At 42.8% G+C, this 57,671-nt stretch carries 42 protein-coding genes (1 of these 42 running past the window's edge); 16 read left to right on the plus strand and 26 right to left on the minus strand.

What is annotated here, in order from left to right; translation table 11 throughout:
* From B3O12_RS13375 to B3O12_RS13395, 5 genes are all read right to left on the minus strand, one after another.
* Positions 1-2,321, minus strand: a 2,321-nt coding sequence (locus tag B3O12_RS13375; RefSeq protein ID WP_286756643.1) for an ABC transporter permease, incomplete at its 3' end; no start/stop codon positions are given.
* Positions 2,322-2,433: 112 nt separating this feature from the next.
* A complete protein-coding gene (locus tag B3O12_RS13380) occupies positions 2,434-5,061 on the minus strand; it encodes an ABC transporter permease (protein WP_286756644.1) in 2,628 nt (875 codons plus the stop codon).
* Between the two features lie 32 nt (positions 5,062-5,093).
* Positions 5,094-7,706, minus strand: coding sequence for an FtsX-like permease family protein (locus tag B3O12_RS13385; RefSeq protein ID WP_286756645.1), 2,613 nt, complete (start codon positions 7,704-7,706; stop codon positions 5,094-5,096).
* A gap of 102 nt (positions 7,707-7,808) precedes the next feature.
* Positions 7,809-8,150, minus strand: a complete 342-nt coding sequence (locus B3O12_RS13390) for a PadR family transcriptional regulator (protein WP_286756646.1) — start codon at positions 8,148-8,150, stop codon at positions 7,809-7,811.
* 104 nt (positions 8,151-8,254) lie between these two features.
* Entirely contained in the window at positions 8,255-10,627 is a 2,373-nt protein-coding gene (locus B3O12_RS13395; protein ID WP_286756647.1) for an ABC transporter permease, read from the minus strand.
* Between the two features lie 403 nt (positions 10,628-11,030).
* Here B3O12_RS13395 and B3O12_RS13400 point away from each other — a divergent pair, with 403 nt between their 5' ends.
* Positions 11,031-14,126 carry a VPS10 domain-containing protein gene (locus tag B3O12_RS13400; protein WP_286756648.1) on the plus strand — a complete coding sequence of 1,032 codons (3,096 nt, stop codon included), beginning with the start codon at positions 11,031-11,033 and terminating at the stop codon, positions 14,124-14,126.
* Positions 14,127-14,296: 170 nt separating this feature from the next.
* Here the strand turns inward: B3O12_RS13400 and B3O12_RS13405 are convergent, their stop codons facing one another.
* From B3O12_RS13405 to B3O12_RS13415, 3 genes are all read right to left on the minus strand, one after another.
* Complete coding sequence (locus B3O12_RS13405; protein WP_286756649.1) at positions 14,297-16,894, minus strand: ABC transporter permease; 2,598 nt, start codon at positions 16,892-16,894, stop codon at positions 14,297-14,299.
* A 4-nt stretch (positions 16,895-16,898) separates the two neighbouring features.
* Complete coding sequence (locus B3O12_RS13410; RefSeq protein ID WP_189629466.1) at positions 16,899-17,219, minus strand: PadR family transcriptional regulator; 321 nt, start codon at positions 17,217-17,219, stop codon at positions 16,899-16,901.
* 89 nt (positions 17,220-17,308) lie between these two features.
* On the minus strand, positions 17,309-18,484 hold the full coding sequence (locus B3O12_RS13415; RefSeq protein ID WP_286756650.1) for a hypothetical protein: 1,176 nt from the start codon (positions 18,482-18,484) through the stop codon (positions 17,309-17,311).
* A gap of 528 nt (positions 18,485-19,012) precedes the next feature.
* Between B3O12_RS13415 and hisG the strand changes: the two genes are divergently transcribed.
* The 7 genes from hisG (at position 19,013) to B3O12_RS13450 (ending at position 27,742) form a co-directional block, all read left to right on the plus strand.
* A complete protein-coding gene (hisG, locus tag B3O12_RS13420) occupies positions 19,013-19,873 on the plus strand; it encodes an ATP phosphoribosyltransferase (protein ID WP_189629469.1) in 861 nt (286 codons plus the stop codon).
* Entirely contained in the window at positions 19,870-21,156 is a 1,287-nt protein-coding gene (gene hisD / locus B3O12_RS13425) for a histidinol dehydrogenase (protein WP_286756651.1), read from the plus strand. Before hisG ends, hisD begins: the two co-directional genes overlap by 4 nt.
* Positions 21,149-22,198 carry a histidinol-phosphate transaminase gene (hisC, locus tag B3O12_RS13430; protein ID WP_286756652.1) on the plus strand — a complete coding sequence of 350 codons (1,050 nt, stop codon included), beginning with the start codon at positions 21,149-21,151 and terminating at the stop codon, positions 22,196-22,198. The genes hisD and hisC overlap by 8 nt, the downstream gene beginning before the upstream one ends.
* Before the next feature lie 55 nt (positions 22,199-22,253).
* Entirely contained in the window at positions 22,254-23,351 is a 1,098-nt protein-coding gene (hisB, locus tag B3O12_RS13435; protein ID WP_286756653.1) for a bifunctional histidinol-phosphatase/imidazoleglycerol-phosphate dehydratase HisB, read from the plus strand.
* Between the two features lie 23 nt (positions 23,352-23,374).
* Complete coding sequence (locus B3O12_RS13440; RefSeq protein ID WP_286756654.1) at positions 23,375-24,304, plus strand: hypothetical protein; 930 nt, start codon at positions 23,375-23,377, stop codon at positions 24,302-24,304.
* 464 nt (positions 24,305-24,768) lie between these two features.
* Complete coding sequence (locus B3O12_RS13445) at positions 24,769-25,110, plus strand: PadR family transcriptional regulator (protein ID WP_373298968.1); 342 nt, start codon at positions 24,769-24,771, stop codon at positions 25,108-25,110.
* Between the two features lies 1 nt (position 25,111).
* Positions 25,112-27,742 (plus strand): ABC transporter permease, encoded by a 2,631-nt coding sequence (locus B3O12_RS13450; protein ID WP_286756655.1) that lies wholly within the window; start codon positions 25,112-25,114, stop codon positions 27,740-27,742.
* Positions 27,743-27,781: 39 nt separating this feature from the next.
* Here B3O12_RS13450 and B3O12_RS13455 read toward each other — a convergent pair whose 3' ends face one another.
* Together B3O12_RS13455 and B3O12_RS13460 are read right to left on the minus strand one after the other, a co-directional pair.
* Positions 27,782-29,146, minus strand: coding sequence for a cell envelope integrity protein TolA (locus tag B3O12_RS13455; protein ID WP_286756656.1), 1,365 nt, complete (start codon positions 29,144-29,146; stop codon positions 27,782-27,784).
* Between the two features lie 86 nt (positions 29,147-29,232).
* Entirely contained in the window at positions 29,233-29,640 is a 408-nt protein-coding gene (locus tag B3O12_RS13460; RefSeq protein ID WP_189629476.1) for a DUF3052 domain-containing protein, read from the minus strand.
* 222 nt (positions 29,641-29,862) lie between these two features.
* Between B3O12_RS13460 and guaA the strand changes: the two genes are divergently transcribed.
* From guaA to hemL, 3 genes are read left to right on the plus strand one after another with little or no spacing between them, the layout of a single operon-like run.
* On the plus strand, positions 29,863-31,392 hold the full coding sequence (gene guaA, locus B3O12_RS13465) for a glutamine-hydrolyzing GMP synthase (RefSeq protein ID WP_286756657.1): 1,530 nt from the start codon (positions 29,863-29,865) through the stop codon (positions 31,390-31,392).
* Positions 31,392-33,209: a tetratricopeptide repeat protein gene (locus tag B3O12_RS13470; RefSeq protein WP_286756658.1), complete on the plus strand. Its 1,818-nt coding sequence runs from the start codon at positions 31,392-31,394 to the stop codon at positions 33,207-33,209. Before guaA ends, B3O12_RS13470 begins: the two co-directional genes overlap by 1 nt.
* A 2-nt stretch (positions 33,210-33,211) precedes the next feature.
* On the plus strand, positions 33,212-34,507 hold the full coding sequence (gene hemL, locus B3O12_RS13475) for a glutamate-1-semialdehyde 2,1-aminomutase (protein WP_286745463.1): 1,296 nt from the start codon (positions 33,212-33,214) through the stop codon (positions 34,505-34,507).
* Here the strand turns inward: hemL and B3O12_RS13480 are convergent.
* From B3O12_RS13480 to B3O12_RS13520, 9 genes are all read right to left on the minus strand, one after another.
* Positions 34,501-35,667, minus strand: a complete 1,167-nt coding sequence (locus B3O12_RS13480; RefSeq protein WP_189629480.1) for a DUF3667 domain-containing protein — start codon at positions 35,665-35,667, stop codon at positions 34,501-34,503. The genes hemL and B3O12_RS13480 overlap by 7 nt on opposite strands.
* A gap of 110 nt (positions 35,668-35,777) precedes the next feature.
* Positions 35,778-36,764 (minus strand): bifunctional methionine sulfoxide reductase B/A protein, encoded by a 987-nt coding sequence (locus B3O12_RS13485; RefSeq protein WP_286756659.1) that lies wholly within the window; start codon positions 36,762-36,764, stop codon positions 35,778-35,780.
* Positions 36,765-36,811: 47 nt separating this feature from the next.
* On the minus strand, positions 36,812-38,404 hold the full coding sequence (locus B3O12_RS13490; protein WP_286756660.1) for a TlpA family protein disulfide reductase: 1,593 nt from the start codon (positions 38,402-38,404) through the stop codon (positions 36,812-36,814).
* A gap of 32 nt (positions 38,405-38,436) precedes the next feature.
* Complete coding sequence (trxA, locus tag B3O12_RS13495) at positions 38,437-38,808, minus strand: thioredoxin (RefSeq protein WP_286756662.1); 372 nt, start codon at positions 38,806-38,808, stop codon at positions 38,437-38,439.
* Positions 38,809-38,902: 94 nt separating this feature from the next.
* Positions 38,903-40,045: a glycosyltransferase family protein gene (locus B3O12_RS13500; RefSeq protein ID WP_286756663.1), complete on the minus strand. Its 1,143-nt coding sequence runs from the start codon at positions 40,043-40,045 to the stop codon at positions 38,903-38,905.
* 4 nt (positions 40,046-40,049) lie between these two features.
* Positions 40,050-40,886 carry a UDP-2,3-diacylglucosamine diphosphatase gene (locus B3O12_RS13505; protein WP_286756665.1) on the minus strand — a complete coding sequence of 279 codons (837 nt, stop codon included), beginning with the start codon at positions 40,884-40,886 and terminating at the stop codon, positions 40,050-40,052.
* A gap of 131 nt (positions 40,887-41,017) precedes the next feature.
* The gene (locus B3O12_RS13510; RefSeq protein ID WP_189629486.1) at positions 41,018-41,257 is read right to left on the minus strand and encodes an acyl carrier protein; all 240 of its coding nucleotides are present in this window, start codon (positions 41,255-41,257) and stop codon (positions 41,018-41,020) included.
* Positions 41,258-41,308: 51 nt separating this feature from the next.
* On the minus strand, positions 41,309-42,637 hold the full coding sequence (locus B3O12_RS13515; RefSeq protein WP_229838565.1) for a sensor histidine kinase: 1,329 nt from the start codon (positions 42,635-42,637) through the stop codon (positions 41,309-41,311).
* 10 nt (positions 42,638-42,647) lie between these two features.
* Positions 42,648-44,024 carry a sigma-54-dependent transcriptional regulator gene (locus B3O12_RS13520; RefSeq protein WP_189629488.1) on the minus strand — a complete coding sequence of 459 codons (1,377 nt, stop codon included), beginning with the start codon at positions 44,022-44,024 and terminating at the stop codon, positions 42,648-42,650.
* Positions 44,025-44,607: 583 nt separating this feature from the next.
* Here B3O12_RS13520 and B3O12_RS13525 point away from each other — a divergent pair.
* From B3O12_RS13525 to B3O12_RS13535, 3 genes are all read left to right on the plus strand, one after another.
* Complete coding sequence (locus B3O12_RS13525; protein WP_189629489.1) at positions 44,608-45,855, plus strand: efflux RND transporter periplasmic adaptor subunit; 1,248 nt, start codon at positions 44,608-44,610, stop codon at positions 45,853-45,855.
* A 33-nt stretch (positions 45,856-45,888) separates the two neighbouring features.
* Positions 45,889-46,602 carry an ABC transporter ATP-binding protein gene (locus B3O12_RS13530; RefSeq protein WP_286756666.1) on the plus strand — a complete coding sequence of 238 codons (714 nt, stop codon included), beginning with the start codon at positions 45,889-45,891 and terminating at the stop codon, positions 46,600-46,602.
* 258 nt (positions 46,603-46,860) lie between these two features.
* Positions 46,861-48,207: a TolC family protein gene (locus tag B3O12_RS13535; RefSeq protein WP_189629491.1), complete on the plus strand. Its 1,347-nt coding sequence runs from the start codon at positions 46,861-46,863 to the stop codon at positions 48,205-48,207.
* Here the strand turns inward: B3O12_RS13535 and B3O12_RS13540 are convergent.
* The 4 genes from B3O12_RS13540 to rsfS form a co-directional block, all read right to left on the minus strand.
* Positions 48,197-49,000: a hypothetical protein gene (locus B3O12_RS13540; RefSeq protein ID WP_286756668.1), complete on the minus strand. Its 804-nt coding sequence runs from the start codon at positions 48,998-49,000 to the stop codon at positions 48,197-48,199. The genes B3O12_RS13535 and B3O12_RS13540 overlap by 11 nt on opposite strands.
* The gene (locus B3O12_RS13545) at positions 48,990-49,751 is read right to left on the minus strand and encodes a UDP-2,3-diacylglucosamine diphosphatase (protein WP_286756669.1); all 762 of its coding nucleotides are present in this window, start codon (positions 49,749-49,751) and stop codon (positions 48,990-48,992) included. Before B3O12_RS13545 ends, B3O12_RS13540 begins: the two co-directional genes overlap by 11 nt.
* An 81-nt stretch (positions 49,752-49,832) precedes the next feature.
* Positions 49,833-51,923, minus strand: a complete 2,091-nt coding sequence (gene ftsH / locus B3O12_RS13550) for an ATP-dependent zinc metalloprotease FtsH (protein ID WP_286756670.1) — start codon at positions 51,921-51,923, stop codon at positions 49,833-49,835.
* Between the two features lie 58 nt (positions 51,924-51,981).
* The gene (gene rsfS, locus B3O12_RS13555; protein ID WP_286756671.1) at positions 51,982-52,335 is read right to left on the minus strand and encodes a ribosome silencing factor; all 354 of its coding nucleotides are present in this window, start codon (positions 52,333-52,335) and stop codon (positions 51,982-51,984) included.
* A 105-nt stretch (positions 52,336-52,440) separates the two neighbouring features.
* Here rsfS and B3O12_RS13560 point away from each other — a divergent pair, with 105 nt between their 5' ends.
* Entirely contained in the window at positions 52,441-53,151 is a 711-nt protein-coding gene (locus B3O12_RS13560) for a biotin--[acetyl-CoA-carboxylase] ligase (protein WP_286756672.1), read from the plus strand.
* Between the two features lie 62 nt (positions 53,152-53,213).
* Positions 53,214-54,521: an adenosylhomocysteinase gene (gene ahcY, locus B3O12_RS13565; protein WP_189629497.1), complete on the plus strand. Its 1,308-nt coding sequence runs from the start codon at positions 53,214-53,216 to the stop codon at positions 54,519-54,521.
* A gap of 48 nt (positions 54,522-54,569) precedes the next feature.
* On the opposite strand, the gene B3O12_RS13570 is transcribed toward ahcY, so the two are convergent.
* The 3 genes in view from B3O12_RS13570 to B3O12_RS13580 are tightly spaced (at most 5 nt apart) and all read right to left on the minus strand, a layout consistent with a single transcriptional unit that may run on beyond the window.
* The gene (locus B3O12_RS13570; RefSeq protein WP_286756673.1) at positions 54,570-55,382 is read right to left on the minus strand and encodes an FkbM family methyltransferase; all 813 of its coding nucleotides are present in this window, start codon (positions 55,380-55,382) and stop codon (positions 54,570-54,572) included.
* On the minus strand, positions 55,379-56,134 hold the full coding sequence (locus B3O12_RS13575; RefSeq protein WP_286756674.1) for an FkbM family methyltransferase: 756 nt from the start codon (positions 56,132-56,134) through the stop codon (positions 55,379-55,381). Before B3O12_RS13575 ends, B3O12_RS13570 begins: the two co-directional genes overlap by 4 nt.
* A 5-nt stretch (positions 56,135-56,139) precedes the next feature.
* Positions 56,140-57,671: the 3' portion of an ArnT family glycosyltransferase gene (locus B3O12_RS13580; RefSeq protein ID WP_286756675.1), read on the minus strand. It continues 58 nt past the right edge of the window; only the last 1,532 of its 1,590 coding nucleotides appear in the window; the start codon falls outside the window, past its right edge; it ends in the stop codon at positions 56,140-56,142.

Raw genomic sequence — 57,671 nt, forward strand, 5'->3', positions numbered from 1 at the left:
GATGAAAGGCCAAATAAACCTAAACAACTAATGAGTATAGCCAACAGGGTAAAGAACCTTGCAAGACTTGCTATGCGAAGTTCCGCCTCAAATTTTTGGTTGTATTGATCATCGGCAAAATGGAAGTCGAATGGAGCTTCCGGTAAAATTTGGTGGTAAACTTCGCCAATGGCGGCAATAGATTCGCTCGTACTTACATTCGGATTCAGGCGGATATACATATAGCTGGTGTATTCCTGATCTAAGAACATGATGGACTGATCGGTTTGCTGAAAGGGATCACCTTTGATCATGTCCTTTACCACACCAATAATGGTGTAGTTTACCGCTTCTCGCCAGCCCGGATCGTATCGCACTACTGTACCTACCGGATTTTCCAGTTGCATGGCTTTCATAGCCGATTCATTGATAATGATGGCGTTCTTGTCGGTTTCTCTGGTAGGGTCGAAGTCTCTGCCGGTAATGAACTCCATACCTACGGCATCGGCATATCCATTGGAAATAGTGATGGTGTTGAACGATTGATCGAATCCCGGGTCCATGCCTTCCCATGAGAATCCGTAGTTCCAGCCTAAGGTGCTGGTTACCGGATAGTTGGAAAAGCCAATTGCTTCGGCCATTCCTGTTTTCAGAATTTCTTGCTTCAATAATTCCTTTTGCTGACCAAACCGGGGTGAGCCCGGAGCTATTGCGATCATTCCTTTTGGAGAGTAACCGATGGGGCGGTCTTTGGCCGCCTGAATCTGGTTGTTTACGGTAATGGTTCCGATAATCAGGGCAATGGAAATGGTAAATTGAAATACCACCAAAACCTTACGCGGAATAGAGGCGCTTTTGCCAAACTTGAGCCCACCTTTTAAAGCCTTTAGCGGTTTAAAACTAGAAAGGTAAGCGGCAGGGTAAGAGCCTGAAATAAAGGATGTAAATAAAATGAACCCGGTGCCGGCCAGCCAGAACTCAGGCATACCCCATGGTGCCAAAATGCCTTTACCTGAAGTTTCATTGAACCAAGGTAGTAAGGCCCAAAGTAGTATTAGTGACAGCCCAAAGGCAGAAAGGGTATAAAGGAATGACTCCATGTAGAACTGCGTGATGAGCTGTTTTCTGAGCGAACCAAGTGTTTTACGGATGCCAACTTCTTTGGCCCGTTTTTCAGATCTGGCGGTACTCAGATTCATAAAGTTTATGCAGGCCAGTAGCAGCACAAATACGCCAATTACGCCATAGAGCCTAACGAATTTCTTTTCCTGACTTGTCACTGACATCCCATCTTTCCATTCAGAATTCAAGTGCCAGTCTTTCATAGGATGAAGGATGAACGTTTGGTTTGCCTCTCTTGCCCAATCATCATAATGCCCTTTGATTTTCTCAGTAATGAGCTCGGCAAGCTGTTCGTGATTTACATTGTTGGCCAGTTTTACATAGATATCGATGTTGTAATTGTTCCAAACGTTCATGGACTCTTCATTCTCTCTAAAAAGGAGGAGGAGTCGGGAGAAAAACGCTGCCTCTGAAAACTTAGAATTCTTGGGTAAATCTTTATATACCCCACCAACTAACAAGTCTATGTCTGCATTGAGCTTTACTGTTTTTCCAACGGGGTTTTCCTCTCCAAAAAGCTTTTTGGACAGTGTTTGGGAAAGTAGAACCGATCGTGTTTCTTTCAGCCCTTCAGTGCTGCCGTAAATCATATCTAATGTGAGCACACCAGGGCCATTTTCTTCCAGAAAAACACCTGCTTCGCGAAATTTCTTGTTGCCATTGGTAATTACCGGGGCTTGCTTTCTGGACCTTACCATAAATAGCTCCTCTATTTGGTCGGGGAAAGATTCACGCACAAGGTTGCCCATACCGGTGGCTAATGCGTTGTTCACGGCTACTCCGCCCTGACCATTGGATTCTACCCGCAGTATCTGCGCAATGCGGTCATAGTTTTTGTGATACTTATTGAAATTTAGCTCGTCCACAACCCAGAGTCCGATGAGCATAGCCACCACCATGCCCATGGCCAAACCGCCCACATTGATAAAGGAATAGCCTTTGTTCTTGAGCATCTGTCGGTAGCTCACTTTAAAGTTATGATTGATCATAGTATTTGAGTTTTTGATTTTGAAAAAACGAAAGGCAAAGGGGCGCAGGTAATGAATGACCTGATACCAGTAGTTGCGCCTGGCCTTTCGTAGGGAATGGGTTTCTGCAGTTGAATAGAACTTCTCGTCCAGATCGCCCAACACCTCTTCGGCCAGCTCATCTTTCAAAAACCAGAGAAGTAGCTTTTCTGCCAGACGAGGAGGGGTAATATGGTTCCTGGGGTTCTTCATAGTGCCCCACAAGTCTGAGTATGCCAGTCAGTAAACAGGTGAGGTAGGATTGTGGCAATCTCCCAGATTGATGAGAGAATTACTTGGCTAATCGTGTATGGGTGTTTCAACTTCATTCGGATCTTAACCTTTCTGCAGGGTTGACGAGAGCCGCTTTAATGGCTTCAAAACTTATGGTGAACAGGGCAACGGCAAAGGCGATGATCGCAGCCAGACCGAATAGGGGCCACGAAAGTCGGATGGTGTTGGCCATATCTTGCAAAATGCCCTGAGCCAGGTACCAACCAATAGGAATGGCTATAACAATTGAGATAAGAACCAGCCGTATAAAATCGGTGGCTAGAAGCCTGAAAATGCAGCTTACACTAGCCCCAAGCACTTTCCTAACGCTTATTTCTTTGCCTCGCTGTTCTATGGTAAAGGCAGAAAGGGCAAACAAACCAAGGCAGGCTACAGTAACCGACAAAACACTGAAGATAATGAAGATAGTTTTGGCTCTTAGTAAGTCGTCATACATACGTTCGAACCTATCGTCTAGAAAAGTATATCGAATGGGCTGATGGGGTTTAAGACTTGCCCAAACCGAGCTGACTCCTGCAACGGCTTCGCTAAGTTGATCAGTGTTTACTTTTACCGAGAGTGTAGAACTACCTTTGCCCTGTAGCATTGCTAGTGGGCTTATGTTGCCTGTAAGCGACTCAAAATAAAAGTCTTCGACCACACCAATAACGGCATATTTGTTATCGAACATGTCTATGAGTCTTGCCCCAATGGGTTGTTCCAATTGCAGGTATTTTTGCATGCTTTGATTAATAATAATGCTGGCACTGTCGAGCGATTGGCCAGTGAGGTTTCTTCCTTCTACCAACCGCATGCTCATGGTTTGGAGGTAGTCTTCGTCTACAAGCCATGTGGCCGCCTCAAATCCGGGGTCAATACTTTTACGGCCATCCAGCCAGTAGCCAGCATTCGAGGTTCGGCCTCCGGATACAGGTAGATAGTCGCCAAGTGTGGCGCTCTCTACGGTTGGAAGACGGAGCAATTCTTCTTTTAGTACATCGCGTTTTTGAGGCTCGAGTGATTCCAACCCAAGAATATTGATGACCTGTTCTTTGTCATAGCCCAACGATTGGTTCATGTAGTGGTTGAATTGCTGGTGCAAGACCAGTGTGCAGATAATCAGAATTACGGTTGCAGTAAACTGAAACACCACCATGCCGCCTCTCACAAAAGAGGCCTTTCTGCTCAACCGTGTTTTACCCTTTAGTGCCTCGGCTGGTGAAAATTTTGATAGATATAGGGCAGGGTAGATTCCTGAAATAAGCCCAACTACCAATACAGAAAGCAGCAATAGAGGTATGAACCAGGGGCTTGTCCAGGGAATAGTCAGCGACTTTTCGGCAATAAAGTTAAAGGTAGGTAGTGCCAGAGTGACAAATACTAGCCCGAGTAATACAGCCAAAAAGCAATAGAACACAGATTCTACAAGGAATTGCCAAATAAGCCCAGATCTGAATGAGCCTACCACCTTTCTGAGTCCTACCTCTTTGGAGCGGTTAATTAATTTGGCAGTTGACAGATTGATGAAGTTGAGGCAGGCCAGAAGTAGGATAACCAGGGCAATAGCACCAAAAATCCAGACCAGTTCAATGGAGCCGTGCTGTTGATAGTCTTCAATATCTTCAGGGTTCAAATATACATTGGCTATGGGTTGTAGATAATACGACCTGTATTTTTGCATATCTTCCAGATCGGTTACCCCGGCTTCGCTCAGTTTATCCATTACGTAGGTGTCTCTCACCCTCACAAGTTTCTGTTCAATGGCTCTTTTTTGGGTTTCCGGTTTGGTTCTTATATAGAAGGTATAATTGGAGCAACACCAGCCGGTGGAACCGGGGCCAGATTCCCGGCCCTTTAGAGTGAGTATAAAATCACCTTGCAAATGCATAGTGTTGGGTAAGTCTTCCATTACTCCCCCTATTGTATAGGGTTGAGTTGCTCTATCATTTAAAATAAGCTGCTGACCCACCGGATTTATTCCGGGAAAGAACTTGTCGGCCTTACTTTTGGAAATCACAATGCTGTTGGGTTCGGTGAGAGCTGTCTTTGCATTGCCATATACCATGGGTATTTCCAGAATTTCTAATAGTTCGGGGTCGGCATAGAAGAAACCACTTTCAAAAATGTTAGCGTTTGTGTCTGACCTTCTGATATGATTTTCGCCAACATCTCCCCACTTCCAAAATACAGTGCGGGCTACCAACTCTATTTCCGGAATGTAGTCTTCCAAAATGGGCTTAAAAGGCCCTTGCATGTTTGTCCACCTACCAAAGTCTCCGGTACCGGCATATTGGTTTGCTATTCGGAAAATCTGATCCTGATTTTGGTAGTGCCTATCGTAGGTAAGTTCGTGCCCAATGAATAGTGAAATGAGTATGCAGGCAGCAATGCCAATGGCAAAACCGGTAATTTTTATAGATGAAAAAATTTTGTTGCGCTGAAGTGTTCTCCAGGAGAGTTTAAAGAAATGTCCAATCATAAGATTTGTTGTTATACGCTGAGTTTTTGTGGCTTTGAAGGCAAAAGGGCGCATATAGTTAATGACCTGAAACCAATAGTTGCGCTTTGCCTTTCGAGTTGAGTGTTTTTCTGCTGTTGAATAGAATTTCTCGTCCAGATCGCCCAACACCTCTTCTGCCAGTTCATCTTTCAAGAACCAGAGCAGTAGCTTTTCTGCCAAGCGAGGAGGGGTAGTATGTTTTTTGTTGAAACTCACTCGCTCCTTAGGCTTTCCGTTATATTCACTTTTGCTGACTTTGCCGTCTGAGATGCAATGGTTAGCCAGGCTACCACCATCATTAATACTCCACCTAGAATAAAGTATAGGGGCTTCAGCTCTATTCGGTATGCAAAACTGTCGAGCCAGTTTCTCATGAAGTAATAACTAATAGGTAGGGCAATTAGAATAGCCAATAGGACAAGAATTACGAACTCTTGGGAGAGTAATCTAGCTATAGCCGTACTGGTTGAGCCCAATACTTTTCTGATGGCAATTTCTTTGAACCTACGCTGCGTGCTAAAGGCTGTTAAGGCCAACAAGCCCAGACAAGAGATGGTGATGACAATTCCTGCAAAGTATTTAGTTAATGCCGTAACTCGCTCTTCAGCGGCATAGGCGGCCTGGTAGTCATCATCTAAAAACCTAAATTCAAAAGGATAGCCCTCGTTGAAGCTAGTGTATGCAGACTCAATTTTGTCAATTGTCTCTCTTTCCATGCCCGCTTTGAGCTTCACAATGAATTTTCTACCATTGTCGCTAATGGAAAAGAAGAAGGGGCGCACTTTTTCTTGAAGCGATTGAAAATGGAAGTTTTTCACCACTCCTATAACCTCTTTGGTTTTTGCTCTCGGGTTGTAGTTGCCGAACTTCTGACCCACCGGGTTCTCAAGCTGGGTCATTTCAACAGCTGCTTCGTTTAGTATAATGGCGTCTACATCTGTAGGGAATTCTCTAGAGAATGTTCTTCCATCCTTGAGCTCAATTCCCAACAGGTCGATTAGCTCATACCCTCCTCGAATCTGGTAAAACCTTAGGCTTTTGTCATCATCGGTCATGCCTTCCCATTTGTAGCCTTGAGAGTAAGCGATATCGCCAGGAATATTTCCGCTCATTTGCGAGGCGTTCACCACACCCGGTATGTTTCTGAGTGCTGTAAGAAAGGGCTCAAAATCAGTTTTGAGTTTTCCTTCTTTTGGGAAGGTAATAATATGTTCTCTGTCGTATCCTAGGTTTGTAGTTTGTATATACTCTACCTGCTTGTAAACGACCAGAACAGAGACTATCAGAATAACAGAAACTGCAAATTGAAAGATCACCAATCCTTTGCGCAACCAGATACTGCCTCCAGTGCCTTTTAGCTTACCCTTGAGTGCAACTACTGGATTGAAGCCCGAGAGCATGAGTGCCGGATAAATACCTGAGAGTATTCCGGTGAGCAGGGTAATGGAGAGAATTGCCATCATAAAGCGGCCAGAGAAAGCGAATGTCAACTCCTTGCCAGTAATGCTGTTAAACTGTGGCAGCAAGAACATAGCTATACCAATGGCCAGCAGTAATGAAAGCAAAGCCATGGAAACTGATTCTCCGAAATACTGATAAACGAGGGCTTTCCGGCTGGCACCAATGGCTTTTTTTACTCCTATTTCCTTAATTCTTCTGGAGGCATTGGCAGTGGAGAAATTCATGTAATTGATACATGCAATAACCAAGACAAAAATGGCGATTGCCGAGAAGAGCTTGACGTATTGGATTCTTCCCGGAAGTGGTTTTCCATTTTCGTACTTACCATAGAGGTATCGCTCTGAATAAGGTTGTGCGTAGAGAATATCTTTCCAGTTATCATAAATAGTGGAAAGGTAGGTTTCTAGTTTAGCGTTTAACTGGTTGAGATCAACTCCCTCTTTTAAGATAAAATGTGCTTGGACTCCGCTATTGTACCATTGCATCATGTCTTCTGTTCTGTAGAGTTCGAAACTAAAGAGCATATCATAGTTTGCAGAGTTGTTTTCAGTTGCCTTGAAAACCCCTGTGACCATGTAAGTGCCGCCATAGCCTTCGTCTTTGAAATCTACCAACTTACCCATGGCATCTTCTGCCGAGTTGAACAGGGTGGTGGCTAATTTTTCCGAAATGGCTACCTCACCCTTCTCAGTCAAGATTTCATGTTTGTTGCCGAAGAGAAAATTGCCCGGAAATGCATTGAAATATCCTTTTCCAATAAACTGATATTTAGCCCTGATATTTCTGTCTCCAGCTGAGAGAACTCCCCTGAATTCGCTATGGGCAGCCACGGGAAAGGCATAGTCTATTTCGGGCATTTCTTTAGCCAGCTCTTCAAAAAGCGGGTTAGGAGTAGAACCATTTATGCCGGTATGGTAAGTTCCGGAAGTTGGATAGGTATGTATTACCTGAACATGACGGTTGCTGTCTTTTTCATTGAACTTATCAGTGTTTAGTTCATCATATACCCAAAGGTAGATGAGGAGTGCACTGGCCAAACCGGTAGCTAAGCCGAAGAGGTTGATCAAAAATGTGCTTTTATAGCGCTGAAAGCTTCGGAATGAAATAAGCAGATTGTGTTTAAACATGGCTGTTGATTTTGAGTGATTTGACTTGCATTTCCTGAAAGCAAAAGGGCGCATATAGTTAATGACCTGAAACCAATAGTTGCGCTTTGCCTTTCGTGTTGAGTGTTTTTCTGCTGTTGAATAGAACTTCTCGTCCAAATCGCCCAACACCTCTTCCGCCAGTTCATCTTTCAAGAACCAGAGCAGTAGCTTTTCTGCCAAGCGAGGAGGGGCAATATGTCTTTTAGAGTTCTTCATTTTTTTGAGGCGTCATTGCGGAGTAGTTATGACAGTGGTAGCTTCCTCTTTGTAGAGGGAAACCACCTTGTTGCCAGTCTACAGGATGGCTCTCAGTCACGTTTAAAAATTGAATTTCAAATTGCCGGCAAAAGCAGGGAACTGATTCCAAAGTGACATTTTAAAGTCTTTAGATTCTTCTAATGCCCGTTGTCCTGCGGCAGTGATTTGGTAAATCCGCTTTCTCCGACCGCCTCTCTCGGCAGTTGCGCCACCCATTGCTGAGGTTAAAAAACCTTTTTCGCCCAATCGGTTAAGGGTAGAGTGCACAGCGCCAATGGATACGGCCCTTTTCGTTTGCGATTCAAATTCTTCGGCAATTCTAAAGGCATAAGCCTCCTTGTCAAGAATGCCAACCAACAAGAGAATTACCTCCTCAAAATCGCCCAGTTTAGTTTCTTTCATAACATACTAGATTGTAGAACAAATGTACGGTATTAAAATTTATATGTTCTACTTTTTAGTAAGAAATATAGCCAAACCTCTATTTGGGTTCTTCTTTAAGTGGCTTAATCTTCCTTAAGGTAGCTTAAAGGAGTTTTGAGAATTATTTTGAAGGTTTGAATACTTACAGAAGCTAGGGTGATAAGAACAGCAGAGAGGCCTGCAACTACAAATAACCACCATGAAAGTTCAGTTCTAACCTCATAGCCTTGAAGCCAATTGTCCAAAACTTTGTAGGCCAATGGAGAAGAAATAAGACAGGCTATAAGTATTAGAATACCGAAGTCTTTTGATAACAATACCCATAGCCCTTCAGTGCTGGTACCTAATATTTTTCTAATGCCAATTTCTTTGCTGCGTTTTTCTGCCATATAAGAGGCCATGCCGAAAAGCCCTAAACAGCTAATAAAAATGGCTAATGCACTAAAGAAACCGACTAGTTTGCCAAGTCGCTCCTCTGCTTGGAACTTCAATGAGTACACATCTTCTGTAAGTTCGTAGCTTACCGGGGTGTTTGGAAGAACGCTCACAAACACTTTGTCAATTTTGTTAATAGCAGAGGCAGTTTTCTCGGCCGTGTTCAATCGAATAAATAACCACTCCATGTCATTTTCTGAAGGAAAAATAATCGCTGGCATAGGTGGGTCGAAGGGAGATTCCTTAACCATATCCTCAATCACACCAATTACTGTGAACTCTGTCTTTCCATCATAAGCATATCTGGATCTTATTCTTTCTCCAACGGGGTTTTCAAGCCCCATTACTTTCACTGCAGATTCACTAAGTATAATTGAGTTTCTATTGGATGAGAATTCTCTTGAGAAGTCTCTTCCCTCGATAATATTCCATCCTACAGTTTTACCATATTCAGGGGAAACCATTACGGTGTTGAACATTGGGTTCGATTCTTCAGGTCTACCGTTCCAATCAAAGCCATTATTGTTTCCTCGTATGGTAGTTAAAGGGTGGTCGGCCTCAGCTACTTCAGAAACAACCCCCGTAGATATGAGGTTACTTCTTAGCAATTCAAATTTACCCGCAAAGTCTGGCGATTTAGAATTAACTGTCAGAAGGCCTTGTTGATTATAACCAAGCGACCTGTTCTTGGCAAACTCTATCTGTTTGCGAACTACTAAAGTTCCAATGATCAATGAAATGGAAATGGTATACTGAACTACTACCAAAACTTTTCTTTGGTTAAATACCCTTTTCTTAGAAGGCTTTCTTTTTAGTGTTTTAGTTGGGGCAAGTGAAGAAAGATAAATAGCAGGGTAACTTCCCGCTATAAAAGAAGTGGCACCGATGAAGATGAGTGCATACAGCCAAAAGCTCAAGTTGGCCCAAGGGAATTTGATGCTTTTATAGGCCAGATCATTAAACCATGGTAGCAGGAGTGTCGTTACTATAATAGATAAAAGAAAGGCCAGAAAGGTGTTGATAATGGATTCGCTTAGGAAATAGTAAACAAGCTGGGAGCGCTTTGAGCCCAATACTTTACGAATCCCAATTTCTTTAGCTCTATTTGTTGATTTGGCTGTGCTAAGGTTCATAAAGTTTATGCAGGCTAGCAGCAACACAAATGTGCCTATTAGTCCATAGAACCAAATGAATTTTAAAGACTCGCTCATTACCCGGCTACCGTTTTCAAAAGAAGAGTACAAATGCCAATCACTCATTGGCTGAAGAAAAAGAGCACTTTCTGCTTTTTCAGAATGTTGATTCATCAGTTGTTCTATGGTCTCCGAAGCAACATCTATATCTACATTTGGTAACAATTCAGCATAAATATTCATGGAATAAACACGCCAGTTGTAAAGTCTTGGGCTGTCCTTGTAATATCGTTCTATAGGAGAGAAGAAGGATGCCTCTGCGAACGAAGAGTTTTTAGGTAAATCTTCATAAACCCCAGTAACCAGTAAGGTCCATTCGGCATTCACCTTAATGAATTGGTTAATCGGATCCTTGTCCCCAAATAGTTTAGTAGCCAATGACTCTGAAAGCATAATTGAATTCAAATCTTTCAGTCCATCCCAGCTTCCCTTTTTCATTTTTAGAGAGAGGAGCTCAGGTGCGCCATCCTGAATAAAAATTCCGGTTTGAGTAAAGGTTTTCTCATTGGTTGATAAAACATGTTGCTTTGGGCTTGAAGCTAAAACAACATGTTTGAATAGGGATGGGTAATCCTCGTTCAATAATTCGCCAAGTTTGCCCACATGGGTGTCGCTAACTGAAATTTCTCCTTGGGTATTTTTTCTCAGTACTTTAACCACTCTATCGTAATTCTCATGGTACTTATTGAAAGAAAGCTCATCATTGATCCAAAGGGCAACCAGAAGGGCAATGGAAATCCCCGCTGCCAGGCCTCCAATGTTTAGTAGGGAGTAAACTTTGTTTTTCTTAAGGTATCTGAAACTACTTAGAAAATGATGTCTTAGCATTGATGTGAAATTTGGTCAGCTCTTACTGAATTGGATAAAATACCTTTGAGCTCATCTAAATCAGTTCCTGTCTTTTGTTTGCGAGTTCAAACACTTCATAGATTTTATTAAACCTTGAAGGTTGCATAGCAGAAACCCCCTTTTTGGTTTGTTGAGTTTGAACACCCCTTATTTATCGGGATGTGGACTAAAAATGCATAACTAGGCCGATTTGGTCTAACTTGCTTAAAAAGTCTGGCAAAAATGCAAAGAGTGCTATATGGATGTTTAGAAAGGCCTTGATTGAAATATGCAAGGCTGTTTTAGATCAGTTACGTTTTCTTATTCTACCAATAACCACTCAGATAAACATATTTATAGGACTGTTTAGGATAAGCTATTTTTGAGCAAAACCATTTGCTCCATGATTAAATCATCCAAAGCCCTACTCTTTCTATTAGTTGCTTTTACATATAGCAGCTTACAGGCTCAAACGGACCTCTCTTTATTCGAAACCATGAAGCCGAGGTCTATTGGCCCGGCAGGAATGTCCGGAAGAATTACGTCTATCGATGTAGTTCGGCACAACACTAACATTATCTATGCCGGAACAGCCTCCGGAGGTTTGTGGAAGTCTACCAGTGGAGGAACTACCTGGCAGCCTGTTTTTGACAATCAGGAAGTAGCTTCGGTAGGAGCGGTAAAGATAGATCCTTCCAACCCTAGCACTATATGGGTAGGTACCGGTGAGGGTAATCCAAGAAACTCGCTCAATTCGGGTTATGGAATTTATAAAAGCCTGGATGCCGGAAGAACCTGGCAACATATGGGCTTAGAAAAGACAAAAAACATCCATCGCATAATTGTGCATCCGAGCGATCCCAATACCGTTTGGGTGGGGGCTATTGGCTCTCCATGGGCCGAGCATCCGGAGAGAGGTGTTTTTAAAACAACTGATGGTGGAAAGACCTGGAAAAAGGTGCTTTATGATGTGCCCGGTGCAGGAATTGCTGACCTTGTGATAGATCCTACTAACCCCAATAAGCTCGTTGCGGCTATGTGGGAGCATAGAAGATGGCCCTGGTTTTTTAATTCGGGAGGGCCAGCCTCGGGTATCTATATTTCGCATGATGGTGGAGAAACCTGGAAGAGAAAGACGGCTGAACATGGGTTACCTAAAGGGGATTTGGGACGAATAGGATTGGCCATAGCTCCCTCTATGCCCGATCGGATTTACGCCTATGTAGAGTCGAAAGAGAATGCCCTGTATCGCTCCGACAATGGAGGTGAAACTTGGTATAGGATTTCCAACAAAGGCGAAAGTGGTATTGGTAACCGACCGTTTTATTATGCCGAGATTTATGTAGACCCTAAAAACGAAAACAGAGTGTATTCGCTGCACACCACAGTTACATTTAGCGAAGACGGTGGCCGAAGCTTTAGCACTTTTGTAAACCCCGGCTATGTACATGTCGATAATCATGCTTTTTATGTGCATCCCGATAATCCCGACTTTATGGTGTTGGGTAATGATGGAGGGCTAGTGCTGAGCACCGACCGCGGTGGTAGCTGGCAATATTCGGAAAACCTGCCGATTGGCCAGTTTTACCATGTGAATTACGATATGGAAACCCCATACAATGTAATGGGCGGTATGCAAGATAATGGTGCCTGGTTAGGGCCAAGTCAGCTGCTGAAGCAGGGAGGAATAAGGAATAGCTACTGGGAAAGAATTGTAGGAGGAGACGGTTTCGATGTAGTACCCGACCCGCTAGATTCACGCTATGGATACTCATTGAGCCAAGGAGCTAACATTCAACGCTACGACAGAGAAACCGGCAAAATGCTGGGTATTCAACCCGAGCATCCTAATGGAGAAGAACTACGCTGGAATTGGAATGCCGGAGTGAATATAGACCCCTTCGATAAGAAGACTGTATACCTTGGAGCCCAGTACTTGTTTAAGTCGGGCGACCATGGATTGACCTGGGAAATTATTTCACCAGACCTTACCACAAATAACCCCGAAAAACAGAAGCAGTTCGATACCGGAGGGCTCAACTATGATAACTCAGGTGCTGAGATGCACACTACCATTACGGTAATAGAGCCAAGCACCAGAGAGCAGGGATTAATATGGGTGGGTACGGATGATGGTAACGTACAACTGACGCGCGATGGAGGTAAAAACTGGACGAATAGTGCCGGAAAGTTTCCCGGATTGCCGGAGGCCACTTGGGTACAACAAATAAAGGCCAGTACTCACAGCGAGGGTACTGCTGTGGTCGTGTTCGATGACCACCGCAGAGATAACTGGTCTCCCTATGTGTATCAGACTACCAACTACGGACGCACCTGGAAACGAATTGTAGACGATACTGATGTGTTTGGTTTTGCGCTTGCTTTTGTGCAAGATCCGGTTGAGCCAAACCTAATGTTTTTGGGTACAGAATCAGGCCTATATGTAAGTATGGATGGCAGCCAGACCTGGGAAAAGTGGACACACGGATTCCCCACAGTACCCACTATGGATCTGGCTATTCACCCCAGAGAACACGATCTGATAATAGGTACTTTTGGTCGTGCCATCTGGATTTTGGACGACATAAGGCCTTTGCGTGAAGCAACCAGCCTGGGTGCCGACAAGCTCATGGAGAAAGAACTGCATCTATTTTCAATTCCTGATGCCACTAATGCTATTATTGGCCCATACTGGGGCTACAGAAGTACAGGCCATGGTATGTTCTTCGGAGAGAATAAACCGTTTAGCGCAGCCATTAACTTCTATGTGAAAGAGAAGAAAGGACGCGTTAAAATGGAAATATCCGATGCCAATGGCGAAGTGATCAGAACCCGGTACTTTGCACCGGATCAAGGGCTAAACAGGGTGTATTGGGGATTCGAAACAGATGGTGTGAGACGTCCCGGTCAAAGAAAGCCCACAGGGGAAGAGGTAACTCCTCCCGGTGGCTACGATGCGCTGCCCGGTACATATACCGTAAAACTTACTTATAACGGAACTTCTGCCTCCGGAACACTCAATTTGTTAAAAGATGAGCGGGTTGAGTGGGATATGCCGGCTTTAGAAGAGAAACAAAGGTTTATTACCCAATACAATGCACTAGTGACCGAAATGACTGAGGCGGTAGATCGGCTTACCGAAGCACAACAAATTGTGAGCAGGGTAGAGGTTCTTGATGAAGACAATGAAGAGCTAAGAAAGAAGTCAGGTCAGGTAAAAAAGGAGCTGGCGGCTTTGAGGGAGTTGATTTTTGAAAAGCCGGTTCAGGGTTTTAGGAGTGATCCTAATGCTATTTCTAACCAGTTGGGCAATCTAAGGAGCAAAATAGGAGGTAGCTACGATCCCTTGTCGCAGGCGGCTCAATATGCTTATAGTAATGTGAGTAAGAATTGGCAACCGGTACTTCAAAGAATCAATGACTTTTTTAATAATGAGTGGGTTGCCTATAAAAGCTTTGTAGAGGGACTAAATCTGGAGCTGGTGAAAGGCTTTAATTAACCAAGAAAGCCCCTCAATTAGTAAGGTGCTGTCTTAAAAGTTAGCGTTCTCAAACTCGATCGAGAATCTCCAAAGAGCTTAGAAGCAAGGTCAGTGGAGATTCTGAATCAAACATACCCTAGGCGTTAGGCAGGGAATGACGCAAGCAATAACTTTTAAGACAGCATTGTTTATTCATTACGCAGGTTGGTGGCAGGGTTTACCCTGGCAGCCTTAAACGTTTGCCCAAATACGGTGAGCCATGCCAGTAACAGAGTGCCAAGGCCAGCCAAAGCAAAGAACCACCATTTCAGTTCAATTTGATACGCAAAGTCACTCAACCATTGTTGGGCAGCCCAGTAGCTGAGCGGCAGAGCTATGATGATGCCCAGCCCGACTAAAATTGAAAACTGGCCGGTGAGTAGTACAATTATTCGCCAGACCCCAGACCCCAGAACCTTTCTTATGCTGATTTGCTTTACCCTTTTTTCGGTGGTATAAGCAGTAAGCCCAAACAGTCCCAAACAAGAAATAAGAATAGCCAATATGGCCGAGTAGCGCGATAGCACTGCCATTCGTTGTTCGGAAGCATATAGGGCCTGATAGTCTTGATCTACAAATATGGGTTTGAATGGGAATTCAGGATTGAACTGGCTGTAGAGCTTCTCAATTTGCTGTAAAGTAGTTGAAGTTTGCTCACCATTGATTCTGGCCATAATGAAATGAGTAGATTCCGGACGGTATAGAAAAAGGGCCGGTTCTGCCGGTTTATGGATGGATGCGATCGAAAAATCTTTTACAACGCCTACAATCTGTTTTTGACCCGTATAATGATAAACGGTTTTGCCAATTGGATCTTCCATGCCCATGCCCATGGCTTTGATAGCCGTTTCATTAAAGATAACTCCGTTCTCGTTTGTCTTAAACTCTTCTGAAAATCCTCGGCCTTTCAGAAATTCCACTCCCAGCAGTTCCACAGAGTTTAAGCCCGCATTATATTCCCAAAACTGAATCTGATCCTCGTCCGTTTTGCCCTTCCAACCAACACCTCCGGTAGAGTTCATGCCCCCAACCATAAAGCCCGAAACTGCAGCATTTTCTACCCCCGGTAAGTTTTTGAGTTCAGCGAGAAAGGCCTCGTACTGATCGGTAAGCTGCCCTTCTCGCTCAAAGTAAATCAGGTTATTGCGGTCGTAGCCCAAGTTTTTAGTTTGTACCAATTCCATTTGCCTGAAAATGACCACCACACTTACAATGAGTACCGTTGAAAGAGCGAATTGAAATACCACCAGGGCTTTTCGGCCTATTCCACTTGAGTTATTGGTGGCTTTAAAACCTTTTAAAATAAGCAGGGCCTTGAGTCGGGAAAGGTGCAGGGCAGGATAACTTCCGGCCAACAGTCCTACCACCAACAACAAGACAGTGGCGGCAACAAGCAGTTGCGGACTAAACACAAGACGGATATTTTTTTGGGTGATATGATTAAATTCAGGAAGTAGTAAAAATACCAGCAAGAAGGCTAGTAAAGTGGCCAATGCGCAGAGTAGTACCGATTCGGTTAAAAACTGATAGGCTAGCGATTGTCGGGTAGCCCCCAACGATTTTTTAACCCCCACTTCTTTCATACGTTGCGAGGCTCTTGCGGTGGTTAAATTGATAAAATTAATGCAGGCGATAAGCAAAATAAGTAAGGCAATAAAGGAGAGAAGCCGTACCGATTCTATGCGTCCACCGGCCTGCTCGCCATTAATGAATTTACCATGCAGATATAGGTCGGTGTATGGACTTAGAAACAACTCTACCCTGGTATCGGGCAAGTTCGCCTTAAAAATATCATCTATTTTTTGACCCACTACCTCGGCAGAACTACCCGGGCCAATAACCACAGATTGGCGGGCATAGTAGTTACCCCATTGTTTGTAGGTAATGAGTTCATCGTGGAAGTAATTCCATGGAAGAATAAGCTCAAATTGCTCAGAACTATTTTGGGGAATGTTTTCCAACAAACCACTCACTTTGAATTCGGTTTTAGAGCCTCTAAAGTGCCATTCTATAGTTTGTCCCAGAGCATCCTGATTGGGGAAAAGGCGCTCCGCCAGCGATTCGGTAATTAGTGCATCGTAGTTAGATGACAGCAGGCTTTGCGATTGACCCGCCTTCAACGGAAATGAAAAGGCACTCAGGTACTCCTGGTTGGCAAATCTACCTTGCACTTTGAGCGATAATGGCGTGCTTCCGCTCACCGATACAGTGTATTCATGAGGGTCGGTATAGACGGCAGCCCATTGGACTTCGGGCACCTGGTTTTTTATTTCTTCGTGCAACAGACCGGGAGTGCCTTTTATAGTAAATGTGCCACTAGCATCGGTATGGTTAGACATAATATGGTAGAGGCTTTCTTTATTTTCATGAAAACCATCAACCAACAGTTCGTCATTCACCCAAAGATAAATAAGCAGTACACAGGTCAAGCCTGTGGTGAGGCCTAGTAGGTTGATGATAAAGGAGCTTTTGTGTCGAACAAACGACCGGAGCGTAATGATTAAGTTGTGTTTGAACATGTCGTAATAATTGAGTTTTTGATATCCTTTAAAGGAGCGAACAATGCCGGGTCTTAGCAGCAGAAGAACATCTTTCGCGAAAAGAAATTTTGCTTTGGCTGAGCCGCGTTCCAACTGTCTTTTTTCGAACCGCTCGAGCAAGTCTCCTTCCAGGTGTTCTGCCATATATGGATCGCAAAACCACCGAAAGAAGCGCAAAAGCAACTGAGGAGGGTTGGTGTTTTTCATAACCTTAGGCAAAATCTGGAATGGCGTTCCAAAGCCCGAGGCGCTGTTCCTTGGTTTCCTTAAGCACCGATTTCCCCAGTGAGGTTAGAGTAAAGTACCTTTTGCGCTTGCCGCCACGTATTTTAGTGGCTCCTTTTAGTTCAGACTCCAGGTAGCCTTTGCCTTCGAGGCGTTTCAAAACAGTTTGCAATGCTCCCATGCTGACTGACCGATTCAGACGGGTTTCCATTTCTTCGATAATAGATACACCGTAGGCTTCTTCTTTGAGAATGGCCACGGTGAGCATTACTATCTCCTCAAACTCTCCCAGATGATGTTTGCCCATTTTTAATTTTTGCCTTAAATGTAGTTTTTAATAATTCAGGGACAAAGCGATTTAATTAGTTTTTACCTTAAATGTAGTTTTTAATGATTTTATCTATCCACAATAAATGAGATGGGAGGGTGTTTGGGAATAATCAGTCGGTAATAGCCTGCTCCAAGGTGAGATACATTGTAGGTATTACTGTCAATAGGTCTTAGGTCGAAAAACTGTCCGCTGTTGTTGGTTGCTTGCAAATATTCTAGTGGCCGATTACCGGTTAGGGTAAGAATTTCGCTCACCGGGTTCGATACTATTTTCACCTTGAACTCGCGTTTAAAATAGACGCTTTGCACTTCAAAGATTTCGCTCTGCCCGGAAAAATCTACTTGCTTTAGCCTGTAATATGATCTATAGTCAAGCGGTTCTGCATCAACGAAACTGTAGGCTATGGTATGTGTTGCATGAGCACTCCCTTCTACCTCACCCACTACGTTCCAGTCCCATCCGTTCGGTGAGCGCTGCACCTCAAAATGACTGTTGTTTACTTCCCATGCTGTAGACCAGGTGATCATCACATCTGTTGTTCTCGCGATTACTTTAAAACTAATAAGGTCAACAGGCAATGATTGCCCATCGGTTGGGTTACAATTAGGATAATTGGCATAAACAAAAGGCGCACCTCCACCATTGTGCCATACAAGGTAATTGCCGTTTCTTGTAGAGGCCCATAGGTTTTGGTAGTTAAAATTGGTGGTAGTACCGTTTACAATAGACTGAAAGTACCTGAAGCCGGAGGGGCTGTTGGCAAATAGACCGTTGTCTGGCCAGGAACTATCGTTAGAAAGCACAACATATACATTGCCAAGGCCTAAGCCACACCACCCGGAAAAATTAATAGATGTAAGGTTTATATTATTAAATACCACCAGGTGGCTTCCGGAAGGAATGGTCGAGCCGGAAGAAGCACCAATGAAATTTAGATCGGAACAACCGCTTAGTGGTAGCAGTGCGTTGAGGGTAGAGGCCCATGTAGCAGCAACAGATAGACTTTCGAAGCTATCGGTAAAGGTGGTTGAGGCCGGAGACGATGTGCCATACCTTAAATCGAGCGTAGAGGGAGAGAGGGTGAATGATGAGCCGCCACCGTACACCACTACATACTCTCCATAGCCATCACTTAGGCCGCAGCCGTCAATAACAGCACTTACCACTTGAGGTCTCTGCGCATAGAGTCCATCAATGGGTATAGTACTCCCTAATACAATAGTAAGAACAATTGATTTCATTTATTGGTGTGATTATTTAAATGTTGTGTGTGTTAGGGAGAAAGGAATATTAAAATATAACTTATAAGTTTAATAGTAAAGTTAAATAAGACAATATTTTACTTTAGGTTTTAGGGTTACTCATTTAGATCGCATTTGTTAGATCCGGTATACTGGCCACAAGCTGTGTCCTCATAGCGTCTTTTAACAGCCATTTGTGAAGACACAAATGGAGGCAAGGTTCAGAAATATACTTCTTGCGACTTAAGTAAGTAACCCTATTAGTTGCTCTAATTCTTATATGAGCTGAGTGTGTTGCCGGGTTGTGCAGAATAATTAAAGGGGTAGATATTTCACTTTTTCATTGTACGGTTCAGTAGCTACACTATCTTTGCAGCGCAATGCAAATGATTCTCGCACATTTCCACGCTTATCATTTCCACCATCTCTCTTGAGAGAGATATTGCAACCCCCTATGTGGCCTACGCGGTCGCTTCCCTTTCCAGTTTTCTTTAATCATTTTCTAAACTTACCAGTTGAATAATTCAGATGGAGAATATATTACGAATAGCTATTCAAAAGAAAGGCCGCCTGAGCGATGACTCCTTAAAACTAATCAAAGAGTGTGGCATAAAAGTGAATAACGGTACCGGCAAACTAAAAGCCGATGCAACCAACTTCCCGATGGAATTTCTCTTTTTAAGAGACGATGATATTCCCGGATATGTGCAGGACGGTATTGCCGATATCGGCATTGTAGGAGCTAATGAAGCCGAAGAAAAAAACAAAGAGGTAACCTGGGTAAAGCACTTGGGGTTCTCAAAGTGTAGGCTCTCTTTGGCCATCGATAAAAATGAGGAGTATAACGGTGTGCAGGATTTTGCAGGCAAAAGCTTGGCTACATCGTACCCCAAAATTCTGGGCGACTTTCTAAAAGCTCAAGGTGTTGAGGCCGATATACATGAAATCAGCGGTTCGGTAGAAATAGCACCAAGCATAGGTTTGGCCTATGGTATTTGCGATATAGTGAGCTCCGGATCTACCCTGCTTAGCAATGGGCTAAAAGAGGTAGAAGTGATTTACAAGTCGGAGGCTGTATTACTGGCTACACCGAACCTGGCTCCCGAAAAGCAGGCCATCCTCGATCGGCTGATATTTCGGATCAACTCTGTTCAGGCAGCCAAAAACAACAAGTACATTCTGCTCAATGCACCCAATAATAAGGTGCAGGAAATCATTAAGATTTTGCCGGGTATGAAGAGCCCAACAGTATTGCCCCTGGCTATGGAAGGGTGGAGTTCAGTGCACACTGTAATTCAGGAAGACGATTTTTGGCAGATTATAGAAGACCTTAAATCAGCAGGAGCAGAAGGTATTTTGGTGGTGCCAATTGAAAAGATGATCCAATGAAAGTCTTTATAAATCCGGATAAGTCTTCATGGTCTCAGTTACTCAAGCGTCCTACAATGGACTTGGAGGAAATAGAGCAAAAAGTAAGACCGGTAATGGAGATGGTAAAGCAGAAGGGAGACTCTGCCCTTCGGCAACTTACCCGACAATTCGATGGAGTAGATGTAGAAGATTTTCAAGTGTCTGAGTCGGAGTTTGAAGAAGCCGAAAAACTGGTTGACTCTCAACTGAAAACAGCCATACTCACAGCCAGATCTAACATTGAAGCGTTTCACAAGGCTCAGGAACAACCCGAGCTGGTGGTAGAAACAATGCCGGGAGTGAAATGCTACCGCAGGTCGGTAGGTATTGAGAAGGTGGGGCTTTATATACCCGGTGGAACAGCACCATTGTTTTCAACGGTTTTAATGCTCGCAGTTCCGGCCAGACTAGCCGGTTGTCGGGAGATAGTGCTGTGCACTCCACCCAACAAAGAAGGAAAGGTTCACCCGGCCATTTTATACACCGCCAGGGTAGTGGGTGTATCCAGAGTTTTTAAGGTGGGAGGTGCACAAGCCATTGCCGCACTTACTTTTGGTACAGAAACCATACCTCAGGTATACAAAATTTTTGGCCCCGGCAATCAATACGTTACCGCTGCCAAGCAATTATCTACGCGCTTCGGTTTGGCAATAGATATGCCTGCCGGGCCATCCGAAGTAGCGATTTATGCCGATGGTACGGCAAGTCCTGAGTTTGTTGCGGCCGACTTGCTTTCACAGGCCGAACATGGGTCAGACTCCCAGGTGGTTTTGGTGGCCAATTCTCAAGCTATGATACAACAGGTTCAAAAGGCCATAGAAACACAGCTGGCCGCATTACCCAGGGCGGATGTGGCTAGTCAGGCCTTGAAAAATAGTGTGGCCATAGTTTTAAACGAAAACGAAGCCATTGAACTGCTCAATGAATACGGAGCAGAACACTTGATACTGAGTGTGAGCGAACCATGGAGAATTGCTAACCAGATTATCAATGCAGGTTCCGTGTTTCTGGGCCATTTGACCCCCGAATCGGCCGGAGATTATGCCTCAGGAACGAATCACACCTTGCCCACGAATGGCTATGCTAAAATGTACAGTGGTGTTTCACTCGATAGTTTCGTGAAGAAAATAACCTATCAGGAGATTAGCCCTGAAGGATTGAAAGTGCTTGGTCCGGTGGTTGAAAAAATGGCCGAAGCTGAAGAACTTCAGGCACACAAGAATGCTGTAACCGTAAGACTTAACGCGCTGAGAGATGTTTGACCCAAACGATTTATTAAGGCCTCACTTGAAGCAACTGGTGCCTTATTCATCGGCAAGAGATGACTATAAAGGGAGTGAGGGGATATTTTTAGACGCCAATGAAAACCCTTTAGGTTCCATAACGGAAGATAACTGGAACCGCTACCCCGATCCGTATCAGTACGCTCTCAAAACACGGTTGGCAGAAATCAAGGCCGTTAGTCCTGATCAAATTTTTCTGGGAAATGGGAGCGATGAACCTATCGATTTGCTATTTAGGGCGTTTTGCGAACCACAGAAAGATAAGGTGATTATCAATCCGCCCACCTACGGCATGTACAAGGTAAGTGCAGATATTAACAATGTGCAGGTTAAAGAGGTGCTACTTACCAATCAGTATGACCTGGACATTCAGGAATTACTTTCTGTCATTGAGCCCGACACAAAACTAATTTGGATTTGCTCGCCTAATAACCCAACAGGAAACGATGTGAGCCTTGAGAAAATAGAGATTGTCCTAAAGGCTTTCAAAGGCATAGTGGTGGTAGATGAGGCCTATATAGACTTTGCGAAGAGGCCTTCATTCATTCATCGACTTAGGGAGTTTCCCAACCTTGTAGTGCTGCAAACCATGAGTAAAGCCTGGGGTTTGGCTTCGTTGAGGTTGGGAATGGCTTTTGCTTCTCCCGAAATTGTGGGTATACTGAATAAGATAAAACCTCCTTACAACCTCAGTGGGCTGACTCAACAAACCGTTATAGGAGCACTCAATAATCTGGAAAAGAAGGATCAAATGGTTGCGCAGATTCTTGCAAACAGGGAGATACTGAAAACCGAGTTGGAAAAGCTGCCTATAGTGAAGAGGGTGTATCGTTCAGATGCAAACTTCTTTCTGGTGAAAATTAATGAAGCACGAGAGGTATACTTGAAATTGATTGACCAACAGGTGATTTTGAGAGACCGGTCTAAAGTGGTTTTATGCGAAGACGGGATTCGGATAACCATTGGCACCCAAGAAGAGAATAAAAAGCTGATTGAAGAATTAAAGAAGTTGTCAAACTAATCCTCATGGCAAGCCTGTCTGTAGGCAGGCCCGCAATGATGTTGAAAAACCAACCATGAAAAAAGTATTATTTATCGATAGAGACGGAACCATTATTGTGGAGCCGCCCACCGACTTTCAGATAGATTCTTTGGAGAAACTGGAGTTTTTACCGGGAGCTATTTCTAACCTTAGAAAAATAGCCGAACAGCTCGATTATGAACTGGTAATGGTTACTAATCAAGATGGTTTAGGAACCGATTCTTTTCCAGAAGAAACATTTTGGCCCGCTCACAATAAAATGCTGAAGACCTTGGCGAATGAAGGAGTTGTGTTCGATGAAATCTGTATCGACCGCACTTTTGAACATGAAAACGCACCTACCAGGAAACCTGGCACGGGATTGCTAACCAGGTATTTAGAGGGAGATTATGATTTGTCCAATTCCTATGTGTTAGGAGATAGAAAAACCGACATTCAACTGGCCGAAAACCTTGGCGCAAAGGCCATTTTCATCTCTCAAGAGAAAGACGAAAGAGCTGTGTTGTCTACAACAAGTTGGGATGAAATTTACAAGTTCCTTCGTTTACCCGACCGGAAAGCCGTGGTGCAGCGCACCACAAAAGAAACAGATGTGCTGGTAGAATTGAACCTTGACGGTCAGGGGACTTGCGATAATCAAACCGGACTTGGCTTTTTCGATCATATGCTCGACCAGTTAGGTAAACACTCCGGTGCCGATCTTAAAGTGCATGTAAGGGGAGACTTGCACATAGACGAACACCATACCATTGAAGATACGGCTCTCGCATTGGGAGAAGCTTACTTGAAAGCCCTTGGTGATAAGAAAGGAATAAACCGCTATGGTTTTCTACTTCCGATGGATGAAGCCTTAGCTCAGGTGGCGATAGATTTTAGTGGAAGGCCTTGGCTGGTATGGGACGCTAGGTTTAGCCGAGAAAAGGTAGGAGATATGCCCACCGAAATGTTTATGCACTTCTTTAAATCATTTTCAGATACATCTAAGAGCAACCTCAATATAAAGGTGGAAGGAGAAAATGAGCATCATAAAATTGAAGCGATTTTCAAGGCATTCGCCAAAGCCATTAAGATGGCCGTGCAGCGCAATGAAAATGAGCTCGATAAACTTCCTTCAACAAAAGGGACTTTGTAATTTGGCCGGTCAATTCTAAATCCATGCGGAATATTTTTTTATTTCTTTCCTTGTTATTGAGTATTCAGGTCTGTGCTCAGGAAAATCTCGACTGGTGGGATGCATTGCACAACTATCCCAATGCTGCAGGGCCATTCAGAAACCGGTACCAAAATATTTCACCTGGTTTTTTAGGCCCCAATGCCTTGAGAGTGCCTGTCTTGTACAATGGTAAAATAGATAATGAGTTTTGGTTCGATGCCGGAGGCGATTTTCACCGTGGTGGTGGCGATAAGACCAATAATTTTTTCCTGGCTACCAATCTGCCATTGGCAAAAAACAGGGTTATGCTCTTTGCCAGTAGTATTCCACGCGAATCTTGGGTGGTGTCTGAAGCTACACGAGATCTAAGAAGAATGACAGCCTTTGATGGGAAGGGAAGAAATACAGGCGATATTATAGGAGGGTTCATATTCAGGGTTTTCGATGAAGATCAATCAGGCTTTCTCAACGTAACTTTCCGTACTCAATTTAAAAGTACCACAGGAGGTAATTTAGTCAATGCCCGATTCTCCGATCATGGTATGCTCAACTGGGATGCCCAGTTTAGCAAAACCCTTTGGAACAACGAGCAATCGTCTTTTTTGCTCAAATGGATGCTCGGATTTCTCACCTGGCAAACGAATCAGAACGGACTGCCCAATGGTTCCAGCAATTTACAGAACGATGCTCCACTGTATGGAATAGGAGGTGAATTTAGCTACGGAAACTGGTTGATTGGCTCAGACATATCGGGCTACCATGGTTACATTGGCAATAGAGATTACCCACTTTTTTGGCGAAACCAGGTCCTTTACAGGCACAGAGACTTTGGTCTCAGAATGGAGTATAACCATGGTCTTAAGGCGTGGGATTGGAACACCTTTTCTTTTGGTGTTCGGTATTATGTGGGCAAGGCCTTTGATGATCATTAGCCACAGATTATGATCGCAGGTTTTGTAAAATAGCAGGCACCTTTAATGGCCTGAAACAGAAGCCAGGTTATCTCAAAAGCTTTAAAGCTTGTCATTCTGAGTTTGTCTACCAACAGATAGGTCCATTTTAGAATCTATAAGTTCGATAATCAGCACTATGAAGACCCTGAAACCTGCCTTTGCCACAGGCAGGCAAGTTCAGGGTGAGGCTGACCTGGTTTTTGAGTAGCCTCGTTTTTTAATTCTACTTATGCCTGGTTGCCACCGGTTGTAAGTTGCTTCGTCATGGCGGCACCAATTAAGGCTTCTAGGGGTGTTCCCCTCCATTTTCACCATTTATACAATAGACTTTCAGATTAGGTTATGTTTTGTGACAGCCCACTACATTTTTTAAATAGTTTGGTAACCTTCACTAGGTTGGATGAGTATTATATAGGAAATTTGAATATATAATTTTCTTATATATGATTACATCCAATGAACTGCTAAGAGGAACACTTCGAACCATAGTGCTTAAGCTCCTCTATGAATATGGCCGAATGTACGGCTATGAGATCACTCAAAGGGTAAAGGAGCTGTCAGGCGGAGAAATTCAACTCACCTTTGGAGCCTTATACCCAACCCTTCACAAGCTTGAAAAAGAGGGTGTTCTCACGACTACTTCTGAGGTGGTTGATCATCGCTCCAGGAAGTACTATGAGTTAACCAAGGTTGGTGAGGCCACGGCTTCAACGAAGATTGAAGAATACTTTGCCTTTATTGGCAATATGGATAAGATCATGTCTGCTCAATCTAAAATTGCGTGATATGAAAAGGGAGCAGGTGCTGGCCATAAGAAGGGAAGTCAGAAAGCGTGGGCTGAACTTCACCTATGTAGAAGATGAAGCGGTTGATTTTATTAGCTGTCAAATTGAAGAGCTACTCACTCAGGGACATTCTTTCGAATTTGCATTTCAGGAGGCTTTCCAGCAGGCTGCTGAAGAAGGCATGTTCAATCTCAAAACCAAGTTAATTACTCCAAAATCGATTTATACCATGGATATGCTCTCCAACTATCTAAAAGTTGCCTTCCGTAATTTCTCTAAATACAAAGCCAATTCGGCCATCAACTTATTAGGCCTGGTGCTGTCTCTTACAGCTTCAATAATCATTGGACTTTATCTTAAGTATGAGTACTCTTTCGATAAAGAATTTCCTGAGTTAGACCGGCTCTACAGGGTCAATTCAATTTCCAATCTAAGTCAGAATACAAGCTATCTCAATGCTGTTTCGGGAATGTTGGTTCCGGTTATTGATAGTGAAATCCCAGAAGTGGAGCTGGCTTCTGATCTGGCAATTATTATCTCAAATCAGCCTTTAAAGACCAATGGTTCAGTATTCTTCGATTATCGCTTATCAGGTGTGAGCGAAGACTTCATTGAAATGTTCAATCTTAAAGAAGTAAAAGGAAGCCTGAAGGCTCCTTTCCAAACGCTCAATGGTATTGCTATTTCAGAGAGCCAGGCTCTTAAAATATTTGGAGAGGAAGACCCGATAGGTCAGAGTTTTTCAATTGAGCAGAACCAAAAGGTATATTCCTTTTTGGTGCAAGCCGTTTTTCAAGATATACCTGCCAATACGCATTTTATGGACGATAAATGGAATGGCTTCGATATGCTGGTTTCTATGGAGACCGCCAGGTCGATACCGAGCAATCAGCCTTCCTGGACCTCGATCAATAGCCCCGCCTATGTGAGGTTGGCACCCGGAGCTTCAGAAGAAACCGTGAACGCCAAAATGAATGAGTTAGTGGTGAAGCATCATGGAAAGGAAATTTGGTATGAACATTATTTACAACCTGTCTCAGATATTCATTTGAATACCAGGGAAGATGGAATATCCTCCGTTGGCAATGTTCAACAACTGAAACTATTCGGTCTTATAGGTGTGATTATACTGGTAATTGCCTGCATTAACTATGTGAATCTGACAACAGCACAAGCCTCTGTTAGATTGAAGGAAGTGGGTGTTAGAAAGGTAATTGGAGCCAGAAGAAGACAGTTTGTGATGCAGTTTTTGGTGGAGGCGGGTCTCATGAGTTTAATGGGCCTGATAATCTCAGCAGTATTGGTTTCGGTTTTAATTCCTCTGCTGAATGGCAATTTTGGCCTTCATCTTTCCTTAGACCTTTCAAGCGACTGGCAAAACCTGGCTGGCTTTGTTGGCCTGATGCTTTTAGTGAGCCTGCTTTGCGGAACATATCCCGGGTGGTATTTGTCCAGATTGAGAGCCAATGTTTTGTTAAGATCTAGCTCTTCGGTAAAGTCTGGTGGAGGAATATTTAGAAAGATTTTAGTGGTGCTGCAGTACGCTACTTCTATCACGCTCATTGTAGCTACTCTGATCATTGGTCATCAGATGAACTTTCTGAGTAAGAAAGATCTGGGTTTTGAAAAGGAGCAAGTGGTTTATCTGAAAATGGGATGGCAAGCCGGCTATAAGTATGGTGAGCTACTTTTCAATGAAGTTTCTACCGAGAGCGGAGTGCTTGCTGCATCGCTTACCAGTAATACTTTGGGAGATGGTAGTTTGTCAGGTAATGGAATAAGCGTGGGTGAGGCAGAAGTAGAGAAGCGTGAGATGCACCAGGTTTTAGCTGTAGATAATGGCTATCTGGCTGCTTTGGGACTCGAATTAAAAGAAGGGAGGTGGTTCTCAGAAGATTTCGCTTCAGATAGAAAAGAGGGGTTTGTAGTAAATGAGGCCTTTGTGAAACACTTTAATCTTGAAAATCCCATTGGTACTAAATTGGCTCGAAACAGTCAGAATGGAACTATAATTGGGGTGGTGAAAGACTTTCACTTCAAGTCTATGCATACTGCCATTGAGCCATTGGTCATGTTTGAAGATGACAGAGATAGGTATTGGAACATTGCACTGCGCATTTCCCCGGTAAATATGGGTAATACGCTTGAAAGGCTTGAAACTGCCTGGGCTGGTGTGGTTCCTGACTTTCCTTTTACTTACCAATTTTTGGACGATCAGATTGATCAGTACTATAGGTCAGATAGAGATTTTGCCTTGGTTTTTCAGGTGTTTGCCGGTTTGGCTATAGTGGTTTCTTGTTTGGGACTGATTGGCTTAGTGGCCTTTACAACCCGTAGACGGGCGAAGGAAATTGGTGTAAGAAAGGTATTGGGGGCTTCGGTAGGCACAATTCTGCAATTGTTGTCATTAGATTATGTGAAGCTTATTCTATTGGCTGCTTTTTTGGCCATTCCTGTTGCTTATTATGCCATGAGCCAATGGTTGGAGAATTTTGAATATAGGGTGAATATTCATGCTGGCGTTTTTGTGCTGGGCTTGCTGATCACCATAGTACTTTCATGGATTTCAGTGAGTTATCTATCGGTTAGAGCAGCTAAGTCAAACCCTGTAGATTCGCTGAGGACGGAGTAAAAGATAAAAGAGGGTGCTCTTTAGAAGCACCCTCTTTACTTAATTCCCTCCGGTATTGGTGGTCAACTGTTTGGTCATTGCCGCACCGATGAGAGCCTCAAGGGGTGTTCCCCCTCCATTTTCACCGTTGCTCATAATCATGGTTGTAGGGAATTTGATTTTGGCCAACTCCTTAGCAACTCCAATCGCTATCTCCTTTTCCAGCTCGGCACGTTGCTGTGGGGTAAGACCCGCAGAAACAAGTTTGGCGTTCTGGTATGCTTCAGCGTCAGCTTTTACTTTCTGGGCCGAAGCCTTTAGCTTCTCAGTTTCGAGTGCAATGGCCGCTAGCTTCTTATTGGTTTCCTCTTGTTTAAGTTTAGTCTCAATGGAGATTAGTGCTTTTACCTGCTCTTTCTCTTGAGCCACCCTTTCGGCTGCTTTGTCTCGTTCACCCTCGGCTATAATTCTGGCCTGAGCATCTTTAGCGGTTTTTATTTTTTGCTGCTCCAGTTGCCTTTTGGCCGATTCGTCTCGTTGCGCCTCCAGTCGTTGTTTAAACACTTGCTCCAACACTACATCGTCTACAATTACCTGAGCCACTATAATGTTGTTTTCATTAATGTCGTGTGGAATCCGAATAAACTGGCCATGCTCATCCACGCGTTTTTTAACCTCATACCGGGTCTGCACTTCTTTGATCTCTCGGTTTTCTTGCTCAATGGCCGTTACCACTGTATCCCTATACTCTGTTTTTTCAACGCTATAGGCACCATCTTTTAATTGCTCTTCAATGGCTACCCGGAAATCAGAGGCAGAACCTGAGATGTAATCTTGGGCGGCAAACATATAGCCGGTATTAGATACCACCTCCCTTACTGTGGGAATTAGGGTGTTTTGTGCGAGGTTTTGTAGACTACGGAACTCGATAGCCAACTCGATGAAAGACTCCTTGTCTGCAGGTAGCTGAAAACGAGTTGATAACTTTGTTGTAGCTGTAACCTGGTCGATGAACCGGATGGGGATGGGATCCATTTTTCCCTCAATTTCCTCGGTATCTTCTCCTTCTCCCACCACTTTAACATCGATGAATTTTTGCCAGGGGGTGATCTTTGCAAAGCCTCGAAACTTGATTCCCTCAGACATAATGGCGTCTTTTTTTCCATTGGGGTATACCACAAAGTATTGGTAACCCGGTTCGGCCCAAAAGAAAAGGTAGGGTATCATAATCAGGAAAGCTCCTATGGCTACAATGATTAGCGATATTTTACGGCTGAACATGAGAAGCCATGGTGATGCTTTGGACCGGATTTTAATCACCTCACCGGTGGTGTTTTCCTTGAATTCGTCTTCCTCAGCCAGAAAGGGCCTCACAATCAGGGTAATAATCCCTAAAATGATAATAATTATTCCTAAAAAAGTCATAGTTTAAATTGGTTAAAGGTTATACATAGTTTATTTGTTGACCTTCCAGGTCGGTACATAATGGTTCTTGAAATAAAATTGGAAGCTTAGCGGTCTGAGACGCGGTACACGAACTTAAGTCCGGACCATATACTGTCTACAGCGCATACTTTGACGTCAACAAGCCCTGCTTCAAGACCTGTATTTCTAACAATCATATCACTCAGGTCTGTAGGAACCTTGGAGGATTTCTTTGGCCAGGAAATCCACAACATTCCTGTTTTCTTCAATGAAGATTTGAGTTCTAGAATTTCCGACTTCAGCTTTTCGGCCGAAAGACAGAAGTAGTGGATAAAGTCTATGGCTCCGGCAGGTATTTTATCGTAAATCTCAACCCCTTCCGGAAGCGGGGCTAGATTGTCCCAGTAAGTTTCAGGTTCGTTAATAACGAGCATCCGATGATGCTCTTTTATTCCGAGTTTTTTCACTAAAGGTGTTCCTGAGTATCCTGCCATGTTTATTTGAAATACATTTATTATTACGAATTATATTTTTAAAAAGTTACATATTTCGCAATAATATTTTGAAATATATTATATACGAAATTATCTACTGAATTATAAAAAATGCTGAGATGCTCATTATCAGCTATTTCCTAAAGTTAAAAGTCTGTATGTGAATTTTAGAAATAGTAGGTTTTAATTAGTGATAAGTCGGGGCTAGTGTTATTTTTGCGCATGGCAGAACAGATCCTCATCTTAGATTTTGGATCGCAGTACACTCAACTGATAGCGAGAAGGGTCAGAGAACTCAATGTCTACTGCGAAATTCATCCTTACAATCAAATACCAGAAATAACTGACAATATAAAAGGGGTAATTCTCTCGGGTAGCCCATGCTCTGTGCGCGAGGCCGATGCTCCTGATATTGATGTAGACCAGTTTAGAGGTAAAATGCCTGTTTTGGGAGTGTGTTATGGGGCCCAGCTCATGGCTCAGAAATACGGAGGCAACGTGCTTCCGTCAGAAATAAGAGAGTACGGTAGAGCCCGCCTGAGTCGAGTAGACACGCATTTCGATTTGATGAAAGAAATTAGCCTCGATTCCCAGGTGTGGATGTCTCATGGAGATACCATTAAAGAATTGCCACAGGGCTTTGAAGTAATAGCAAGTACAGCAAGTGTAAATGTAGCGGCTTACAAGGTACAGGATGAAGCTACCTACGGTATTCAATTTCACCCTGAGGTCACACATTCCGAAGAAGGAAAGATATTGCTCAGAAACTTTGTGGTACACATCTGTGGCTGTGCGCAAGACTGGACCCCTGATATCTTTGTGGAATCTACAGTGGCAGAGCTGAAGCAGAAACTAGGCAACGATAAGGTAGTGTTGGGATTATCCGGTGGGGTAGACTCTTCGGTGGCTGCAGTGCTTATTCATAAGGCCATAGGCGAAAATCTGCACTGTATATTCGTGGACAATGGGCTTTTGAGAAAGAATGAGTTTGAGTCTGTTTTGGAGTCGTATAAAGGCATGGGCCTTAATGTGAAAGGGGTAGACGCTAAGGATCAGTTCTATGCTGCGCTGAAAGGCATTTCTGACCCTGAGGGCAAACGGAAGGCTATAGGAAGAGTCTTTATTGAAGTTTTCGATCAGGAAGCACACAAGATTCAGGGGGTAAGATGGCTGGGGCAAGGTACCATTTACCCCGATGTTATTGAGTCTGTTTCCGTGAAGGGCCCTTCTGCTACAATAAAATCACATCACAACGTTGGAGGATTGCCGGAGAAAATGAATTTGAAGGTGGTGGAGCCGCTGAACACGCTCTTTAAAGATGAGGTTCGTAATGTTGGCCGAAGCCTTGAAATTGATCCAAATATTCTGGGGCGTCATCCGTTTCCCGGACCAGGCTTAGGAATTAGAATATTGGGAGACATTACCCCACAGAAGGTAGCCATTCTTCAGGAGGTAGATGCCATTTTTATCAATGGCCTCAAGAACAAAGGGTTGTACGATCAGGTTTGGCAAGCAGGTGCTATACTTTTACCGGTTCAGTCGGTGGGTGTAATGGGCGATGAAAGAACCTACGAACAAGTGGTGGCACTTAGGGCAGTGACCAGTGTAGACGGTATGACGGCCGATTGGGTAGACTTGCCATACGCTTTCTTACAAGATGTATCGAATGAAATAATTAATAAAGTAAAAGGAGTTAATAGGGTGGTGTATGACATAAGCTCTAAGCCGCCAGCAACCATTGAATGGGAATAATGATAAAACGAATTCTGTTTACGTTTTTATTGATTTTAATTTCTGGACTCTTACAAGCCCAGAACATCAAGCAGCTGTTTGACGAAGGGAAGTCTTATTTCGATAAGGAGCAGTATGCATTGGCCATTAGTAAGTTTCAGGCCCTATCGGGCATGGACTCTGACAATGATATGGTCAGATACGCCTCGTTTTATTATGCCATATCGGCCTATAAGACCGGAGATAGAGCTACAGCCAAGAATCTGTTTCGGCAAATTCAATCCAAATATCCCAGCTGGGGTGTTGACGAAGACCTTAACTATTGGTTGGGGGTAATTGCCGTTGAAGAGGGGAAGGTAGCCGATGCATTTAGACACCTCAATCAGGTATCTGCAGAAGAGCTTGCTCCTTCGGTAACCGCTTTAAAGGAAAAAGCACTGGTACACATTTCGGGTGTTGACAGTCTTAAGTCGTTACTGACCGAGTTTAATGATGATAAGATTGCTTCGCGCCTAGCCGATGTAATGCTGGATTTGCCTGTGGTAGAACAGGATATGGACCTGCTAGAAGCCCTTCAGCAAAATTATAATTTGGAGCTATCGCTTAGCCTTGAAGGCATTGCCTTTTCTCCAAAAAAGGAAGTATATAATATAGGCCTGTTTCTGCCTTTTGCTTATCGTAATGACTCACTCAGGCGTGTGCAGTTAGAGACTAACTGGACTACCCGAATGTATCATGGTGCTTTGCTTGGGGTAAAGAAGCTCGAAGAGGAGGGAATCAAAGTCAATCTGATAACCATCGATACGCGCGATGCGAACAGGACTCTCGAAAGTATGATTAACTCCGGTCAGCTGGATAGCCTCGACTTAATTCTGGGGCCGGTAACACAAAGTGCAGTTGAAACCATGACCAGATTTTCGCGAGAAAAGAAAATCAACATGGTGAATCCCTTGTCTTCCAATGGAGAAATACTGATTGAGAATCCCTATGCCTTTTTATACTACCCAAGCAACAAATCCATTGCTATTCGGTCGGCCGAGTATGCCAAAAAACATTTTAATAAGAAGAAAGGAGTAGCTGTGTTTTACTCCGGCCAAGCCGATTATGAAAGAGCTAAGCTCTACAAGGAACTGATAGAAAAGGATTCCTTCAATGTGACCATTTTCATGAGGGTTCCGGCTGATCAATCGGTTAAGATTCAGCAGTTACTGATAGCAGAGACTGAGGTAGATAAAGACTCTGCCAAAGTAGCCAGGATGTTTGCCGAAATGGATTCTTTGCGTGCAGCAGGAGACCCCAATTGGGAAAAGTATACCGAGCGTGATTTTGTTAGGGACACACTCAGAATATTGCCAGACAGCTTAGGGCATGTATACATAGCTTCCGATTTTTCTTCACTTTCCACCAGTGCTTTGAGCGGCATTGCAGCCAGGCCGGATGCCATTCAGTTTTTGTCGTCCAGCCGTTTTTTGGCAGCAGAACAATCACTTTCGTTTGGCCAGTTAGAGCGACTAAATACTGTCTTTGTAGGAAGTAACTTTATAGACTATTCCAGCGCCAATGTGGCCGAATTCAGAAGGAATTATATTAACACCTTTCGTGCAAGTCCTGTGAAAGAAGAACGTTTGGGCGATGCCTATTTGGGCTACGATTTGGTGGTGACCTATGGCAAGCTACTAAGCGAGTATGGAAAATATTTTCAGGTGGGCTTGAGAAGGCGTGAGGAGGTTCCCGGAACGCTCACTGAAAAGCTGAATTACCGATTGACAAACGACAATCGGTATATGCCCTATCTAAGAGTGAAAGACGCTCGTGTGGTAAAACTGCAAGATCAATAGCTATGCATCAGATTACAAAAAGCAACAACCTCTTTGAAGAGGCTCAGAAATATATACCAGGAGGTGTTAATTCTCCTGTAAGGGCATTCAAAGCCGTAGGAGGCAATCCCATTTTTATAAAGAAGGCTAAAGGAGCCTTTATTTTCGATGAGGATGGCAATGAGTATATTGAGTTGATTAACTCCTGGGGTCCAATGATTCTTGGTCATGCCAATAGCAAAATAGAAGAGGCTGTACAGAAAGCCATTTCAGGATCCCTTTCGTTTGGAGCACCAACGGCCATTGAGATAGAAATGGCCAAAACTATTTGTGAGATGGTGCCCTCTATTGAAAAGGTTAGAATGGTGAACTCAGGGACAGAGGCCACCATGTCGGCCATCCGATTGGCCAGAGGTTACACCGGACGATCGAAAGTGATCAAATTTGAGGGCTGCTATCACGGGCATGGCGATTCGTTCTTAATTGCGGCCGGTAGCGGAGCCATTACGCTGGGGGAACCCAATAGTCCCGGTGTTACGAAAGGTACTGCCCAAGATACGGTTACTGTACCCTTCAACGATATTAACAAAGTACATGAGGCTGTTCGGGCCAATAAAGAAAATGTAGCCGCTATTATTGTAGAACCTGTAGCCGGCAATATGGGCTGTGTACTACCTGCGGAGGGTTTTTTGGAAGGTTTGCGTGAAATATGTAATGCGGAAGGAATAGTGCTCATTTTCGATGAGGTAATGACGGGTTTCCGTCTTTCACCTTCCGGAGCGCAAGGCGTATTCGATGTGCAACCTGATATTACCACCCTTGGTAAAATAATTGGCGGGGGTATGCCGGTAGGAGCATACGGTGGCAAGCGCGAAATAATGGATTTTGTTTCCCCTGTAGGTCCGGTGTATCAGGCAGGGACTCTGAGTGGTAATCCTGTAGCAATGGCCGCGGGGTTGGCTATGTTAAGTCAGATTAAAGAAGACCAAACCTTATATAGCGATCTGGCCCTCATTACGGCCAAGTTGGAGAATGGCTTGCAGGAAGGGCTCGATAACCTTGGGCTGCCATATACCATCAATAGAATAGGTTCTATGATTAGTATTTTCTTTACTTCCGAAAAGGTATCGAATTTTGAAGACGCCAAGAAGTCTGACTTGAACCTCTTTGGCCAATACTTCAGAGAAATGCTGAAGAGAGGGGTTTATTTGCCACCATCGCAGTTTGAGTCTTGGTTTATATCCAAATCCATTACACCTAATCTTGTAGACAGAATTGTGGAAGCCAGCAACGAGTCGCTGCGCGTAATTCATCAGTAGTACCAGAAACTGATGAATATTTCCAGGTAGAAGAATATTTGCAAGAAGAAGGCGTAAACAAAGCCTACAATATTGAATTTAATAAGGGTTTTAAACCATCCCTGCTTATATACTTTCAGAAATGAAATGTAGGCATAAGTACTGGTGAGTATAAAAAATACAACCCCTATAATGGCTCGGGCTGCGTCAATATCCCATGCCGGAAAGGTATTTTTAGTAACTATCTTATACATAATTAATAAGCCCAAACCATAGAGCAGATAGGCAAATGAGTGAATGTGCAGGGCATGAACAATGTGCTTAATGTACAGGTGTTTTCTCCGTACATAGACAAACTTTAGCACTCCGGCAAAAAGCGGAATAAGAATGAACATCATCAGCGGTAGGTTGCCAAGCACAAAACCTTTAAAGCCTTCATCGTTTTCAAAGATTTTCCGGGTTTGTGCATACACATGCACTTTTTGATTGGGGCTAAGAAAATTACCTTCAATATTGCCTCCATTGCCTTGTAGAGAGTCCCAAAATACAGAATCGGGCATTCGTCTGTCTCTGGCAAAGCGGTGCATTTTATCTACCCATTCTTCGTCTTCAGACGTGGGTAACTCAACGGTAGAAAGTGACACTTTTGTGTCTTCTATAAAGTCTTCTGAAAAGTCGGCCTCTAGTGAGTCTAACAATTGACTAAAGGAGACTATTCCACTGTATTTCTGAGTCAGTGAGTCTTCTATCAAGGCCATTTTCACACTGTCGGAGAGAACCTTTAAGCGGTCGTTGTCCCTTAAAGCATCGAGGCTGGCGGTAGTTATCTCGGAGTCATCGCTAAGGTCTTTAAGGTTAAAGTCTGAGAGCAGGTAGCTTATGGTAAAGAAGTAAAAAAGGCTCATGACCAAATACAGCCTTACCGGATGAATGAAGTGCTTAATTTTGCCTTCGTGAAAACGATTGGTCAATGCTCCGGGCTTAAAAAGAAAAGGAACGAGGCTGTGGGCAAGCTTGGAGTCGAGCCCCAGGTAATTATCGACAAACTCTTTAATGAGCGTGTAAAATGTAACGTTATTGTCTGTGTTAGCCTGACCGCATACCGGGCAAAAATTATAGTCTTCGTGCAGGCTGGAGCCGCAGTTGTTACAAGAGTTGCTTCTTCTTTTCTTTTCTATCATGCTCTGGTACGACCGAACTATCAAATATAGCAGAAGTAGGCAAGTGGTAAAAGGCTTGCCTTACCGAATCTAATCAATAACGGTGCACCAACGAGAAGAAAAAGTAGGGCTCAGACCTCGCTTTCTTTGAGTCTGTCTTTAAACATAGCCCTCAACTTCTGCACTTTAGGGTTAATTACTGCCATGCAGTAGGGTTGGTTGGGGTTGTCATTAAAGTAATTTTGATGATAGTCTTCTGCCGGGTAGAATGCCGCAGGGCCGGTTATTTCAGTAACTATGGGGTCTTCGAAGTAGTCACCCATTTCAGTTTTTACTTCTTCAGCAATTTTTTGTTCTTCTTCACCGGAGGTTATAATTATGGAACGATACTGCGTGCCTGTGTCGTACCCTTGCCTGTTAAGTGTGGTGGGGTCGTGAGTGGAGAAAAAGATTCTTAGCAGGTCTGAGTAGCTCAGTTCATTTGGGTTATAAGTAATTCTGATTACTTCTGCATGGCCTGTTCGTCCGCTTGTTACTTCCCGGTAGGTGGGTTTTTTAACAGAGCCGCCTGCGTAACCGGATTCTACTTTATGAACCCCTTTTATTCGCTGAAAAACGGCCTCTGTACACCAAAAACAGCCGCCTCCAACAATGGCAGTTGCTTCTGTAAGTTCGGTAGAAAGTAACTGCATGGAGGCAGAGTTTACGCAGTATCTAAGACCACTGGGTTCCGGACCATCGGGGAAAACATGTCCCTGGTGGGCATCGCAGGTGTTGCACATAATTTCTACCCTCACCATGCCATAGCTGGTGTCTTTTTCATACTTAATGGCATTTTCTTTTACAGGCTGGGTAAAGCTTGGCCAGCCGCTTCCTGATTCGAACTTTACCCTGGAATCGAAGAGGGGAGTGCCACAGCAAACACAGCCATAGAGCCCCGGTTCATGTCTTTCGCAGAACTCACCTGTACCCGCCCGTTCGGTTCCTTTTAAACGGGCTATCTGGAATTGTTCCGGAGTAAGTATTTCTTTCCATTCAGCCTCGGTTTTTTCTACCCTTCTATCGGGTTTGGGATTTCCGTTGTTGGTGAATTTAATGACATCTGACCAGGTAAGCATAGGCAATTGGTTTATGGCAGAAAGAACAAGTGCTTTTGCCAGAAAGTTTATTGTTTGCCCAAATATCGGTTAAACTCTGCAATTAGTTTTTCTCTTTCGCTTGGCCGTGGTGCATCTTTGTTAACTAGCTGACCATTGTGGTAGATCATATAATGTGGAAGGGCTGGAATGTTGAGCTCTTCCATTTTTGTGGTATATCCTGCATTTTCTATTCTAAAATGAAGTCCGGTGTTTAATTCATGCCTTTTTATGGCATTTTCCCATGGCAAGTCTTTACGATCGGCAGATAGATAAACATAGATTAATTGGTCTGAATCAAATTCAGTTTGAATCTTCTTTGAATAAGGCATTTCTTTAATGCAAGGGGCACACCAACTAGCCCAAAAATCGACATAAATTACTTTATCCTGATTAGAGGCTACTAAAGCTTCCAAAGAGGTTGATTCTTTCTTTAAGTTGATCAGCTCTAAATCATCACCAATAGAAAATTTGATATTGTATTTATTGATCAAGTGATTGACCATTGCGGTATCTTGATATTGATTTTTGAACTTATTGAGGTATTCCCATCGGATCTCAATTGGGAAATAGCCAGCATCTTTGAATATGTACTCTACATAATAGTAATGGAGTTTCTTCTTCTCTATTTGACTTAAATGGCTTGCCACCTGAACCGAATCATATGCCCGAGGATAATTGGTGATTCTACCTCCAGCGGTTTCAGTTTTATATTTGTATTGGTCTACTTTTGAGCTGAACTCAATAGAGGATGAGTAATCAAAATATTTTGAAAAACTGGAATTAAAAAATAGACTATCACTTCGATCTACAGGCAAGTTTGGGTACCTATTCAGAAGTTCTTTACGAAGCCCTGAAAGAGTACTGAATTTATCAGACTCTACTCCTTTTTTATTCAAAGGGGAAGCCAAAAGTTCAGTGAGTTGAAAATAGATGTTGGTAAGTCTGTAGTTGAATTGTTGTTTATTGATTTGATTTCTCTCTTGGAGTGATTCAAGCTTTGAATATGTTCTCTCAAGTTCTTCAGGTAGGTTTTTTCGGGCATTGGGTTCTATCCCATTAACAAACTCAAGATACTCATCTCTCGGTAAATTCTTTGCTCTATAGTTCAATAGGACTGGTAGCTTCATGATGTCCATAGCAGTATATTCATCAAAGGCCAGACTGTCTCTTTGAATAAGACTGAAATTTGTTACTTCATAAGTCTCGGTTCTGTTTAGAACTCTAGCAATTGGTTTGATGCCATTGTAATTGAATTCAATGGTATCACCACTTTGAAATAGATATTTAAGGTTATCAACTCCTTTATACATTAATCTTACTTCAATCAGATCACGACCAGTTTTGATAATGACTGTGTCTTTTTCGGAGCCTATATTAAGTGGAAGTCTCTGGTCAATCAGGTTATCATCTATGAATTGGATTTCATCACCATTCTCAGTTCTATATTGATGACTTCCGTTTGAACCTGGTATTTCATAATAACCATTTCGGACTGGTTTGTTGAAAATTAACGTGATTTGGTCAGCCTTTTCTTTCTTTTTAATAATAGTCTCTGATGCTTTATCAGAACATGAGAACAAAATGAATAGGCACAAAAAAAGGAATGAAGTGTGTTTCATTCCTAAATATACTTGTAATGTTTTACCACTATCTAGTTAGTTTCGTTCTCGCCTAACAATTCTTTTTTGATCACATCCTTGAGTACTTCTTTGGGAAGTGCGCCAGACTGCATCATAGGCTGTCTACCGTCTTTCGGAATGAAAAGAATACTGGGAATACTTCTGATTCCAAACATGGCACTTAGCTCTTGTTCTTCTTCGGTATCTACCTTGTAAATGTCTATTTCCGGAAACTCTGCTGCCAACTCTTCGAAGATTGGAGCTACCATCTGGCATGGTCCGCACCAATCGGCATAAAAGTCTATAATGGCCGGTTTTTCACCTTCAAACTTCCATTCTTTTTCTTTCTTGTAGTTGAATACCTTGGTTTCAAAATCAGCCAGACTTAATTGTTTTGTTTTCATACTTCTCAAATTACAAACATTTAAGTCTTGCAGCCAACAAACAGTTCCATAGAAGTATAACCAATGTAACACAGGTTACTTTTAGGGACATTGATTACTCGTTGCTCCATCGGGGAACACCTTTGTAGCTCTCCCAGGTTGGCAGCCGTTTGGTTTCAGTTTTTGTGGTTTCTAGTGCGCGCAAAAACTTTTCTTCATGGCCGTTCAACCAGTTGGAGAATGTAGGGCCGGGTGTGTGGCCTTTGGTAATGTGCTTTAACAAGAGACCTATGTTAAAGGTGGTGCTGCTCAGGCCGGCTTCGGCCAGTTTGGCATCTTGTGCATTACAGGCCTGCTCATATTGCCCTTTTACCGGAACCATTAATACAGGCTTGTTTAAGTACATGGCTTCACAAATGGACTCGAAGCCGGCAGTTGAGGCATAACCCGCGCAACCAGCCATTAGGTGTAAAAATTTTTGATCGTTGATGTAGTGAAAGGTGAGGTTTTTATGGGGTTTCCACTCATCGGGCAGTTGTTTGTTATCCCAAAAGCAATGGATTTTGATTTTCTTGTTTTCCTTATGCCACTCTATGATTTCCTGAGCGTAGCCTTTGTTTACCACATAGGCCAGAATGTAGTCTCCATTTGTCGGAGTGAGCGAAAAAACTTCCTTTCTTAAAAGCGGTGGGGCTATAATGAGCTTGGGGGAGTCGCTTTTCAGGGGTCTAAATGAAAGGGCTATTATTTTATGGCTGCCTATGGCAGTGAGTTGGTTGTTGAGCCGGAAGGCCCATTTCTGGGTTTTGAAACCCTCTGCAAAGGGAAAGCTATTGTGTAGTGCGAGGTATTGATGCGCGATACACACTCTTTGAGTAGAGGGTCTGAACAGTCCGAAATATAATCCTCCCAGTATGTCGTAGAAGTTTACTATAAGATCGGGTTTAAACTCTTTCCTAAACTTGTGCAGGCGAATGAGCTCTCTCAGAAAAAGGGGGGTACTGAGCAGATTAAAAGTGACTGTTTTCCAGAGGTTTACAGATTTACTGTTTTTGTCGAAGTAGAAATTGGGACTTTTAAATGTCTTTAGATTAGCATTGGTGTTTTGCGCTACAAATTTGGGGATGCTTCTTCGGTTACTGGTGCCAACCGCAATGGCGGTTACCTGGTGGTTGGCATTGCTCAATATTTTTTCTAAAGCTAAGGCCTGTGTCATGTGTCCCCTTCCTTCGCCCTGAACAATAAAAAGAACTTTCATGTGATTATGCCTGACTTGCTGTTGCTGCTACTTCTTTTGTCCCACTGCCGGTGTAAGCATGAAGAGGAATGGTTTTTTCATCACTTTCATCTTTTTCCTTTTGGTTGCTTTCGCTGTAATACACAAGGCTCCACTCACCCTTCTTGTCTTCTACCAAAGCTGTCATTGATTCAACCCAGTCTCCGGAATTCAAGTAATGTATGCCATTAATGTGTTTAATAGCGGGCTGATGAATATGTCCGCATATTATGCCTTCACACCCTTTGTACAGGGCCATACTGGCGAGTTGTGTTTCAAAATCATCGATATATTTTACAGCCTGCTTTACCTTACCTTTTACTTTTTGCGAGAGCGAAAAATAAGGAAGCCCCTTTTTCAGTCGTCTGTAGTTGTATTGTCTGTTAAGCCACAGTAGAAAAGTATATCCTATATCGCCCAACTTGGCAATCCATTTGAATTGGGTAGTAATTGAGTCGAAAACATCGCCATGGGTGATGTAGTACTTTTTACCATGGCTGGTGTAAACAAGGTCTCTGGCGATTTTTAAATTGCCGACAGCGAAGGGTAGAATCTGATCGAGAAAGTCATCGTGATTGCCTCTCAGGTAGGTTACTTTGGTGCCATCTTCTTCTATCATTTTTAATATTTTGGTGAAGAAGCGGGTGTGCTTACGTTTCCATTTGCCTGACTTTTTGAGTTGCCAGCCGTCTATGATGTCACCGTTTAGAATCAGGTTCTCGCATCTGTATTGCTTTAGAAACCTTACGAGCTCTTTGGCTTTAGAGCCCTTTGTGCCTAGGTGAACATCAGAAACAATGATGGTTTTACATTCATTTTTCACTGTCTGAGGTTTGGGGGTTAGGGTTAAAACAATATCACATCTTTATGTGACCCCTTTATGACCAGTGAATTATCTGAATGCTATAAAAAAGAAGGTAGATACAAGGAGGGTTAAAATTGCCTTAATATAGGCTAAGCCTTGAGTTGTTCGTCTATATATTTCACGGCTTGTCCAACGGTTTGAAGTTTTTCGGCATCACTATCAGGAATTCTGATGTTGAAAGACTGTTCAAACTCCATAACAATTTCGGCATAGTCGAGAGAGTCTATCCCCAGGTCTTTAATAAAGTTAGCATCCAATGTGGCTTCTGTAGGGGCAATGCCTATTTTCTCAACAAGTATTTGGGTTACCTTTTCTAGCGTTTTGCTCATTCGGTTGGTGGTAAAATTGGTTGGCGGAAGTTAAACCATTTCAATATAAATCTAAAACCTAAGGGTAAATTCTGTGCCTTCATTGATCACCGAACGGACCATTATGGCGCCTCCGTGTTTGCGCATAATTTGTTTGGATAATGAAAGACCTATACCGGATCCTTGCTTTTTGGTGGTAAAAAAAGGAATGAAGATTTTACCTAAAGCTTCTTCGTCTATTCCGGAACCATTGTCTCTAATCTTAATGGTTGGTCGACCATATTCATTCACAAACGCATTGATAATTATGGTTTTATCTTCTTCATTTTCTTCCAGGGCGTGCATGGCGTTCTGAATGAGGTTAATTAAAACCTGATCGAGCAGTTCTTTGTCTACATGCAGTTTTAAGTCTTTGGGTACAATATTTACAACAAAGTCAATGCCTTTTACTTCCATTTCATGAGAAAGTAAAAGCTTAATGTGGTCAACAAGTTTTCTTATTTCTATCTCCTGGATCTTAGGTTCAGGAATACGTGTGAGGTTTCTAAAGTCAGAAACAAAGCGTATGAGCCCTTCGCTTCTTCTTTTAATGGTTTGCACAGCCAGATAAATATCTTCGAGCTCTTCCTTTTCAATCGGAACATCATCTTCAATATTGTCTACCAGATTTACTTCTACAGTATTGGCAAGAGATGATAATGGAGTGACCGAATTCATGATTTCATGTGTGAGCACACGAATCAGATTTTGCCAGGCATCCATTTCTTTTTCTTCCAACTCCGATTGTATGTTTTGAATAGACACCAGCTTAAACTCTTCGCCTCTTAATACTAGCTCAATCACATAAATAGAGAGTTGGGTTCGGGTGCCTTCACGGGTAAGTTCAATCAGGGCACTTCCTCCGGTTTTTAGTTTTACAAGCGACTCTACGAGCTTAGGGCTTACTTTGCTCAGCTCAAAAATACTGTTGATGCTATCTATGCCAATGAGTTTCTTTGCCGCACTGTTAATGATCTGAACTTCTCCCAGCTTGTTGAAAGTAACCAAGCCAATGGCTACGTGTTGCACAATGGTCCTGAAATAGTGGTAATTGGCCTCTTTTTCGGCCCGTATTTCTCTAAACTTTCTAATTACGGTGTTGAATTCATTGTACAGCTCATTCATGGATTTACCTCTTCCTGAAGTGGGATAGGTGGTGGTAAAATCATCATACTTAATAGAGCTTAAGAAACCTGCAATCTCTCGGTTGGTTTTGTCCAGGGTTCTTATTAGAAAATAGACCTGAAGGGCCACCAATAGTGCAATGAAGAAAGCATTTACATTGTTGGCGGTTTCTATGTAGGCGTAGGCCAAAAGAAAAATAGAGCCAACCAATAAGGTGACTCTAATAATTATGGCCATTCTTAAGTTTTTAAAGCCCATGCTTTTCTAATCTTCGATACAATGAGGCACGTGTAAGCCCCAACTCTTTGGCGGCCTTAGAAATATTACCAGAATGCTTGTTAATGGCTTTGAGAATCACATTCTTTTCCACCTCATCCAGATTCAGATTATCCACACTTTCTGTTTGGGAGTCGGCTTTTTGAACCAGAAAGAAGAAGTCGTCTGGCATTAGCACATTGCCTTCGCTCATAATAATTGCGCGTTCAATGGCATGTTGCAATTCCCTAATGTTTCCGGGCCAGGAGTATTTCGATAGTTTCTTATAAGTAGACGGAGCGATTTTTTTGGGGGGCTTTCTATACTTTTCACAATAGACCTTCACAAAATGGTCGGCCAAAAGATTAATGTCGTCTTGTCGCTCGCGCAAAGGAGGAAGGTGAATTTCTACAGTATTGATACGGTAAAGCAAATCCTGCCGAAAGGTATTTTCGGCAACCATATCGTATACCGGCATGTTGGTGGCGCAAATAAGGCGTATGTCAATATCTATGGGTTTATTGGTTCCAATTCGGGTCACCTGCCTGCTTTGTAGTACGGTAAGCAATTTAGACTGAAGAGGCATACTCAGGTTGCCAATCTCATCTAAAAACAACGAGCCTCCTGATGCTACCTCAAATCTACCAGCTCGGTCTTCCTTGGCATCGGTAAAGGCGCCTTTCTTATGGCCAAATAGCTCCGATTCAAACAGTGTTTCCGTAATGGCTCCCATGTCTACCCCCACAAAGACATTGTCTTTGCGCAGGGAACGTTGGTGAAGTGCGCGAGCCACAAGCTCTTTACCCGTACCATTTTCCCCCAAAATAAGCACATTGGCATCGGTGCCCGCTACTTTGTCTATTATGCTAAAGACATTCTTCATGGCGGGGCTGTCTCCTATAATGTCTTTAAAAGGCTTGCTTATATCATCTTCCAGCTGCTTTTTGGCGCTTTTGAGCTTTTCTACTTCTTTGTAGCTCTGCTTTAGTTTAATGGCCGAAGAGAGTGTGGCGAGAAGTTTTTCATTTTGCCAGGGCTTCAATACAAAGTCGGTGGCCCCTTCTTTGAGAGCCCGCACGGCCATTTCTACATCGCCAAAGGCAGTAATCAATATAACCACTGCTTTGGGGTCGGCTTCTAAAATCTGTTCCAACCAATAGAACCCTTCTTTACCACTGGTAATGTCTTTACTGAAGTTCATGTCCAGCAATATGACATCATAGGTCCCATTGTTCATTAAGAAAGGAATCTTCTTGGGGTTCTTTTCTATAATCACCTCTTTGGCGTGCTTCTTCAGCAAGAGTTTGGCTGCAATGAGCACGTCCTCGTCATCATCTATTATCAGTATTTTTCCGAGTTCTTTGTCCACAAGCTTGTATTTGAAAAGTTATTGCAACTGAAATAATGCCAATTGGCATAGAAGCGAAATATAGGGGATTAGTTTTAGAGGATGTCCGATATCGCAACAAAATTAGTCCGATTATGAACGTGTTTTTCTTGAAAAGTATCGCTTATGCGAGCATTGAAAACTCCTGAGCTTTGTGCGTAATAGCAATAAATTGAGGTGAAATTTGCTAAAAACAGGTACGTACAGATATCGGCTCGGGTGCAGGCGAAAAAACCTTACTTTTAAAAGAATTTGGTTTTGCAGATGAAATGAAAGTGTTTATATTGCACCTGTTGTTTTGAATTAATTTAAAGATTAATTCAGATATTTTGAGTTTTTGACCTTTGGGCTCGGTGCTGACCATACCGAGCCTTTTTTTATGCCCAATGGGCTCTTCCGGTGTTCGATTGTGTTCGTTTTCGATCAATTTCTGTTTTAATTCTGTACACTTACATGCAACCTGGCGGGGTGGGATATAGTCTATTCGTTTGATTTATAGTGTTTTACAAAAGTGGCACCCTTGTTGTCAATCGGTGATCGGACTAGAAAACACGAATAATTAGCAATGGACAGAAAAATTAAAAAGAAGACTTGGACAACTAAGCGCATAGTGACCATTCTCGGCAGTGCCGCTATTCTATACTTAATACTTTACGTTTTTATTTTTAATGATAACTCGGCCAAGCTCAATGTAGAAATTGAGAAGATAAGTGTGGGTGAGGTTATTGAAGGCCCTTTTCAAGAGTTTATACCTATTCCCGGTACGGTTCAACCCAAAACCACTATATATCTCGATGCGAAAGTGGGCGGCAACGTTGAACGAAAGTTTTTAGAAGGTGGAGTAAGAGTAAAAAAGGGAGATACTATTCTTAAGTTGGAGAACCGGCAGCTCGAAATGAATTACATCAGCGAGCAAACTCAAACCAACCGGTTGAGAAACGAGATTGAAAACACTAACAACAGGTTGCAACAACAGCTTTTTACTTCGAAAGCACAGGTTATATCGCTAGACTTTGACATCGATGAGGCCAAGGACCAGTTGATGCGTACTGAGCAACTCTGGAAGAACAAAGTAGCCACTGAGCAGGAGTACTTAAACGCCAAAAGAAGGTATAACCGTTTGTTGGCTACCAGAACAAATACACTCAAGCAAATGGAGTTTGACTCCATCAATAATATTACCCAGCGCGATCAGAATATTGAAAGACTGGTAACCTCTGAAGATGCCCTGAAGTTGGTGCAGCGACAGTTGGAGGACTTGTATGTGACAGCTCCAATAGATGGTCTTCTTTCTACAGTAAATGCAGAGATTGGCCAGCAAATAGGACAGGGAACTACTATTGCTCAAATTGATGATTTGGACGGCTTTAAAGTGTCGGCTTTAGTAGATCAGCACTATTTGCCCAGAATATATGAGGGGCTGGTAGGAACTTATGATTTTGCCGGAAATACCTACAAGCTGGAAATCAGAAAGAAGTTTCCTGAAATCAACAACGGTCAGTTTGTGGTAGAGCTTGTTGGTGAGATTCCTGAAGGAGTCAGACGAGGCCAGGAGCTTTCTGTGCGACTCCAATTGAGTGAGGAAAAAAGAGCTATTCAGATACCTAGAGGTAGCTTCTTTCAAACTACAGGTGGTAACTGGATCTTTGTGTTGAACGAAGATGAAACCGAAGCCGTCAAGAGGAGAATCAAGATTGGAAACCAAACTCCACGTAACTATGAAGTACTGGAAGGTTTAAAACCTGGAGAAAAAGTGATATTTTCATCATACGAAGGGTATGAAGATAAGGACAAGCTTATCATCAAGAAATAAATTAATTCAAACAACTAATTAACTTTTATAATTATGGGAAACAACAAGAGTGTCATCACCACTAAGGGGCTGAAGAAGTTCTATTACACGGATGAAATCGAAACGACCGCGTTGAATAACGTAAATCTTCAGATTGCTGAAGGTGAGTTTGTTGCAATCATGGGACCATCGGGTTGTGGTAAATCTACTTTACTAAACATCATTGGTCTATTGGATAACCCTTCTGAAGGGGAGTTCTATTTTTACGATGAAGAGGTCTCAAAATATTCTGAAAGACAAAGAGCAGAGCTTAGAAAAAGAAACATTGGTTTCGTGTTTCAGAGCTTCAACCTTATTGACGAGCTAACGGTATATGAAAACGTGGAGCTTCCTCTAATCTATCTCAAATATCCATCTTCTGAAAGAAAGCAAAGGGTAGAAGAAGTGTTGGAACATATGCAAATTATGCATAGAAAAGACCACTTTCCACAGCAGTTATCAGGTGGTCAGCAGCAAAGGGTGGCTGTAGCCAGAGCGGTTGTTGCAAAGCCTAACCTAATTCTTGCGGATGAGCCAACGGGTAACCTTGATTCTACCAACGGCCAGGAAGTAATGACACTTCTTAGCGATTTGAATGCAGGAGGTACAACCGTAATTATGGTAACGCACTCTGCTACCGATGCAGAATACGCTCACAGAGTGGTGAACCTGTTCGATGGTCAGATTGTATCTGAGAACATCAATTCTAAAGAGAATTCACTGGTTTAGTTACTCAGTAGAATGCTGAATGTGAGGCGGTCTCAAAAGCTTCAAAACACGTGATTCTAAACTTGTCTACTGACAGGCAGGTTAATTTCAGAATCTATAAGTTCTACAAAGAGCACTATGAAGCCCCTGAAACCTGCTTTTGCCGCAGGCAGGCAAGTTCGGGGTGGCACTTATCTGGCTTTTGAGACAACCTCCTGAAATAACAGGGACATAGGCTTCCCTCAGATCTTTATTGCCTAACGGATAGAAAACATTATTATGAAAAAGATACTTTCAATAGCCCTATTACTGCTAATGGCCATGCCGGGGGTGTTTGCACAAAAAGTGCTTACACTAGAAGAGTGTATCGATATTGCTTTGCAAAACAATATTGCTTTAAAAAGGGCCAGAAACAGTGCTGAAATTGCCAGGGCGCAATATACCCAAAGCAAGTTCAACTTTTTACCTTCTTTGAGTGCCGGGGCTTCCCACAACTGGTTCGAAGGACTTTCTTTTGACCAGACTTCGGGAAATCTGGTAAATACTACTACCCTAAGTGGTGGTGGTTCCATTGGTGCCAGTATGACTCTGTTCGATGGATTTTCGAATTTGCTAGGTATGCAACAAGCCAAGGCTAGTTATGAGGCTGCAGAAGAAAATGTAAAGAGTACTGTTCAGCTAACCCAAGCCAATGTGGTAAACGCTTTTCTTCAGGTGGTAACCACCAAAGAAAGCCTCAAAATTAATGAAGCCCTTAGAGAATTGTTACAAGAACAACTGGAAAGGGAAGAGATTAGAGAACGAGCGGGAGTGGGTAATATGGAGCAAGTGTATAACTTCAGATCTCAAATTGCCCAGCAAGACCTGGTTATAGTAAATAACCGGAATACGCTAGAGTCTTCTAAGTTGCAGCTTATTCAGCTCTTGTTGTTGGATCCTTCGGAAGAATATAGTTTCGAAGGCATAACGCTCAACGATAGTTTGCTGGAACAAGAACTACAAAACTATAATGAGGTACATGAAAAGGCCATGAGTTTTTCTCCGGGCGTACGTTCGGCCGAGTTGAGTTTAGAAGCTTCCAGAAAAGCCATGCAGTCGGCCAAATATTTGTGGATGCCAAACCTATCTATTTCGGCAGGCTACGGAACCAGTTGGTCATCCAACCTGAGAGACCAAACCGATGGTTCTGTAATTGACCTTTCTACCCAGTTCGATAATAACAGAAGAAAGTCTGCCTCTTTAAACCTTAACATTCCATTGTTTAACAACTTTAGGAATAGAACTCAGATGCAGACCAGTAAGATTCAAATGCTTAATTCTGAGCTAGGATTGGAGCAGGCTAAAAATGACCTAACCAATCAGTTGCAGCGGGCATATCTGGATTTGGTAAATGCTAAAACTACCTATGGGGCAGCTAAGCAAAGTCAATTGAATCTAAACCAGTCGTTTGAATTTGCGAAGACCCGCTATGAAAATGGAACGATAGACTTTGTTACATACCTGCAGAGTCTTAATGCTAAGAATAGGGGAGATTTCGAAATGTTGAGATCGAAATACAGCATATATCTGAGAAAGCTGATTTTGGATATTTATATGGGCGAATTAATTTCTCCCACTAATAATTAATGGTATAGTATTCAACAACTTTACCAGACTGAATGATAATCTGATTGTTTTCCATAAATACTGTTTTAAAAGAAGGGTTGGCACGTCCAACCTTTCTTTTTTGCTTAGAGTAGATATCTACCAGCACTATCTGCCCTTCTTCTATGCTTACCAGTGAGTTTTCGCTAAAACTAAAGTAAGCTCCCCCTTTGAGGGGAATTGTGTCCATATAATTGCCCAGATTATCAAAAACGAGTACCCCTGAATTCTTATCACCAACAAAAAGCAGGTTTTGATATTCGCGCATAAAAGTGGGCTGAATGTTTTTTACTGAAAGACTGAGGGATAAAATGTTATCAAGAATGGTTTCTCCATTGTTTAGGTCAACCTTCTTAACGGCCAATGTATTGTTGTCGAACAACCATAGGTTGTTATCTCCGGAGAGGGTGGCCAGACCACTAAAATTACTTATGCTCAGCGACTGTAGAGGATAGCGCTCAGAATCGGTAAGAAAGCGATTTAAGAAAAGGTACTCCTGAAAGTTCTGGTAGTAAGCAAAAACTCTTAAACCCTGCCAGGCTTCTAGCAAGGTGGGGGCTGCCTTGCGCTGTGGCGAAAAGTGGTATAGCATTTTGCCGTTGCTATCGTATTTCTCAATGGTACCGTCTTTACTGGCAAAGTACAAGTAACCCTGGCGATCTATTGAAGCTGCTTCCGGAATAAAATTAATTTCGAATCGGTGTTTGAATACCAATTGCTGAGCAGCGAGTTGGGTACTGCAAAGAAGCACAAGAAGTAAGAAGCTAGCCCTCATAGGTCTTTAGTTCTACTTTACCTTCGGCATATTCAGCATAAGTAAAGGCACCAAGCCATTCACCCAGGTTAATGTATCGGCTGTTGTTTCCCACCTCAAGATCTAGCGGCAGATGACGATGACCGAATATATAATAGTCTCTGTGTTTTTCTTTTTCTAAAGACTTGGCATAAGACCAAAGCCATTCTTCTTCTCCCAGAAATCTTTGCTCAGTGTTGTTGGCCTGAGCCCTGCTTTTTCCGGACCAAAAATTGGCCAGGCCAATACCCACATTGGGGTGTAGCCAGTGAAAGGCCCATTGAAAGAAACGATTGGTAAATACTTTTTTTAGAAACTTATAGCCCTTGTCACCCGGCCCCAGGCCGTCACCATGCCCAACATACAAGCTGGTTTGGTTAATGAATAGGTCAATGGGTTCGGTATATACCTTGGCATTAAATTCTTCCTCAAAGTATCCAAACATCCACAGGTCATGGTTTCCGGTAAAAATATGAAGCTCTATGCCGGAATCAGCTATTTCGGCCAATTTGCCCTGGAAACGCGAAAAACCCTTGGGGATGGTGGTCTTATACTCAAACCAAAAATCGAATAAGTCGCCCACCAGAAAAATGGCATGGGCATCTTTTTGGCACTGACTAAGCCAATCAATTATCTTTTGTTCTCTCTCCCGACTCTTTGCTTTGTTGGGTATGCCCAAATGAAAATCCGATGCGAAGTAAACTTTTTCTGATGCTTTAGGCTTAAGCTCCATGGGTTAAAAAAGGAATTGGCGCAAGTTAGCGGAAAGGGTAAAACAAAAAAAATCAGGCGGTAAGCCTGATTTTTTTATGGATTATGATTCTTCTTTAGGAGGGCTATCGTCAGGGCTGGTTTGCTCTTTCGTTTCAGCCGCTTCTTCTACACTTTCTTTTTCTGCAGCTTCTGCTTCTTTTTTTGCTTTTCCATTGCTGCTGTTGGTGTAAGCCTGGTAAGTGGTTTCCTTCTCAAAAGGACGCTTACCAATAAGGCCTTCTAAATCGGACTGGAAAAGAATTTCTTTGTCAAGAAGTTCTTTGGCCAAAATTTCCAGCTCTTTCTTCTTTTCTAACAGCAACTGTTTGGTGCGCTCATAGGCCTGAGCAACAATCTTCTTAACCTCTTCATCGATGGTTTTGGCCGTATCTTCTGAATAAGGTTTGTTGAAACTGTAGTCGTTTTGCTTGGAGTCATAGAACGAAATATGACCAATCTTGTCGTTCATTCCATAAACCGTTACTATGCTGTAGGCCATTTTGGTTACTCTTTCCAGGTCGCTTAAGGCACCGGTAGATATTTTGCCGAAAATAATCTCTTCGGCAGCCCTGCCACCCAGGGTCATGCACATCTCATCGAGCAATTGCTCAGTTTGGTAAAGGAACTGCTCTTTGGGCAGATACTGTGCATAGCCCAAAGCGGCTACTCCTCTAGGTACGATCGACACTTTAACCAACGGATCGGCATGTTCCAGGAACCAGCCGGCCACGGCATGTCCGGCTTCGTGGTAAGCCACAATCTTTTTCTCTTCAGGAGAAATAATTTTATTCTTTTTCTCAAGCCCTCCAATTACGCGGTCTATAGCGTCCTGAAAATCGGACATATCAACTGCTTTTTTGTCTTTTCTGGCGGCAATAAGGGCGGCCTCATTACACACGTTGGCTATTTCTGCACCAGCAAAGCCGGGAGTTTGGGCCGAAAGCTTCTTAGGGTCTACATCTTTTTCAAGCTTGATTGGCTTGAGGTGTACTTTAAAGATAGCCTCCCTACCCACAATGTCGGGTTTGTCTATGCTTATTTGACGGTCAAATCGTCCCGGTCTAAGTAAGGCATTGTCCAGTACATCGGGACGGTTGGTAGCGGCCAAAATAATTACTCCTGAGTCTGTGGCAAAACCATCCATCTCCACCAGTAGGGAGTTGAGGGTATTTTCGCGTTCATCATTAGACCCCGGCATTTGACCTTTACCTCTCGATCTACCAATGGCATCAATCTCATCTATAAAGACTATACAAGGTGCTTTTTCTTTGGCTTGCTTAAACAAGTCTCTTACTCGGGCAGCACCTACACCCACAAACATTTCGACAAAATCTGATCCGGAAAGGGAAAAGAAGGGTACGCCTGCCTCTCCTGCAACGGCCTTGGCAAGTAAGGTTTTACCGGTACCCGGAGGGCCTACCAATAAAGCACCTTTCGGTATTTTACCACCTAGCTTTGTGAATTTGGAAGGGTTCTTTAAAAAGTCAACAATCTCTTTTACTTCTTCTTTGGCTTCATCGAGTCCTGCCACGTTGTCAAAAGTGATTTTCACTTTGTTTTCCGTATCGAAAAGTGCCGCACGAGATTTTCCAATGTTGAAAATTTGACCTCCGGGACCTGCATTTCCAGTCATTCTGCGCATCATGAGCCAGAAGAAAAGGATAATGAGAATCAGGAAACCCCAGGTGCTCAGGAATTCTAAGATGGTGGTTCGGTTGTCGAACTCAATAGAAACCTTCTGGTTGCTGGGAATATTGTTTTCTCTTACAAACGTATCGTAATAGTCGCGGAAATCTTCAGCAGAAAAGAACTGCTTTTCAATTTTGTAGTGAGGTCCTGTATTGAACCCAAAGGTATTATTCTTCTCAATCTCCGTTTTGTATTTGGCATTCTCTAGAGCTTCGCCTTTGAGAGTGATTTCTACAATGTTCTGATTTTCGATATAAAGTATTTTGCCAACATCATTGCTTTTCAGCATGTTTTCAAACTTGGCTTTGGTAACTGGTATTCCTGAATTGGAATTGGTAAAGAATGAAATGGCGAAAAATAGAATAATCAGTGAGATGAAAACCCATATTTGATTATTCGGTTTTTTACCACCTCCGGGGGCTGGTTTGCCCAGAATATTCTTCTTTCTTGGACTATCTGGCATTATTCAATTATTTGAGTCTTAGATAAATTTTCTTTATAACGCTTTACTGACACAAAGGTTAGCTGGCGTTGGTCACTGAAGTGATCGCGGCATCTCCCCATAGTTCTTCAAGGCCGTAGTAAGACCTCCGATCTTTTCTGAATATATGGGCTACAACGTTCACGTAATCAATAAGAATCCATTCTCTATTGGTGAAGCCTTCTTTTCTCCAGGCTCTTTCTTTGGTTTTTTCTACCTCTTCTTCAACAGATTTAGCAATTGCTTCTATTTGTGTGTCTGAGTTGCCCGAACAAATAACGAAAAAGTCGCAGATTGCCCCTTTAACCTTACGAAGGTCCATGATGACAATGTCTTCGGCCTTTTTCTCCTCCATGCCCTTAACAACCACCTTGCTCAGTTCTTCCGAATTCATTAATGAGTTAGTGAAGTATTTTTGATTTCTTTGCGCGTAAAACTACGAAAACTGTTGTACAAAATTCCTGCTAATACCTTATTTGTCGGTAAGGCGATCTTTTATATGCCATCCTGTCATTCAACCAATGACAGTGCTCGTGAGTTGTTGCAAAACACTGCCACAACCGAAGGGGCAGTAATAGTTACTGATGAACAAACCAAAGGGAAGGGGCAACGGGGTAACGCGTGGCTGACAAACCCCGGTGAGAACCTAACGCTGTCGCTAGTTTTAAAACCATCTTTTCTCAGGCTTGCCCAACAATTCTACCTTAACATGATTAGCTCCCTGGCTGTTAGAGATACAATTTCCGGTTTATTGCCGGGGGCTGTTGTGGTAGTGAAATGGCCAAATGACGTATACCTGAATGGTAAAAAAGTGAGTGGAATACTCATAGAAAATAGTTTGAAGAAGGAAGTGTTGGATAACTCGATTGTTGGTATAGGTCTCAACGTTAATCAACAAAAGTGGAGTCTTGAAGGTGCGGTGTCATTAAGCACTGTGGCAGGTCATCAGTTTGCCCTTTCGTTAGTTTTTGAGAGACTCCTGGAATGTTTGGAGGCATATTATTTGAAGTTGAAGGCCGGTAAATATGAGGAGATAAAGCAACTGTATCTGCAACACCTTCTTGGCTATAGGCAGAGGCGAAAATACAGGTCGGAAGTAGTGTTCGATGGCATAATTGAAGATGTGACTGATGCCGGACTGTTGAAGATGAGAACTTCAGGAGGTACCGAATATTTTGACTTTAAAGCAATAGAATTTATCTGGAATTAACATAAACAATTGATCGGCAGAGGCTAAGGTGTTACCTTTGCGCCTCGAAAAAAGAATATTCAATGCAAGAAACAGGAGTAAAATTCAAGGTTAAGGATATTAACCTGGCAGAATGGGGTAGAAAAGAAATTCAATTGGCTGAGGCAGAAATGCCAGGGCTTATGGCTTTGAGAGAAGAATATGGAGCCAGCAAACCACTCAAAGGAGCAAGAATAGCAGGGTGTCTTCACATGACTATCCAGACGGCTGTGCTTATTGAGACATTGGTAGAACTAGGAGCGGAAGTCACCTGGTCGTCATGCAATATTTTCTCTACTCAAGATCATGCTGCGGCTGCCATTGCCAAAGCGGGTATTCCTGTGTTTGCCTGGAAGGGTATGAACGAAGAGGAGTTTGACTGGTGTATTGAGCAAACACTTTTTGCCTTTGAAGGAGGTAAGCCATTGAATATGATTTTGGACGATGGAGGAGACTTAACGAACATGGTTTTGGATCGTTTCCCTGAGTTGGTGCCTGAAATTAAAGGTCTTTCTGAAGAAACCACTACGGGTGTTCACAGATTGTATGAGCGTATGAAGAAGGGTACACTCCCCATGCCTGCCATCAATGTGAACGATTCAGTAACCAAGTCAAAATTCGATAATAAATACGGTTGTAAGGAATCGCTGGTAGATGCGATCAGAAGAGCTACCGATGTAATGTTGGCCGGTAAAGTTGCCGTTGTGGCAGGCTATGGCGATGTAGGAAAGGGTTCTGCAGCATCTCTCAGAGGCGCAGGTGTGAGGGTTATTGTTACAGAGATTGATCCAATTTGTGCACTTCAGGCTGCCATGGATGGTTACGAAGTGAAGAAGATGGTGGATGCTGTGAAAAGAGCCGATATTGTGGTGACAGCAACAGGAAATAAAGACATTATTACAGGAGAGCACTTCAAGCTCATGAGGGATAAAACCATCGTTTGTAATATTGGTCATTTCGACAATGAGATTGATATGGCCTGGTTGAACAAGAACTATGGCAGTACCAAAGTTGAAATCAAACCTCAGGTGGACTTATACAATATCGAGGGTAATGACATCATAGTGTTGGCAGAAGGAAGACTTGTGAACCTTGGATGTGCTACAGGTCACCCATCGTTTGTAATGTCTAACTCTTTCACCAATCAAACGCTTGCTCAAATAGAGCTTTGGACTAATTCTGGAGCCTACGAAAACGCGGTTTATACGTTGCCTAAGCACTTGGATGAAAAAGTAGCCGCATTGCATCTGGCAAAAATTGGAGTAGAGCTCGATACGCTTACCCAAGATCAGGCAGAGTATATTGGTGTTACGGTAGAAGGCCCATTCAAGCCGGAGCATTATAGATATTAATCTGATTCAGATAAAATAATAGAAAGGCTTCCTGAAAAGGAGGCCTTTTTAGTTTCTATTGATGTAAACTAGGTTCTCCCCACTAATGCTCTTATCGAAAGGGTATTTGGCAATAGCCTTTTCGAAAACTTCTGTACAGCCCGGTCTCATACGTTCGTGAAGCTCTATGATGAGCAGCCTCACTTTAGGCAGCCATTCTTCATAGCCCTCCTGAAAAACACTCATTTCTGCACCTTCAATATCAAGTTTAAGAATGTCTATGCTTTCCCAACCCTGTTTGGCAATGAGGTCGGCAATGGAGACAGCTTTAAATGCTCCGGCATCGGTGGCATTGCATTCTGCTACTTCAAAGGCCCAATGCTCTGTTTTCGGGTTGATGATTTTCAAGAAAGACGAATTACCCCAAATGGCGGTCTGTATGGGAGTGACATTGGGGTAATGGGCGGTGTTTTTCTTTACCTGCTCAAAATTTGAGTTATCAGGTTCAATAGACAAGACTTCAGCATCTGGGTATTTGTGGGCGAAGAACACCGAGGCATAGCCTACGTTTGCTCCACCATCTAGAATGGTTTTAGGACTAAAACCTAAATCCATTTCATAGCGAGTATTCATAAATACCTGCCTTAAGGTAGGCTCATCTGAAGTGCCTCTGCGCAGGTAAAGCTTATGCGGATAGCCTGTAAGAGAAAACGATGTTTCTTCTCCCTGGCGGCTACTATCGAAAAAGTCTTTATAGAGTTCAAGGCCATCTGCTCCCCATTTTCTAACATACTGTTTGGGTCTGTAATAAAGCTTGAGCTTAGTTTTTAAAGGCTCATAGGCATTGTTGGCAAAGTCCTTAATTTTTCTCCTGATGCTCATAGGTGGGGCACTGGTTCAAATATGAAGTTATTACAATAAGCCTTCTTGTTTAGAATCTCTTTTTTCTCGTCCGTTGCTTGATCTCTTTCAGGATCAAACTCTACCAAGGGCCTTAGTTTACCATTCTTGTAGAAACTTCCTTTATAACCGAGATTTGTGAGGAAGTCAAATACATCAAAGACTGTCTGACTATTCAGGTGACGGTTTTCGCACTCAAATAGTAGCTTTGGTTTGTCTTTTCGAAGTAAGTCTTCAGCACCTTTAAAAACTTCTAATTCATGACCCTCTACATCTATTTTAATGAAGGAAACAGGTTGTGTTCTATTAGTTAGCAGTTCATCAATCTTAAAAACTGGAACCTTGATAGTATGTCCTTCCTGCTCGGCTCTCTTTTCAAAAGTTGCTCCTGGTGAGGTTAAACCTTCTGCTTTGGGTACGAAAAGCTCGAGCGAACCAGCCTTTGAAGAAACACCGGCATGATGTAGTTCTACATTTGAAAATTCGAATGATCTAATGCTTTTGGTTAGGTACTCATGTAAAATGGGTTGAGGCTCAAAGGCAATTACTTTGCCTTTAGGGCCTGTAGCTTTTCGAATCCAATGAAGATAACCTCCTTTATGAGCACCGATGTCGAGCACAAAGTCTCCAGGCTTGATGCTTTTCAATAAATAAGCTAGCTCGGCCTTATCATCAACGAATCGGTATTTGTATGCACGATAAAGGAATTCCGCCTTAGAAAATTTTTTGGACATGGTGTTTAGGGTCGATAGACGAGTTGAAAATTAGCAAATTTTGAATAGTCTCCATTTTCAGCCTCAATACAAGCCATGATAAACTTGGCAAACTGAGATTCACTTGGGAAATCATAGATTAGGCCTGACCAGAGCACCTTAAAATCCTTAAGTTGACCAGCGTTTTCTTCTCTGACAAGAGCTAAGGTTTCTCTTGGGTTTTGATTAATCTGCTCAATGGTAGCATCCCTTTCAGCAAATCGTTTCGCATAAAAGGGAATGTTGTGAATAAGTGTGCCTTCAATAAAAATAGGTGTTTCAGAGGCTATATCATTTTGCTCAATGATTTTACCAATCTCATCATAAGGCCTAAACTGCTCCAGTTTAGGCAATAAAGTGGCAAAAGAGATGAGAAAGAGCGAAATGATCCAGAATGGTGCTGCTAAAAGAAGGTGGTTGTTTTTTTCCTTTTTCTTAAAGTGAAAAACAACAAGCAGGCCCAACCCTACACCTGAAGCCAAATAATTCGCCACATGGAGGTTCAGTTTTTCAATAATTAAAACATGGGCCACAAGAATGAGCGCGGTTGGTATCAGAAACATCAAGCTCCAGATACCTTGAGCCAAAAGATTTTTCGGATTGAAATCTAGAAGCAATGGCACCGTCATGAGCAATAGCCCTGGGTGTGCCTGTATCATGTAGGTTGGTATTTTACCCTTAGCAATGGTGAAAATCACAAACATTACCACCACCCAGCAGAGCGGAAAAGCTATTCTTTGCCAATCCTTTCTATTCAATAACCACCAAAAACAGGCATAGAAGAATACCAGAGAATAGGGCAGGATACTCCATGAGATCACTTCCAAATAGAAGAAAGGAGAGCCATTGGGTGTTCTGGATAATGCCCTTCCGAAAGTTTCGCGGTAGTAAACTTCCCAGAAGTCTTGCCCATCTTTCAGGTACATGAAAATTACCCAACTGAGGCCAATGAGTACTACAAGTGGAATGCCTATGGGGAGTTTCAGAAACTTCACATCGCGCCAAATCTCTTTCCAATCGAATGAATTGGTGATCAATGTATATAAACCGATTATCCCTCCAATCACTATAATGTAAGGGAATCCTTTGGTGAGCACTGTAAGCCCAAGGGCTATATAGGACAACCACAGGTATTTGTTCTTTCTGGACATGTAGGCCTTAAGAAAGCCATACATGGTAAGGGTAAAGAAAAAAGTTAATGGTGTTTCTGGAGATGCATACTGTTTTACCGCCAATAGCTGAACACTAAAGGCCATCATCACTAAAGAATATACGCCTCCCTTGTCACCATAAAGGAGCCTTCCAATTTTGTAGGTGTACCAAATGCTGCCGATTGCTAATAGAACGATGGGAAGTCTGATGGCAAATTCTGTCAGTCCGAATATGGCGGACGATAAAGCGATGAGCCAGTAGGTAAGGGGTGGTTTATTGTATCGTGGCTCATAGTTATAGAAAATCTCCAGAAAGTTTCCGCTCTCAAACATTTCCCGGACTGATTCTGCATAAAAGCTTTCATTGG

The sequence above is a fragment of the Roseivirga sp. UBA838 genome (assembly GCF_002296035.1).
Taxonomy (GTDB): domain Bacteria; phylum Bacteroidota; class Bacteroidia; order Cytophagales; family Cyclobacteriaceae; genus Roseivirga; species Roseivirga thermotolerans.

What these genes read in the sequence shown, in the direction of transcription:
- B3O12_RS13545 (WP_286756669.1), bottom strand. Translation starts at nt 49,751, where the DNA reads ATGGAGCTTAAGCCTAAAGCATCAGAAAAAGTTTACTTCGCATCGGAT.
- B3O12_RS13485 (WP_286756659.1), bottom strand. Translation starts at nt 36,764, where the DNA reads ATGCTTACCTGGTCAGATGTCATTAAATTCACCAACAACGGAAATCCC.
- B3O12_RS13470 (WP_286756658.1), top strand. Translation starts at nt 31,392, where the DNA reads ATGATAAAACGAATTCTGTTTACGTTTTTATTGATTTTAATTTCTGGA.
- B3O12_RS13395 (WP_286756647.1), bottom strand. Translation starts at nt 10,627, where the DNA reads ATGCTAAGACATCATTTTCTAAGTAGTTTCAGATACCTTAAGAAAAAC.
- B3O12_RS13405 (WP_286756649.1), bottom strand. Translation starts at nt 16,894, where the DNA reads ATGAAAAACACCAACCCTCCTCAGTTGCTTTTGCGCTTCTTTCGGTGG.
- B3O12_RS13490 (WP_286756660.1), bottom strand. Translation starts at nt 38,404, where the DNA reads ATGAAACACACTTCATTCCTTTTTTTGTGCCTATTCATTTTGTTCTCA.
- B3O12_RS13400 (WP_286756648.1), top strand. Translation starts at nt 11,031, where the DNA reads ATGATTAAATCATCCAAAGCCCTACTCTTTCTATTAGTTGCTTTTACA.
- rsfS (WP_286756671.1), bottom strand. Translation starts at nt 52,335, where the DNA reads ATGAATTCGGAAGAACTGAGCAAGGTGGTTGTTAAGGGCATGGAGGAG.
- B3O12_RS13570 (WP_286756673.1), bottom strand. Translation starts at nt 55,382, where the DNA reads ATGAGCATCAGGAGAAAAATTAAGGACTTTGCCAACAATGCCTATGAG.
- ftsH (WP_286756670.1), bottom strand. Translation starts at nt 51,923, where the DNA reads ATGCCAGATAGTCCAAGAAAGAAGAATATTCTGGGCAAACCAGCCCCC.
- B3O12_RS13515 (WP_229838565.1), bottom strand. Translation starts at nt 42,637, where the DNA reads ATGGCCATAATTATTAGAGTCACCTTATTGGTTGGCTCTATTTTTCTT.
- B3O12_RS13480 (WP_189629480.1), bottom strand. Translation starts at nt 35,667, where the DNA reads ATGATAGAAAAGAAAAGAAGAAGCAACTCTTGTAACAACTGCGGCTCC.
- B3O12_RS13575 (WP_286756674.1), bottom strand. Translation starts at nt 56,134, where the DNA reads ATGTCCAAAAAATTTTCTAAGGCGGAATTCCTTTATCGTGCATACAAA.
- B3O12_RS13530 (WP_286756666.1), top strand. Translation starts at nt 45,889, where the DNA reads ATGGGAAACAACAAGAGTGTCATCACCACTAAGGGGCTGAAGAAGTTC.
- hemL (WP_286745463.1), top strand. Translation starts at nt 33,212, where the DNA reads ATGCATCAGATTACAAAAAGCAACAACCTCTTTGAAGAGGCTCAGAAA.
- B3O12_RS13540 (WP_286756668.1), bottom strand. Translation starts at nt 49,000, where the DNA reads ATGAGGGCTAGCTTCTTACTTCTTGTGCTTCTTTGCAGTACCCAACTC.
- B3O12_RS13440 (WP_286756654.1), top strand. Translation starts at nt 23,375, where the DNA reads ATGCGGAATATTTTTTTATTTCTTTCCTTGTTATTGAGTATTCAGGTC.
- B3O12_RS13410 (WP_189629466.1), bottom strand. Translation starts at nt 17,219, where the DNA reads ATGGGCAAACATCATCTGGGAGAGTTTGAGGAGATAGTAATGCTCACC.
- B3O12_RS13535 (WP_189629491.1), top strand. Translation starts at nt 46,861, where the DNA reads ATGAAAAAGATACTTTCAATAGCCCTATTACTGCTAATGGCCATGCCG.
- trxA (WP_286756662.1), bottom strand. Translation starts at nt 38,808, where the DNA reads ATGAAAACAAAACAATTAAGTCTGGCTGATTTTGAAACCAAGGTATTC.
- B3O12_RS13445 (WP_373298968.1), top strand. Translation starts at nt 24,769, where the DNA reads ATGATTACATCCAATGAACTGCTAAGAGGAACACTTCGAACCATAGTG.
- B3O12_RS13560 (WP_286756672.1), top strand. Translation starts at nt 52,441, where the DNA reads ATGCCATCCTGTCATTCAACCAATGACAGTGCTCGTGAGTTGTTGCAA.
- B3O12_RS13525 (WP_189629489.1), top strand. Translation starts at nt 44,608, where the DNA reads ATGGACAGAAAAATTAAAAAGAAGACTTGGACAACTAAGCGCATAGTG.
- B3O12_RS13385 (WP_286756645.1), bottom strand. Translation starts at nt 7,706, where the DNA reads ATGAAGAACTCTAAAAGACATATTGCCCCTCCTCGCTTGGCAGAAAAG.
- B3O12_RS13450 (WP_286756655.1), top strand. Translation starts at nt 25,112, where the DNA reads ATGAAAAGGGAGCAGGTGCTGGCCATAAGAAGGGAAGTCAGAAAGCGT.
- B3O12_RS13510 (WP_189629486.1), bottom strand. Translation starts at nt 41,257, where the DNA reads ATGAGCAAAACGCTAGAAAAGGTAACCCAAATACTTGTTGAGAAAATA.
- hisC (WP_286756652.1), top strand. Translation starts at nt 21,149, where the DNA reads ATGTTTGACCCAAACGATTTATTAAGGCCTCACTTGAAGCAACTGGTG.
- guaA (WP_286756657.1), top strand. Translation starts at nt 29,863, where the DNA reads ATGGCAGAACAGATCCTCATCTTAGATTTTGGATCGCAGTACACTCAA.
- B3O12_RS13500 (WP_286756663.1), bottom strand. Translation starts at nt 40,045, where the DNA reads ATGAAAGTTCTTTTTATTGTTCAGGGCGAAGGAAGGGGACACATGACA.
- hisD (WP_286756651.1), top strand. Translation starts at nt 19,870, where the DNA reads ATGAAAGTCTTTATAAATCCGGATAAGTCTTCATGGTCTCAGTTACTC.
- hisG (WP_189629469.1), top strand. Translation starts at nt 19,013, where the DNA reads ATGGAGAATATATTACGAATAGCTATTCAAAAGAAAGGCCGCCTGAGC.
- hisB (WP_286756653.1), top strand. Translation starts at nt 22,254, where the DNA reads ATGAAAAAAGTATTATTTATCGATAGAGACGGAACCATTATTGTGGAG.
- B3O12_RS13415 (WP_286756650.1), bottom strand. Translation starts at nt 18,484, where the DNA reads ATGAAATCAATTGTTCTTACTATTGTATTAGGGAGTACTATACCCATT.
- B3O12_RS13390 (WP_286756646.1), bottom strand. Translation starts at nt 8,150, where the DNA reads ATGAAAGAAACTAAACTGGGCGATTTTGAGGAGGTAATTCTCTTGTTG.
- B3O12_RS13460 (WP_189629476.1), bottom strand. Translation starts at nt 29,640, where the DNA reads ATGGCAGGATACTCAGGAACACCTTTAGTGAAAAAACTCGGAATAAAA.
- B3O12_RS13455 (WP_286756656.1), bottom strand. Translation starts at nt 29,146, where the DNA reads ATGACTTTTTTAGGAATAATTATTATCATTTTAGGGATTATTACCCTG.
- ahcY (WP_189629497.1), top strand. Translation starts at nt 53,214, where the DNA reads ATGCAAGAAACAGGAGTAAAATTCAAGGTTAAGGATATTAACCTGGCA.